Source organism: Pseudomonas profundi (genome assembly GCF_008638305.1).
Classification (GTDB): Bacteria; Pseudomonadota; Gammaproteobacteria; order Pseudomonadales; family Pseudomonadaceae; genus Halopseudomonas; species Halopseudomonas profundi.
The window spans coordinates 1-53,153 of the sequence record NZ_VTPZ01000018.1 but is presented as its reverse complement, the minus strand read 5'-3'; the positions used below and the strand labels follow the sequence as shown (position 1 = coordinate 53,153).

Sequence of the window (53,153 nt, the reverse complement as noted above, 5' to 3'; positions counted from 1 at the left end):
ATGCTGGAGGCCTTGCAAAGAGGGAGGGGACCATATACGACGCTCTGGATGTCGCTCCCGGGGAAGCCCATGCTTGGATTTGCACGGAATTCGAGCAGGTCGTACAGCGCCTCGTCATCCAGCTCAGGGTGTGCCTGGCGCAGTTGATCGAGCACCAGAAGGACGCCCTGAAACAGGCTGTACTCGCGGATACTCCGGCCTGGCAGGTTGTTCAAAGCAGGGGCTGCTGCCCCATGCGCGGCGTCCATTGGTACACTTCTCCCTGTGTGCTTTTGACGACCAGCTCGTGATAGGAATTCAGGCTGGCATAGAGTGCAAAGAACTCGTTCAGTATCGAGGCGAATACAAACAGATCGCCTTCGCCCAGATAGCCTTCCGGATCCATCAGCAGTTCCGTGCGCACGCCTCGCACCGGCAATCCGCGATGCAAACGGTCGACGTGCCTGTGGCCGATGTGTTTGAGGCCGCCCAGCAGGCGCTGACTGACCTTGGCTGCATGTTTGTCGTAATGGCGCGGCAGGTCATAGGTTTCGAGGATCACCTTGAGCGCCTCGACGTTGGCCAACGACAGGTAATTCAGTGACATATTGCTGATCAGCTTCCAGAGGAAATCCTCGTGTAACGGCGGGGCATAGCAAGGAGTTACCGCGCTGATATTGCGGAAGGTGAGAAATTCCGGCGTTTCCTCGCTGGGCAGACAGATATCACCGAGTGCCAGTTGGCGTGGCAGATTCTGGTTGGTGCACGTCAGCTCAATGGAGAGGGTTTCGTGTTGGTCAACCTGGCGCAGCCCGAAGCTGAGATAGGTGTCCTGGCTATCGCCGAGCAGTGACGGCTGTTGGCGCAGACTGTAGTGCGGCCGGGCCTGATCCACATCGAAGCTGGTGTCATGCTCGAAGGACTCAAACGGCACGTATTCCTCGTAGCCCATGCCGCCTGGCTTCCAGCCGGTCACCCGGTCCACGGAAAACACACCGCATTGGTTGCTGCCGTAGTCGGCTGGGCGCAGCAGATACTGATCCTGACGGCCGTCCAGGCGAATGGGGGTAGCGTCATGACTGAACAGGTTGACCACCGGCGTGCAGTACAGGCGAACGTTATCCAGGGTAGGTCGAATGCGTTGCAGGCTGGATTTGCGAATATCGAACCGCAGCTCCATGCCGCGCACTTGCTTGAGCACGTCTGCAGGCAGCTGACGAATGCGTTCCAGGCCGTTCACATCGACAAACAGGAACTTTTCCTGAAAGGCGAAGTATTCCTGCAGGTAGCGATAACCACGGAAGGTATTCAAAGGGTAGGGAATCAGCGCCTGATCTTCGGCAAAACCAACCGGCAAGACCTGTTCCGCGCCGATATGCAGGGCGGCCAATGGCGCGCCGATTGCGTCGGTGACGGGTTTGCCTGCCTTGTCCAGCAGTACCAGGCTGATTCCCTGAAGGTGTCGCAGCAGGCTGAGATACAGCATCTGGCTGATATACCGCTCGCCCGCCAGATGCAGCCGCAGGCTGCGCATATTCAAATCGCCAAGATGGCCGTCTGCAGTCATGCTCAGTCGCAGGTTAAGCAGTGCTCCGTCACCTTTGACTGAATAGTCCAGCTGGCTCAGTGCCAGGGACATGACCTCGGTCACATAGGCCGTACGGAATTGGCAGGTCACCCCTTCGATGGGGCGCGATTCAACCGGCGTGTCGCGCTCGACCATCAGTGCAGGTCCGGAGCGCTTCAACGGATCGAATTGCAGCATGCTGAAGGCTGGCAGCGGCCGCATGTAGTTGGGCCACAGGAGGTGCATCAGCGAATGCGTGAGTTCTGGCAGTTCATCGTCGAGCTTCTGCCGCAGACGTCCCGTGAGAAAAGCGAAGCCTTCGAGCAGGCGCTCAACATCCGGGTCGCGACCGCTCTGCCCGAGGAAAGGCGCCAGTGCCGGGCTACGCTCGGCAAAGCGCTTGCCCTGTTGGCGCAGCGCGGACAGCTCACTCTGATAGTAGTGATTGAATGACACGGATCAGTCCCTTGAATACATGGCAGTCATTTGCCGATTACAACAGTCGTCGACCCTGAGACCACGGCATTGCCATGGTTTCCGGTGCTGCCCAGTACTGCGGCGGGCTTGCCGTTGATCATGACACTGCCGCTGACGCCACCGACCAGCATACTGCCGCACGCGGTCGGGTCGCCCATACGCGCTGCCGGCACTCCCTCGATCAGGACATCGGGTGATCCCTGGGTGATCGGGTTGCTGCCGTGCTTGTCCTTCGGGCATTCAGTCATGTCGCCGATGCGGGCGACCGGTTTGCCAGACATGGTTGTGCTCCTTATTGAACCCGAACCTGGCCGCTGCCATCGAGGCGCGCCGAGAAGCTCACCTGTTGCCGGAAACCATCGGCTTCCAGCAGGCCTTCCACGGCAAAGGCCAGGCTCAGCGGATCATGGTTACGCGGCAACGAGATGACCCGCACCCTGGATAAGCGGGGTTCGTAGTTCTCGATAAAACGTTCTATAGCGATACGCGCCTGCTGCAGTGAATCATGCAATGACAAGCGCATATCATTGAGATCAGGCAGCCCATAATCCGGCAACGCCTGCACGCTGCCGGCACGGGTACTCAGCATCTTCGCCAGATGACTGGCAACCGATGCCGTCACGGCCTTTTCATGCTGCCAACTGCTGCGTCTGGCGCTTTCGCCACCGAGACGCTCGAACAGGCTGCCATAGCTCACGGTGCTTACTCCTTGTCCATCTTGCCCACCAGCGACAGGGTGAAATCGGCGCCCATGTACTTGAAATGCGGACGAACGCTCAGCGTCACCCGATACCAGCCTGGCTCGCCGTCGACGTCACTGACATTGATCTGAGCTGCGCGGAGCGGACGGCGGCCACGTACTTCCGGGTTAGGGTTATCCTGGTCGGCAACGTACTGGCGAATCCACTTGTTCAGTTCAAGTTCAAGATCGGTGCGCTCTTTCCACGAACCGATTTGCTCGCGCTGCAGGACCTTGAGGTAGTGGGCCAGGCGGTTGACGATGAACAGGTAGGGCGGCTGAGTGCCGAGCTTGTAGTTGAGTTCGGCAGTCTTGCCTTCTTCACTGTTGCCGAAGAACTTGGCTTTCTGTGCTGAGTTGGCGGAGAAGAACGCGGCATTGTCGCTGCCCTTGCGCATGGTTAGGGCGATGAAGCCTTCGTCGGCCAGTTCATATTCGCGGCGGTCAGACACCAGTACTTCGGTGGGAATCTTGGTTTCGATTTCGCCCATGCTTTCGAAGTGGTGGAGCGGAAGGTCCTCGACTGCGCCGCCACTTTGCGGGCCGATGATATTCGGGCACCAGCGGAATTTGGCGAAGCTTTCAGTCAGGCGGGTGGCGAAGGTGAACGCGGTGTTGCCCCACAGATAGTCTTCATGACTGTTGGCCACGTTTTCTTTATAGACGAAGCTCTTGACCGGGTTGTCTTCCGGATCATAGGGGTTGCGCAACAGGAAGCGGGGCAGAGTCAGGCCGACATAGCGCGCATCTTCCTGCTCTCGAAAGCTCTGCCATTTGGCAAACTGCGGACCTTCGAAGTGATCCTTCAGGTCCTTCAGATCCGGCAGACCTGTAAAACTTTCCAACCCAAAGAATTTCGGGCCGGCCGAGGCGATAAAGGGGGCGTGGGACATGCTCGCAACGCTGGCCACGTACTGCATGGTCTTGACGTCTGGCGCGCTGGGATCGAAGAAATAATTGGCAATCAGCGCGCCCACCGGCTGGCCACCAAATTGGCCGTATTCTGCGGTATAGACGTGCTTGTACAGGCCGGACTGGGTAACTTCAGGACTGTCTTCGAAATCCTCCAACAGGTCCTGCTTGGAGGCGTTGATCAGCTCCAGTTTGATGTTCTCGCGGAAGTTGGTGCGATCGACCAGCAGCTTCAGGCCGCGCCAGGATGATTCCAGGGCCTGGAAATCACGGTGATGCAGAATCTCGTCCACTTGGCGGCTGAGCTTGGCGTCGATCTCGGCAATCATGCGGTCGACCATTGCCTTCTTGACCGGCTCTTTCTGGTTCTGCGGTTTGAGCAATTCTTCGATGAAGGCTGATACGCCGCGCTTGGCGATACCGTAGGCTTCGTCTTCGGGAGAGAGCCGGGTTTCGGCGATGATGCTGTCGAGAATGCTGACTTCGCCGGTTACATGGTCGGCGGCTGTTGCGGCTTGAGTACTCATCTGTAGCGTCCTTGTCTGAGCGGATCAGCTTTGCGGTTGTTGGTCGGCGAGGCCCAGTTCGGCCAGTACGCGTTCGCGCGAGTCGTCATCGCTCAGCACGCTCTCGATTGCCTTGCGAAACGCCGGTGCATTACCCAGCGGGCCCTTCAGCGCCACCAGTGCATCACGTAGTTCCATCAGTTTTTTCAGTTCTGGAACCTGATCCACCAGGCTGCCCGGGTTAAAATCCTTCATTGAGTTGATCTTCAACTGAACAGCGAGGTCTTCCGTGCCGCCGTCTTCCTGCAGGCGGTTAGGGACAGCAAAGGTCAGACCCAGATCCTGCTTGCCGAGCACTTCATCGAAGCTGTTCTTGTCGATCGCGATGGGCTTGCGGTCCTCGATCTTGCGGTCATCCTGACGCTGGGTGAAATCGCCCAGTACCATCAGTTTCAATGGCAGTTCGACTTCCTCCTGAGCGCCTCCGCTGTCAGGGGTGAAGGTGACGTTGACGCGTTCCTTGGGTGCTACTGAGCCGTCTTTGGCCATGGTCGTTCTCCGTTACAGTTATGGCCCGAAGGCCTGGTCCAGTACCACTTCAAGATCGAGGTGGCACAACCTGCGGTAGATCTCTTCCTTGCGTTCACGCATGTGCTGCTGCGGCAGACGCTCGCGGCAGCGATATGACAGGCTCAATACCTGCAGGTTGAGATCGGGCTCCCAGTCCCCCAGACCGCTGGTCTGGAGAAGCTGATCGAGTGAATCGAGCTGGACGCTGGCCATCTCGTATTTTCCGGCGTGGTAGCACAGACGCGCTTGCGCCAGTTTCCAGTGAAAACGATCGCGACCACCTTTCGCCTGTTGGCTGGCCTGCTTGATGTGCTGCACAGCGGCTTTCAGCCCGTCATCGCGCAGCACGACCAGAGCGTCCTGCAATGCGTTGTTCCAGGCGGCTGTGGTGTCGCTTGCTGCAGCTGCACTGTTCGCGTCGGGTTGATGGGTGAGGTCCTGAGCCAGTACACGGGTAGTGATCCAGTTCAGCGCTTCGCCGCTGGCAAAGGGCGCGCCATCGTGGAAGCACAGGGTGTGCAGGTCAGGTAGTCGCTTGAGAAAGGCACCGAGCTGTGATTCCAGCTCCTGCATGGCTGCTTCGTTATTGAGATTTTGCAAGCACTGCCAGGCGAGGTATTGGCCATCCAGCCAGAACGGTGCTCTGGCAATGCTGGTCTCAAGGTCCAACAGCAGTTCGCTGTAGTGACCTTGAGCGAGGCGTTCCTGATAGGCCGCCAGGCGGTCCGCAGGCAGTCCGCGCAGCGCCGTAACATTGTTGGCGTCGTGTTCTGGCGCGTTGTCGATCGGTAGCCATAGCAATGTTCTGGACAGCTTGATGCTGCGCACGTCTCCGACTTTCTGTTGTTGCCACCAGCTGCACAGCTGGCGCCCTTGATCCTGCAGCTGACGCAGCAGCTTATGGGCGTCCTTGCTCGATTGTGGCGTATCCGAATCGGAGCTGGACGAAGATACGACCACCGGTTTGATCGGCGTCGAAGCAAGGGGTGGGGGTGTGTGCTCCTGTTCGCTGCGTTTGACCAGCTCTTCCAGTCGCCGGCAAAGCGGCAGGAGTTCGGGCGTGTCGGAACCAAGCTGAGCGCTTAATTGCGTATCAAGACCGCGCAACAGCGGAGCGATAGCCCGCAGCGCATCGAAATCATCCGGCTGTGGCGAGCATTCGCCGAGGGCCTGCTCCAGACGAGGTTGTAACCAGCGTAGAGCGGCTGAGCGGGTGCGCATCTTGCGGGGATGAAGCTCGGACCAGTGCCCGGTACACAGCGCGTGGATCACGGCGATACCTGCCTGCAGTCCGCTGAGGGACTGCTCCTGAAACAAGCTCCAGGCGAGCCAGGCGGCAACGCGTAGATCCTTGGAGGAGGTGGTCAGGATTGCTTCGGCGGTGACCCGTACAGTTTCCCAGTCCGTACCTTCGCCCTGGTGCAGCGAGCCGGTCTTGGCCAGCTCTGCTTCCAGAGCTTCGAACTCGGGCGAGTAGCGCACATCCGTGCCAGCAAAGTCGGCATCGCTGATGGGCTTATGGGCCACGTTTTCAAGGTAATGCTGTACGGGCATGGACGCCATCTATCCTTGATGTTGCGACCTTTGGGTCGCGATCCGTTTCGATGCTGTGTTCTCCTGAACAACAACTGGTGCATCGAAGTTGTGTGTAACTGTCAACTCATGTGGTCGGAATAGAACGTGCTCAACGAATATCTGCCAAGCAATATGATTCCGGTTGGTAGCGCAAGAACTTGCGCATACTTCGTTGAGCTGCGTGTATCCTAGTTCTGAGCGTCGGGCTCGACAAGGCGCGAACTGTGCGCTGGTTTGCTATATGGGAGATTGAGTTAAACTATTAATAGTGACGCCAGAAAAACGTTACTGGCATGGATGGTTATTAGCGAAGGCTGACGTCAAGCCCTCTATACTGCTGCTTTAGGAGGTGAGACCTCTGTCGCGGTATGAAATGTATATTTGTGCCGGGATTGGCATTTTAATTATTAAGCGGTTGACCGAGATGTTAAGAGTGGTTGCGCAATAACTTATAACGTGTTGCAGCGTTCTTGTTTTGTTTCTTTGCAAAGTATTCTGAGCAGAATACGCAGTAAACGCTGTTATCAGTGAAGCGGGCACTGCTTGAACAGCGATTCGTGGAATGCAGGCGGGCAATCGGAGTGGCCGGTTCCACAGTGTCGCGCTTGTTTGGCACTTTCTTCGCAATCCAGCGCATCCAGCGTTACCGCAAGATTATTCCAGCCAACTGTGAGCCCCGGATGTTCCTTTGTGAGCTGGAGAAAATGCCGGGCTGCTTCTTCGCGCTGGCCCTGCGCCCAGGCTACGTTGCCCAGCCCGAAACGCCCAGCAGGCTGGTCTGGCCATTGCTTGAGTGCCGTCGTGTATGCCGTGCGGGCGCTTTCCAGTTTGCCGGTCTGCTCCAGTTCGCTGGCCGCGGTGAGGTAGGGCAGGGGCTCGGCAGTGGCAGGTAACTGATCTGGCGGAAGCATGACGCGCGCCCAGTTATCGGCGCGGTTCCAGGTTTTACTGAATAATCTGAAAGGTTCGCGCTGCTCGGCATTCAATCCGCTGTGAAGAATCATGACCTGTCGTTCAAGGTCGTAGCCTATCACCACGGCGTAATGCCATTGCGGGTACCAGTTCAACGCAAGGTTCTGCATGACCAGCACCGGATTGCCTGCGGCCACTTCCTGTATGGCCGATTCGATCTTTCCATCCAGTGGATAGGCAAGCAGATCTCTTTCTCTCGCCGCGGCGACCATTTCGACCTGCAGGCTGCCCTCGCGCTGGGGAATATAGACGCGCTCTACCAGTTGCTCGGGTGTGTCCGGAAGGCCTCGGTGACTGAGCACCATGGCGAGGGCGGCTGGGCCGCATTGATACTCATCCTGTGGATGAAAGCGGACGTCAGTCAGCAGTATTTTCTGGGGGACGTCTCGCAGCAGGGTTTGATCAGGCAGGATCATTGATCGGCCCGCGCAGGCTGACAGCAAAGCTGTCAGCCCTAGCAAGCCCATCAGGCGCCAGATAGGCGGCACTGATTTACCTGGCGCAGTTGATGAAGCTGTAGATATTGGTCACGCAGAGAATGTCGGTTACCGCGAAAATCACCAGGAACAGTACGATCACGCCGACTACGCCGGCACCTGCAGGGGCATTGTCGAGCTGGGCATTGAAGCTCGCCAGTTCGCTGGCGGTCAGGCTGTTGATACGTTTCTCCACCTGGTCAGGCGATACGCCCATGCTGGCCAGCTTGTCCTGCACGTCCTGGTCGGCAAGCATACCTTTGAGTGCGTCGCGGTCGAGATTCAGCTTTTCTTCGGCAATGAGCTCATGGGTACCCACCATGGCAGTTGAAGCCTGAGCCTGAATGCTTGCCAGACTGGTAAGCATGAACAGGGCAGTGAGCATGATGGAAATGTAGCGTTTGGTTGATTGCAGCAATTTCATGGTTACAACTCCTGTTTCTTCTTGTTTGGCTGTCCGTGCGGTCAGCCGTTCATTCCGGTCTCCCGGGCTGCGACCCGATGGAGCGCGCAGCTATTGCCAATCAATCGACCCGATTTGAAATTCGGGAGTTCCGATTGGCAATTCGATTATAGACCCAGCCTGTCCCTGAACTGGTAATACCAGGCGCCCAGGGCAGTAAAGGGAACCCGCAACAGGCGGCCTCCGGGAAATGGATAATGGGGCAGGCTGGCGAAGGCATCGAAGCGCTTGGCCTGGCCCGACAGGGCTTCCGCGATAATCTTTCCAGCCAGATGTGTGTAGGTCACACCGTGCCCGCTGCAGCCCTGGGAATAGTAGATATTGTCACCAAGCCTGCCGACTTGTGGCAGGCGCGACAGTGTCAGCAGAAAGTTGCCCGTCCAGGCATAGTCGATCCTGGTGTTCTTCAACTGCGGAAAGGTTTTCAACAGGTTGGGGCGAAGCATCGCCTCGACATTCGCCGGATCGCGGGCTCCGTACACCACACCGCCGCCAAAGATGAGGCGTTTGTCTGCCGAGAGACGGTAATAGTCCAGAAGGTAACTTGCGTCCTCTACACAATAATCCTGCGGCAAGAGCGAATTCGCCAGCTCTTCGCCCAGCGGTTCGGTTGCAATCACCTGTGTGCCGCATGGCATTGACTTGGCGGCCAGCGCCGGAATCAGGTTGCCCAGATAGGCGTTGCCGGCCACAACTACGAACCTGGCGGTGACCTGGCCCTGAGCGGTGTGCACCACAGGGTTCGCGCCCTGGTCAACGCGGATAACTTCGGATTGCTCATGGATGATACCGCCCAGTGATTCAACCGCTTCAGCTTCGCCGAGCACCAGGTTGAGCGGGTGGATATGGCCACCGCTCTTGTCGAGCATGCCGCCGACATACAGATCGGTAGCTACCGTCTCGCGGATACGGCGAGTGTCGAGCATTTCGAGCTGGGTATTACCGTACCGCTCCCAGAGCGCTTTCTGTTCTTCCAGCTGTTGCATTTGCTTGGGCGTAAACGCAGCAAACACGCCGCCGCTCTTCAGGTCACACTGAATGTCGTACTTTGCTACCCGCTCACGAATGATCCGGCCGCCCTCGAAGGCCATTTCCCCCAACAGTTGCGCCTGTTGCGTGCCGACGGACCGCTCGATGACATCGATATCACGGCTATAACTGTTGACGATCTGGCCGCCGTTGCGACCCGAGGCGCCAAAGCCGACCTTGGCCGCTTCCAGCACCGTGACTCGAAATCCCTGCTCAAGCAGATGAAGGGCTGCTGAAATACCGGTGTACCCGGCCCCGATAACACACACGTCGGTGTCATGGTTTCCATTGAGCGGCGGTCTGGGAGGGGTGGGGTTGGCGCTGGCAGCGTAGTAGGACGCAGTATGCGGCGTAGCAGACATGGCACACCTATGTTTGAAATATTTTACATTGTTGATCCTACCGCTCTGTCCTGCATAACGCTACCAATCAGGCAGTTAAATCAGGCGGTTATTACGCCGACGAGACCGAAGGTTTACAATCAGATACTTTGTTGCGCTACAGGAACAGTTGTCATGGGATTGGATGACGCACTCGTTTTCACCCGGGTGGTGGAGTGCCATAGTTTTACCAGCGCTGCGCTGACTCTGAACATGCAGAAATCCACGGTCAGCAGGCGGATTGCCCAGCTTGAATCGCGGCTTGGCGTACGTCTGCTCAACCGGACCACACGCAAGCTGCGCCTGACGGAAGTCGGGCAGGCGTACTACGAGCGCTGCCGCCAGATAATGCAGGAATTTGCCGAAGCCGAGCAGGCTATCATGCAGCTGCAAAGTGAGCCGACAGGCCTGCTGCGGGTCACTTCGCCAATTGAATTCGGCCAGCTGTTTCTCGGCGGCGTGGTGGGAGAATTCATGTGCCGCTATCCCGCTATCCGGGTGGAAGTGGAACTGACTACGCGGGTGGTCAACCCGGTCGAGGAGGGGATCGACATCGCCATCCATCTTGGGCGCCCGCAGGATTCCAGCCTGGTTGCCCGGTCGATGCTTGCAAGTCCGAGACAGCTGTATGCAAGTCCGGCCTATATCGCCCAGTACGGTATGCCGGCGCGCCCCGAAGACCTGTCCACACACCGCTGCATTCAGACGTTGATGGACGGGGGACGTAAATGGCACTTCCAGCAGCCCCAGACAAGCGTCACCATTACCCCTGTGATGACAGTGAATAACATCACCTTTGCCCGCGAAGCCGCCCTTGCTGGCACCGGGATCATCAACGTTCCCGCTTTCATTGCGGAGCCCTACGTCGAAGAGGGCAAGCTGCGCCGCATACTGGAGGGCACCGTGTTGCCGTCAACCGAACTCTATGCGTTATATCCTTCAAGACGCTTCCAGGCGATGAAGGTAAAGGCGTTCATCGACTACATGATCGAACGCCTTGCTGCCTTCCTCGACCGGCCGGTAGAGACTAACGGCTAAGCGCTGATAAGATTCCCTTTTTCCTGTACAGCCCGGGATCCAGCCGGGTTGTTTCTGACGAGAGACCTCATGACCGTTCGTACTCGAATTGCCCCGTCCCCCACTGGCGACCCCCATGTCGGCACGGCTTATATCGCATTGTTCAACCAGTGTTTTGCTCGCCAGCACGGCGGCAAGTTCATCCTGCGCATCGAAGATACCGATCAGGTGCGGTCCACTGCCGAATCGGAAAAGCGTATCCTTGATTCGCTGCGCTGGCTGGGACTGGAATGGGATGAAGGCCCGGATGTTGGCGGCCCGCATGGCCCGTACCGGCAGAGTGAGCGCAGTGCGATTTACCAGGAGCATAGCGAGCAGTTGATCAACGGAGGCCATGCATTTCGCTGCTTCTGTACCTCAGAAAGGCTCGACGCGCTGCGTGCAGAGCAGATGGCCAACAAGCAGACCCCAGGTTATGACGGCCACTGCCTCAATCTGGAGGCGGGTGAAGTTGAGCGTCGCCTGGCCTCCGGCGAGCCGCATGTGGTGCGTATGAAAGTCCCAACGGAAGGGATCTGCACAGTGCAGGATATGCTGCGCGGCGAGATCGAGATTCCCTGGGAGCAGGTGGACATGCAAGTCTTGATGAAAGCCGACGGGCTGCCCACCTATCATCTGGCCAATGTGGTCGATGATCACCTGATGGGCATTACTCACGTTTTACGTGGCGAGGAATGGATCAACTCCGCGCCCAAGCACATGTTGCTCTATCAGTTCTTCGGTTGGGACATGCCCCAGTTGTGTCATATGCCTCTGCTGCGTAACCCGGACAAAAGCAAGCTCTCGAAGCGCAAGAACCCGACCAGCATTACCTTCTACGAACGCATGGGCTACCTGCCTCATGCTGTGCTCAACTATCTCGGGCGCATGGGCTGGTCAATGCCGGACGAGCGCGAGAAGTTTTCCCTCGACGAAATGGTGGCTCACTTTGACATTCAGCGGGTCTCGCTGGGCGGGCCAATCTTCGACGTCGAGAAACTGGCCTGGCTCAACGGTCAATGGATTCGCGAGCTGTCCGAGAATGACTTCGTTGAAGCGGTGCAACGCTGGGCACTCAACCCTGAATATCTGCGTCCTATGGTTCCACTGGTTCAAGCGCGGGTCGAGACCTTCAGTGACCTGGTTCCCTTGGCGGGCTTTTTCCTGAGCGGCAAGGTGAATCCTGCTCCCGAGCTGTTCGCTCACAAGAAATTGTCGCCCGATCAGGTCCGCCAGGCATTGCAGCTTCTTTTGTGGAAGCTGGAGGCGCTACGTGAGTGGGACAAGGAGAATATCACCGCGAGCATTCAGTTCATCGCCGAAGGGCTGGAACTCAAGCTTCGAGATCTGATGCCGCTGCTTTTCGCTGCGATCACCGGTCAGGCGAGTTCCGTATCGGTATTGGTCGCCATGGCCCACCTGGGGCCGGACCTGACCCGCTTCAGGTTGCGTCAGGCGCTGGAGCTGCTGGGCGGCAGTTCGAAAAAGGAAGTGAAAGCCTGGGAGAAGCTGCTGGCGGGATTGGGGGCGTAAAGCTAGAAGCTAGAGGCGGGAAGGTGGAAAACCCGGAGGGATAGTGGGTTTTGTCTTCTCCGGGGTGTTGTACCTACAGCCTGCAAGTCCGCTGCAGTCTCGGCCTTCAAGCTTCAAACATCCCGCTTCGCTGGTTAAGTTGCTGTTTTGCGTTAAATTCTGTTGACAGACCAGGGCATGAATCATAATATGCGCCCCGTCCAGAAGNTGTTGACAGACCAGGGCATGAATCATAATATGCGCCCCGTCCAGAAGACGGGGCTATAGCTCAGCTGGGAGAGCGCCTGCATGGCATGCAGGAGGTCAGCGGTTCGATCCCGCTTAGCTCCACCAATTTCTTTGGTCAACGTTCTGCGTTGACCTGTTTTTACACTGATGCCTTGAGGCGCCCAGCCTCAAACGCATAGAAGGGTTTGCGTCCCCTTCGTCTAGTGGCCTAGGACACCGCCCTTTCACGGCGGTAACAGGGGTTCGAGTCCCCTAGGGGACGCCATTATTGATCCGGTACAGGCAATATCGTATCGGCGGTCGCAAGACCACGGGGCTATAGCTCAGCTGGGAGAGCGCCTGCATGGCATGCAGGAGGTCTGCGGTTCGATCCCGCATAGCTCCACCATTTCAAAGGGCCGGCATTTATTGTCGGCCCTTTTTTTTGTGCTGGTGGAGTACGCACCGGACCGGTACGCCGGCGCGATGGGCGCCGGCGTCGGTCGCTAAGCGCGGCTATTGTGCGATTGGCATGAGCCGAGCGACCGCCGTATCCACCACCCGTCGCGGCAAGCGCCGTGCTTTACCCAGTGCTTTACGCAATCCGCCAGGCTGCGTCGTATCCAGTTCCTTCTGCTTCATGCCGGGTACGTACATACGGTTGGTCTCAATGCAGAACACCGGTTTGCCGGCGGAGCGCATGATCTCGATTGCTTGCGCCTTTTCGCTCTCGATGAACAGTTGCGCCAGCGGATTGTTACGATATACCTCGGCTTTGAACTTGTGATGCATGTTCAGACGTCGCCGTTCCTCGGCCGACGGCAGATCCAGCATATGCAGGGTGCCATAGCGCACGCCATTTCGTTGCAGCCAATCCTCGGTCTCGGCGCGGTACTTTTCGAGTCGGCTGGTAACCAGATGCGCGATCGGTAGCGAAGGGATATGAAGCGGTCGGGTAGTACTGAGGAAATTGCGATATACAGGACCGTCGTCGTTTTCGGCCTGGGTCGGATCAACGCACAGAACACCATCGATATCGAAGCACGCCTGACCGACCAGTGGGTGGTGCATGATATTCCACTCGTAGACCCTCGGGTGCTCAAGCACCTCCAGCACCAGATCGATATCCAGGACATGCTCTCTTTCGGCGAAGGCTACCAGTGTCGTCACCGACGCGGCGCGATGCTTTTCGAGTTTCTCTTTCGCCTGTTGCATCGAATGTGGGCTCGACAGGCAATCATCAACCAGCAATATTCTCCGGGCGCCAATTTCGGGTGAGGCGTCGCTGCGCAGAAGCGTCTGGAGATCGGTGCTCGGCTGGTTCAGTTTGAGCGCGATGATATTCGCCACCAGCATGCCGCTACGCGACGCCCCAACTACCAGTTCGGCGTCGCGGGGGAAGTTGCCGGCGTGATCATTAATCAGCGTTGATAGGTCGTTCAGGCTTCGATAGTTCATTGCAGCTGCTCCTGGCCTCGTTATCTGCACCCGGGCGGATAACGCGAATTGTCTGAGAGAGCTCCAGGACATCGCGCGACAGGCGCAGACCAGAACTCGTTCCGATGCTCTTCCTGATGAGAATGTGCAGGTTGTTGCAAGGCCGATATTCAACAGGAAGAGTGTCCAGCCTGCGACTCTTTCATGACGTTAGTGTGACCTGTAGCCGACGAATGTTGAGGTCCGGGACAGAGTCGTCATCGGCGACAGCAGCGAGGCCCCTGTGCGGGGGTTCGCTGGCTCAGGACGTCAGGCAGTCAACGCAGAAGGATAGCTGTCCGTCTGTGGCCTGCAGCCGGCGCAAGCCGTGGATATCACTCTCGAATCCGGGAAACTGGCGGTCGAGCGTTGAAGCGATCTGCAGAAAGTCCACGATCGCGGTGCTGTCGGCAGGAAAGCGCTCCCCGGGCATGATCACCGGGATGCCGGGCGGGTAGGGCACAAGCATTACTGCGCTGACGCGGCCTGCCAGTTGCTCGATGGATACTGATTCGACGTTTCCCCGCACCATTTCCTGATAGGCATCAGCCGGCCGCAGGGCCATCTCCGGCAATTCGGTATACAGCTGCCGGGATACCTTTACCAGTCGCTGGGTCTTGTAGAAATGGTGTAATTGTTGGCTAAGATCGCGCAGCCCCATGCCGCTGTAATGCCCTGTCCGTGCGATGCCAGGCAGCGTTACCTCAAGTGGTGCATTGGTGTCATAAAGCCGCTTGAATTCCTGCAGCTCGGACACCAGCGTGCTCCACTTGCCTTTGGTAATGCCCAGCGAGAACAGAATCAGAAAGGAATACAGCCCGGTCTTCTCGACAACGAGCCCGCGCTCGGCGAGAAAGCGAGTGACGATAGCGGCGGGTATGCCGCTTCGGGCCAGGCGTCCCTGTTCTTCCACCCCGGGCGTAAGCAGGGTCACCTTGATCGGATCAAGCAATGCGTAATCGTCTGCCATCGGGCCGAACCCATGCCACCCGGCCTCGTTATCGAGTGTCCAGTCATGCGCTGAAAGCGGTTCGGCGTTCAACGCCGCTGCAGGCTCCCATAGGTCGAACCACCACTGGTCTTCATCAAGCCGCTCGGCAATCTGGTGCATGGCGCAGCGGAACGACAGCGCCTCGTCCAGGGTTTCCTGTACCAATGAACGTCCTGGTGCGCCTGCCATCATGCCCGTGGCCACATCGATGGACGCGATGATGCCGTAATGCGGCGAAGTGGAGGTGTGCATCATGAAAGCTTCGTTGAAACGCTGCTCATCCAGCGATTGCTCATCGCTGTTTTCGGCGAGGATGATCGAGGCCTGCGACAGTGCGGCTAATACCTTGTGCGGCGATTGCGTAGCGAACACCAGCGGATGCTGCGCGCGGGGAAATCCGCGATGACGACCCATGCCATGGCGACCGGCATAAAATTCGTGGAAGGCGGCGTACCCGTACCAGGCTTCGTCAAAATGCAGAATATCAACAGCGTCCTCAAGCTCGTCCTTGATCAGCTCGGCGTTATAGCAAAGCCCGTCGTAGGTCGAGTTCGTGACCACCCCCAGGCGGATCCTGGCTTCGCGTCCCTGCAAAAGGGGATGCTCCGCCAGCCGTTCACGCAGCCGCTGGGGAGAGAAGGAATCGAGACTGATCGGGCCGATGATGCCGTAGTCGTTACGCGAACCGGTGAGGTATACGGGAATCGCCCCGGTCATGATGATCGCGTGCAGGATCGACTTGTGGCAGTTGCGGTCCACCAACACCACATCGTCGCGGGTGACATAGGCGTGCCAGATAATCTTGTTGGCGGTGGAGGTGCCGTTGACGACGTAGAAACTGTGGTCAGCGCCAAAGGTGCGTGCGGTATTGGCCTCGGCCGCGGCGATGGGGCCGTTATGGTCGAGCAGCGAGCCCAGGCCCGGCACCGAAACCGACAGGTCCGAACGCAGGGTGTTTTCGCCGAAGAAATCATGAAAAGCACGTCCGACAGGGCTCTTGCGAAAGGCGACACCACCGCCGTGGCCGGGCGAATGCCAGGAGTAGCTGGCGCGTCCGGTGTAATCCATCAATGCCTTGAAGAACGGCGGTAACAGCTGGGATAGATAAGAGCGGGCAGTGCGTGCAATCTGTCCGGCGATGAAAGGCAGGGTGTCCTCGAACAGGTAAATGATGCCGCGCAACTGGTGCAGGTTGCGCAGCTCGGCAAGCTTGGCGCTATCCAGGTTCTGCTGAATGCTCAGCGCCATGATCGGCAGTTCGGGCGAGCGCGAATGCGCGGCCTCAAAAAGCGCACGCACTGGTGCGAGATCGGCTTCCAGGTCCGCGGTAAACAGGATGCATGACAATCCGCGGTGCGCCTCGGCGATCAAGCGGCCCTCGTCTGTCGAAGCGGTACCAAGCACTTCAAAACCTTCCTGCTCCAACCCTTTGAAGAGTTCTGCAAGCTGAGTACCGGCCACGTCCTGCCGGCCGATGTGTGGATTAATCACCAGAATGGGAAAGTGCAGGTGTTTGAACATGCGAACGGTTCCGTCAGGAGTATGCCTACACGCTAGCCGGTTGGTGGTTGCTGCGGCAAGTCAGACGATTGCATCAAATCAGACGAAGACACATGCGAAACAAAGATCCATATTATTGGGGGCATACGGGGAAGGCCCGTGACCGGCGGTGTTATGCTGCACGCCCATCGAATGCGCTGAAGGAGCTGACTCTGTGAACTGGGATCTCGACAACCCGCATACCTGCGATATCACCGTTCAGGCGGCTGACATCGACGAATTGGGGCACGCCAACAACGCCGTCTATGTCGGCTGGCTGGAGCGTTGTGCCTGGAACCATTCTCAATCCCTGGGGCTGGGCGTAGAGGAATATCGCGAGCTGGACAGGGCGATGGCGGTGGTGCGCCACGAGATCGATTACCTTGGCGCGGCGTACGAGAAGGACGAGCTGGTAATGGCGACGTGGATCGTGCACTGGGACCGCAAGCTGCGCATGACTCGGCATTTCCAGTTGGTGCGCAAATCGGACCAGGCGACCCTGTTGCGGGCAAAAACAATCTTTGCCTGCATCGAGATGAGCTCTGGCAAACCGCGACGCATGCCGCCGGTTTTTATCGAGAAATATGCGCGAGGCCTGACGGAAGCTCAAATGCAGGGTTGAGTGTCCCAGAGAGCGATCAGGCGGGCCGACAGTTCGTCGGCTCGACCCTTCATTCTGGAAGCGGTGCTTAACGGTATTCGCAGAGGTATGCCGTATCCTGCTCAACTTGCAGATGGAACCGGCTGTTGCCCGGCACCGTAAACTGCATGCCTGCGCTGAATTCTTCCCACTGCTCGCTGCCTGGCAGTTTGACGGTGAGGTGGCCGCTGATCACATGCATGATCTCCAGCTGACTGGTTCCGAATTCATACTCTCCCGGCGCCATCACGCCGACGGTCGCTGCGCCCTCTAGCTGCCGGAAGGCGATAGAGGCAACCTTGCCTTCGAAGTATTCGTTTACCGTGAACATTGTTGCGCTCCTGATAGGGATTAAAAGGGTCAACATTATGCCGATGCGGCTCGCGAAGCGGCAATCCAAATCACCGAAAGGTGGATTCTTTCTGCATGCACCCGGGCGAATCGGCATGCATCGAACCCGGCAATCTGAACCTGTGATTTGTTCGAGGGTCAGGTATGTGTGTACCCAACAACTTCGGAGTTACTTATGAAAGCTTCTGCAACTGCCTGGTTTGCCGCTCTGGCTCTCGGTTTGACAGCTGCCTCGGCTCACGCCGATGACCTGGAAGGTGATATCGAGTCGATTGATAAGGAAGCCATGTCTTTCGTGGTCGACGGTAAGTCATTCTCGACCAATGAGCAGACCGAGTACGAAGACAAGCTCAAGTCGTTCGGCGATCTTCAGCAGGGTATGCGCGTGGAGGTGGACTATGAGGAAACCAACGGCGAAATGATCGCAACAGAAATCGAAATTGACGACTGATCAAGCATGACAACCAGCTGCCGCAGGCATCCTGCGGCCTGGTTTCCCCCTTGTGCCCTGTTATTATCCCCTCCATATAACCGCTTCTCTTGAGTCCGAGGCTAAGCGCTCGACTTGAAGAGTCCGTCGATTCAGCACCACCCCTGGAGGCAATATGGCGAGCATCGCTTTTATAGGTTTGGGCGTAATGGGTTACCAGATGGCTGGTCACCTGCTACGTGCAGGGCATGAGGTCGGAGTGTTCAACCGCACGGATGAGAAAGCTCAGGCCTGGGTTGCCGAATTTGGTGGCGAAGCTTTTTCTACGCCTGCTCGCGCGGCAGCTGAGCGTGATTTCATCATGATCTGCGTGGGTAATGATGATGATCTGCGACAGGTTGTCAGTGGTCCCGACGGTGTGTTGGAAGGGGTGCGATCCGGTGCCGTTCTGGTCGACCATACAACAGCATCTGCGGGCGTGGCGCGAGAAATCGCCCTGCTATGCACGTCCAAGGGGGTTGGCTTTCTGGATGCGCCGGTATCCGGAGGCCAGGCTGGCGCAGAGGCCGGAAAACTCACGGTAATGGTGGGCGGGGAAGAGGCGGTATATGACCTGGCGCGTCCGGCCATCAGCAGCTACGCAAAGATGGTGCGGCGGATGGGTGAAGTGGGCAGCGGGCAGCTAACCAAAATGGTCAACCAGATCTGTATTGCGGGTCTGGTGGAAGGCCTTGCCGAAGCGCTGAGTTTTGCCCGCTGTGCCGGGCTGGATGCCGAGGCTGCAATGCAGGTGATCAGTAAGGGTGCGGCACAATCCTGGCAGCTGGAGAACCGCCACAAAAGCATGATTGCCGGTGAGTTTGATTTCGGTTTTGCAGTGGACTGGATGCGCAAGGATCTAGGTATCGTTCTGGATGAGGCGCGCAGCAACGGTGCTCAGCTGCCGGTCACGGCTCTGGTGGACCAGTTTTACGCTGATGTCCAAGCCATGGGAGGAGGGCGCTGGGATACATCGAGTCTGATTGCCAGGTTTGAGCGCCCCAAATAAACTGGCGCGCCGGATTACGATGGCCAGTATGACTTCGAGCCGGGAGTGTGGTGGCGGATGAGTGTGATTGAGCGGGGTGTCCATATGAAATGTCGGGAAGGCTGCGGCGCATGCTGTATTGCGCCCTCAATATCCTCTGCAATTCCCGGTATGCCTGACGGTAAGCCAGCAGGCGTCGCCTGTATCAACCTGACGCCGGATAATCGCTGCGGAATATTTACTTCACCGTTACGCCCGCTGGTATGCAGCCAGTTTGCTGCTGATCCGCAGGTATGTGGGGAAAGTACCGAGGAAGCGCTGATGATATTGCGATGGTGGGAACAGCAAACCGCCTGATCTTTGCGCTTTGGCCTGATACAAAAAACCCCGCTCGATGGCGGGGTTTTTCGCGTTATCTGGTCGGATAATCCCGCTGTTCCGAGCCGGTGTACAGCTGGCGCGGACGACCGATCTTGTACGGATTGCTGATCATCTCGTTCCAGTGTGCAATCCAGCCTGGCGTACGACCCGTGGCAAAAATCACCGTGAACATTTCGGTGGGAATACCGATGGCCTTCAGGATGATGCCGGAATAGAAGTCCACGTTCGGATACAGGTTGCGCTCGATAAAGTACGGATCGGTCAGCGCGATTTCTTCCAGCTTCATCGCCAGCTCTAGCTGCGGATCGTTGATGCCGAGTTCGCCGAGCACTTCGTCGCAGGTCTGCTTCATGACCTTGGCGCGTGGATCAAAGTTTTTGTATACGCGATGACCGAAGCCCATCAGCTTGAACGGGTCGTCCTTGTCCTTGGCCTTTTCTACAAACTTGTCGATGTTGGACACGTCACCGATTTCATCCAGCATCCGCAGGACGGCTTCATTGGCACCGCCGTGTGCGGGGCCCCAGAGAGCGGCGATGCCCGCAGCGATACAGGCGAAGGGGTTGGCGCCCGAGGAGCCTGCAAGGCGTACGGTAGACGTCGAGGCGTTCTGTTCGTGATCCGCGTGCAGTACAAATACCCGATCCATCGCCTTGGCCAGGACCGGATTGATCTTCTTCTCTTCGCATGGTGTGTTGAACATCATGTGCAGGAAGTTTTCCGAATAGGACAGGTTGTTACGCGGAAACATGAACGGCTGACCGACCGAATATTTGTACACCATGGCTGCCAGGGTAGGCATCTTGGCGATAAGGCGGATCGCCGAAATTTCCCGATGATGGGCGTCGTTGATGTCCAGCGAGTCATGGTAGAACGCCGACAGCGCGCCGACCACGCCGCACATGATGGCCATCGGATGCGCATCGCGACGGAAACCATTAAAGAAGTGCGACAGTTGTTCATGCACCATGGTGTGGCGTTTGATGGTGGTATCAAAGGTTTGCTTCTCTTCGTCAGTCGGAAGCTCGCCCTTGAGCAGCAAGAAGCAGGTTTCGAGGAAGTCGGCCTTCTCGGCCAGCTGTTCGATCGGGTAACCACGATGCAACAAGATCCCTTTGTCGCCATCAATGTAGGTGATCTTTGATTCACAGGATGATGTGGCCATGAAGCCGGGGTCGAATGTAAAAACCCCTTCTGCCGTCAAACCGCGGACATCCACCACATCTGGGCCTAGGGTGCCAGAGTAAACTGGCAGATCGATGGGGGCAGCGCCCTCGATGATCAATTGCGCCTTTTTATCAGCCATGAGGCCTCCTGTTTGATGGTATCGAAAGTGTGCCCCCACGCAGGGCCCGCATCACTATAAGGTCATAATCCCGTTTGTCAATTATGGGATAGAGAATGGTTATAAGCTTGATTTAAGCAGTCAATAAGCCGCTAGATCGGGGGCGTTAACCGCACAGCATGGACTGGGAATGCCCGCTGGAAAGAGTGTATCGCATTGTAATCAAAGGTCTGAGTCTCTATACTCCCTGTCCGGAAAAGCGGCCCATTAGCCCTCTGCCTGTCCCGGCATGGCTGCCTGTATGGACGCTTGGGTACCCACGCGAGTGCGCCTTCCTATAATCCAGCCCTGCCCACAGGGCCATAAGTGTGAATATAGCCGTGAATAGCAAAAGACCTGTCAATTTAGACCTCAGGACGATCAAACTTCCTGTCACTGCCTATACATCTATTGCTCACCGTATCTCGGGCATCATTCTGTTTGTCGCCATAGCAGGTTTGCTATGGATGCTGGACAGCTCACTGAGTTCCGAAAGCGGCTTCGAGCAGGTTCAGGATGTTTTCGAAAACCCTTTAGTCAAGTTCATCACGTGGGGCGTCCTGTCTGCTCTGCTGTATCACCTGGTCGCTGGTATCCGGCACCTGGTGATGGATGCTGGCGTTGGTGAAGGGCTTGAAAGTGGCAAGCGTGGCGCGCAGGCGGTGATCGTCATTGCCGCTGTTCTGATTGTTCTTCTGGGGGTATGGATATGGTAACCAACGTCACCAACCTGTCGCGCAGCGGCCTGTATGACTGGATGGCGCAGCGCGTATCGGCGGTTGTGCTAGCTGTTTACACCCTGTTTCTGCTCGGTTACCTGATCGCCAACCCGGATCTGACTTTCGAACAATGGCATAACCTGTTCAGCCAGAACTGGATGCGCATTTTCAGTCTGCTGACGCTGGTCGCGCTGAGTGTGCATGCTTGGGTCGGAATGTGGACGATCTCTACCGACTATCTCACTCCGATGGCACTGGGCAAGTCTGCCACCGTTGTTCGCTTCCTTTTCCAGACTGTCTGCGGGCTGGCAATGTTTGTCCTGTTCGTCTGGGGCGTCCAGATTCTTTGGGGTTTCTAAATGGCTAATATTCGTACACTGACTTTTGATGCCATCATTGTAGGTGGCGGTGGTGCTGGTATGCGCGCGGCGCTGCAGCTGGCTCAGGGCGGACACAAGACTGCCGTCGTTACCAAGGTTTTCCCGACCCGTTCGCACACCGTATCCGCCCAGGGCGGCATCACCTGTGCTATCGCCTCGGCAGATCCGAACGACGATTGGCGCTGGCACATGTATGACACCGTCAAGGGTTCCGATTACATCGGCGACCAGGACGCCATCGAGTACATGTGTTCCGTAGGGCCGGAAGCGGTATTCGAACTTGAGCACATGGGTCTGCCTTTCTCCCGTACCGAGCAGGGCCGCATTTACCAGCGTCCGTTCGGTGGTCAGTCCAAAGGTCCGGATAACCCGACTCAGGCTGCCCGTACCTGCGCCGCCGCGGACCGTACTGGTCACGCGCTGCTGCACACGCTGTATCAGAACAACGTCAAGCACGACACTACCTTCCTTAATGAATGGTATGCAGTGGATCTGGTCAAGAACCAGGACGGCGCTGTGGTGGGTGTCATCGCCATTTGTATTGAAACCGGTGAGACCGTTTATATCCGCGCCAAGGCCACTGTACTGGCCACCGGTGGTGCAGGGCGTATTTATGCATCTACTACCAACGCACTGATCAATACCGGTGATGGCGTCGGCATGGCGCTGCGCGCAGGCGTGCCTGTTCAGGATATTGAAATGTGGCAGTTCCACCCCACCGGTATTGCCGGCGCGGGTACGCTGGTTACCGAGGGTTGCCGTGGTGAGGGTGGCTACCTGATCAACAAGCACGGTGAGCGGTTCATGGAGCGCTATGCTCCAAACGCCAAGGATCTTGCTGGTCGTGACGTTGTTGCTCGCTCCATGGTCAAGGAAATCATCGCCGGTAACGGCTGTGGTCCGGAAGGCGACCACGTGATGCTGAAGCTGGATCACCTGGGTGAGGAAGTCCTGCACAGTCGTCTGCCTGGTATTTGTGAGCTGTCCAAAACCTTCGCTCACGTTGATCCCGTCACTGCCCCGATCCCTGTTGTTCCGACCTGTCACTACATGATGGGCGGTGTTGCTACCAATATTCATGGCCAGGCACTGACTCAGGATGCCCAGGGCAATGACAAGATCATTGACGGTCTGTTTGCTGTCGGTGAAGTGGCCTGCGTATCGGTACACGGCGCCAACCGTCTGGGCGGTAACTCGCTGCTTGACCTGGTGGTGTTCGGTCGTGCAGCCGGCTTGCATCTGGAAAGCGCGTTGAAGGAAGGCATCGATCATCGCGGCGCTTCGGAGTCCGATATCGAGTCGTCCCTGGCGCGTCTGTCCGGACTGAACGAGCGCACTACCGGTGAAGATGTGGCGCCGCTGCGCAAGGAATTGCAGAGCTGCATGCAGAACTATTTCGGTGTATTCCGTACCGGCGAGTTCATGCAGAAAGGTATCAAGCAACTGGCCGAACTGCGCGAGCGTATCGCCAACGTCAAGATCCAGGACAAGAGCCAGGCGTTCAACACTGCCCGGATCGAAGCGCTGGAACTACAGAACCTGCTGGAAGTCGCCGAGGCCACAGCTATTGCTGCTGACACCCGGACTGAAAGCCGTGGCGCCCACGCACGTGAAGATTACGAGGACCGGGACGATGTGAACTGGTTGTGCCACAGCCTGTACATGCCCGCGACCAAGGAACTGCGCAAGCGTGCGGTGAACTTCTCGCCAAAGACAGTGCCGAGCTTCGAGCCTAAAGTGCGTACTTATTAAGGGTGACCGATATGTTGCAAGTAAGCGTCTACCGTTATAACCCCGAGAGCGACAACGCTCCCTACATGCAGGACTTCCAGATCGACACCGGCGGCAAGGACATCATGGTCCTTGACGTGCTGGCTCTGGTGAAGGAGCAGGACGTGGGCATGGCCTACCGCCGCTCCTGCCGTGAGGGCGTTTGTGGTTCCGACGGGATGAATATCAACGGAAGAAACGGCCTGGCGTGTATCACTCCTCTGTCAGAGGTGGTGAAGAACAACAAGCTGGTTTTGCGTCCTCTGCCTGGTTTGCCGGTAATACGTGACCTGGTTGTGGATATGAGCATCTTCTATAAGCAATACGAGAAGGTTCAGCCGTATTTGCAGAATGATACGCCGGCGCCCGCGATTGAGCGCCTGCAAACGCCTGAGGAACGGGCGAAGCTGGATGGCTTGTACGAATGTATTCTTTGTGCATGTTGCTCCACTTCCTGTCCTTCGTTCTGGTGGAATCCAGACAAGTTTATCGGTCCTGCTGGTCTGCTCCAGGCTTATCGTTTCCTGGCCGACAGCCGCGACACCAAGACCGACGAGCGTCTGGCTTCTCTGGACGATCCGTTCAGCGTATTCCGCTGCCGCGGCATCATGAACTGCGTGAATGTCTGCCCGAAGGGTCTGAATCCGACCCGTGCGATTGGACACATCCGCAACATGTTGTTGCAGAGCGGTACCTGATTGGCGTGATTCTGCATTAAGGTTGGCCTGTGCCGGCTCCTGCTATAGGGAGTCGGTCAGATTTAGTCGAACCGCAGCCCAAAAAGCCGCGGTTTGTAATACCTATAAACCAACAGGGGCACTCGGGTAACACCCGAACTATCTGTCGGGGCCGGCGATATTCCGGAAAGCAGGGTCTGGTAGGGCAAGGAACGGCAGCGACACTGTCGAACGTCTTGCTTCATAGCCTGCACGGAAGGCAGTTTCTTATGCCGATTAATGGTCTTTGCGCCAGGTGGTGTCCCCTTAAAGAGGGTGACCAAGCATGCCAGACAGCGAAATGCAGCAGCTGTGGAGCACGTCTCACTTATCCGGTGGGAATGCCTCCTATGTTGAAGAGCTCTATGAGCTCTATCTGCACGATCCGAACAGCGTAGCCGAAGAATGGTGCAGTTATTTCCAGAAGCTGCCGCAGATCAACGGACACGCCGCCTCGGATGTTTCCCATTCCACCATTCGCGAACATTTCGAGAAGCTCGCGACCAGTAGCCGCCGCCCCCAGGCGAGCGCAGGTGGACAAGTCAGCAGTGAGCACGAGAAGAAACAGGTCGATGTGCTGCGCCTCATCCAGGCTTACCGGATGCGCGGACATCAGGCCTCCCGCCTCGATCCGCTCGGCTTGTGGGTTCGGGACAAGATCGCTGATTTGACCTTCGATGACTACGCTTTGACCGATGCTGATCTGGACACTGTGTTTCGCACCGGTGAGCTGAAAATCGGCAAGGAAGAAGCACCCCTCCGCGAAATACTGGAAGCGTTGCAGTCGACGTATTGCTCGACTTTCGGCGCCGAATACATGCACATCGTCGACTCGGCCCAGCGCCGCTGGTTCCAGCAGCGTCTGGAGACCGTACGCGGCCGTCCGCAGCACTCGGTCGAGAGCCGCAAGCACCTGCTTGAGCGCCTGACTGCCGCCGAAGGCCTGGAAAAGTACCTTGGCACCAAGTACCCCGGCACCAAGCGTTTTGGCGCTGAAGGGGCCGAGAGCATGATTCCCATGCTCGACGAGATCATCCAGCGTGCCGGTTCCTACGGTACCCAGGAAATCGTGTTGGGGATGGCCCACCGTGGTCGCCTGAACGTACTGGTCAATACGCTGGGCAAGAACCCGCGTGACCTGTTCGACGAGTTTGAAGGCAAAGCCAAGCTGGCGTTGGGCTCCGGTGACGTCAAGTATCACCAGGGCTTCTCCTCCAACGTAATGACCTCCGGCGGGGAAGTGCATCTAGCACTGGGTTTCAACCCTTCGCACCTGGAGATCGTTTCTCCGGTGGTAGAGGGATCGGTGCGTGCTCGTCAGGATCGCCGCAAGGACGCCACGGGTGACAAGGTGATGCCGATCAGTATTCACGGTGATGCGGCGTTTGCCGGTCAGGGTGTAGTCATGGAGACATTCCAGATGTCCCAGACCCGCGCCTACAAGACCGGCGGCACTATCCATATCATCATCAATAACCAGGTCGGCTTTACTACCAGCCGCCAGGAAGACGCGCGCTCGACTGAATACGCTACCGACGTGGCGAAGATGATTCAGGCACCGATCCTGCACGTGAACGGTGATGACCCGGAAGCGGTCCTGTGGGTTACCCAGCTGGCCGTTGACTACCGCATGCAGTTCAAGCGCGACGTAGTGATCGACCTGGTCTGCTACCGCCGTCGTGGTCATAACGAGGCGGATGAGCCGTCCGGTACCCAGCCACTGATGTACTCGGTGATCAGCAAGCATCCCACCACGCGTGATATCTATGCCGAGAGACTCGTGCAAGCCGGGGTTCTCACCGCTGAAGATATTGAGGGCATGATAGATGAATATCGGACAGCACTGGACAATGGCGATCACGTCGTCAAGAGCCTGGTCAAGGAGCCTGACAGCACCTCTTTCGTCAACTGGTCGCCCTATCTGGGCCATGTCTGGACTGCACGCCACGACACCCGTTTTGACCTGAAGACCTTGCAAGAGCTTGCCAACCAGCTGAATACCGTTCCCGACGGTCTGGTCGTGCAGCGTCAAACCGGCAAGATCATTGAAGACCGTCGCAAGATGGCCGCTGGTGGCCTGGCGTTGAACTGGGGCTTCGCAGAGACCATGGCCTACGCCACACTACTGCATGAAGGGCACCCGGTACGGATTTCCGGTCAGGACGTTGGCCGCGGTACCTTCTCGCACCGCCATGCGGTGTTGCATAACCAGAAGGACGGCACCAGCTACGTTCCGCTGGCCAACCTGTCGGAAAGCCAGCCACGCTTCGACATTTATGACTCCCTGCTGTCGGAGGAGGCGGTACTGGCCTTCGAGTATGGTTATGCGACCACTACGCCGAATGCGCTGGTTGTCTGGGAAGCGCAGTTCGGGGACTTTGCCAACGGTGCACAGGTGGTTATCGACCAGTTTATCTCGAGTGGCGAGCATAAATGGGGCCGTCTGTGCGGGCTGACCATGTTGCTGCCGCACGGGTATGAAGGGCAGGGGCCTGAGCACTCGTCTGCTCGCCTTGAGCGCTTCCTTCAGCTCAGTGCCGAGCACAATATCCAGGTGTGTGTGCCGACTACGCCTGCGCAGATATATCACTTGCTGCGCCGCCAGGTTATTCGTCCGCTGCGCAAGCCATTGATCGTGCTCACGCCAAAGTCACTGCTACGTCACAAGCTTGCGGTATCAAGTCTGGAAGAACTTGCCGAGGGCTCCTTCCACACGGTCGTGCCCGAGATCGATACGCTCGACCCGGCCAAGGTTGAACGCGTCATCATGTGTAGCGGCAAGGTTTACTACGATCTGCTGGAAAAACGTCGTGCCGAAGGCAATGAGACAGCTGCCATTGTGCGTATCGAGCAGCTGTATCCGTTCCCCGAGGAAGACCTGGCTGAAGCGCTGGCACCTTACCAGTCACTGAAGAAGGTCATCTGGTGTCAGGAAGAACCGATGAACCAGGGCGCCTGGTATTGCAGTCAGCATCACATGCGTCGGGTAATCGGCCAGCACAAGATCGACAACCTGTATCTGGACTACGCTGGACGGGAGGCCTCGGCTGCCCCGGCTGGTGGCTATGCGTCCATGCATGCAGAACAACAGGCAAAACTCCTGCAAGACGCTTTCACCATCTGAGCAGCTGCAGACACAACAGAATTGATAAGGATCGACCATGGCTATTGAAATCAAGGCCCCTACTTTCCCTGAATCGGTTGCCGACGGCACCGTAGCGACCTGGCACAAGCAGCCGGGTGATGCAGTCAAGCGCGACGAGCTGATCGTTGATATCGAGACCGATAAAGTCGTACTGGAAGTACTGGCTGAGGCCGATGGCGTACTCGGAGACATCGTCAAGGGCGAAGGCGAGACCGTGCTCAGCGCGGAACTGCTTGGCACCTTGAACGAAGGCGCTGCCGGGGCTGCACCCGCGGCCAAGGAAGCACCCAAACAGGAAGCCGCTTCCACTGCTGCACCGGCTGCAGAGTCAGCTGACGACGCAATGATGGCACCTGCCGCGCGCAAGCTGGCCGAAGAAAACGGCCTCAGCGCTTCGCAGATTGCCGGCACAGGTAAGGGCGGACGCATCACCAAGGAAGACGTCGTCAACGCCATCGAGGCGAAGAAATCCGCACCGGCCAAGCCTGCCGCTGCGCCTGCCAAGCCAGCTGCAGCCCAATCGGGTGCCGAAGCGCTGGGGGAGGGTGACCGCGTCGAGAAGCGTGTTCCCATGACTCGCCTGCGTGCACGAATCGCCGAGCGTCTGGTTGATGCCCAGTCCAGCATGGCGATGTTGACTACCTACAACGAAGTCAACATGAAGCCGATCATGGATCTGCGCAAGAAATACAAGGATCAGTTCGAGAAGAAGCACAATGGCGTGCGTCTTGGCTTCATGTCTTTCTTCGTCAAGGCTGCAACCGAGGCGCTCAAGCGCTTCCCTGCGGTCAATGCCTCGATTGATGGCAATGACGTCGTGTACCACGGTTATCAGGATATCGGTGTAGCCGTATCCAGTGACCGGGGCCTGGTTGTGCCGATCCTTCGCAATACCGAACACATGGGCCTGGCGCAGATTGAAGGCACCATCGCCGATTACGGCCGCAAGGCACGTGATGGCAAGTTGTCGATGGAAGAAATGACTGGCGGAACCTTTACCATCTCCAATGGTGGTGTGTTTGGCTCACTGCTGTCCTCGCCGATCGTGAACCCGCCGCAGGCAGCCATTCTTGGCATGCACAAGATCCAGGAACGCCCGATGGCGGTGAATGGTCAGGTCGTGGTGCTGCCGATGATGTACCTGGCGCTGTCCTACGATCACCGTCTGATCGACGGCAAGGAAGCGGTCAGCTTCCTCGTTGCCATCAAGGATTTGCTGGAAGATCCGGCGCGCATCCTGCTGGAAATCTGATTCAGTCAACGCGTTCAGCTTCGAGCGGCAAGCTGTCAGGGGACAGGTACTGACAGCTTCTGAGCTCCGCCGCAAACAGAGGAAATGGATATGAGTGAGAAATACGATGTTGTCGTAATCGGTGCCGGTCCCGGTGGCTATGTAGCCGCCATTCGCGCCGCGCAGTTGGGCCTGAAAACCGCATGTATCGAAGAGTATGTGGGTAAGGATGGCAAGCAGGCCCTGGGTGGGACTTGTCTCAACGTGGGCTGTATTCCGTCCAAGGCGTTGCTGGACAGCTCATGGAAATTCCATGAGGCGCAGGATGGCCTGGCACTGCACGGTATTGAAACCAAGGGTGTCAGCATTGATGTGCCGGCGATGATTGACCGCAAGGACAAGATCGTCAAGCAGTTCACTGGCGGCGTCGCTTCGTTGTTCAAGGCAAACGGTGTCACGAGCATCGAGGGCCACGGCAAGCTGCTGGCCAACAAGCAGGTTGAAGTCACCGCGAAGGATGGCACCACCACCGTTATCGAGGCGGGTAACGTCATCCTCGCATCGGGTTCACGTCCCATTGATATTCCGCCTGCTCCGTTGACCGAGAACATCATCGTCGACTCCACCAGCGCGCTGGATTTCCAGACGACGCCGCAGAAGCTGGGTGTTATTGGTGCTGGCGTCATCGGTCTAGAACTTGGCTCGGTATGGCGTCGGTTGGGTGCTGAGGTGGTCGTTTTCGAAGCACTGGACAAGTTCCTTAGCCTCGCTGATGAGCAGGTTGCCAAGGAAGCGCTCAAGACCTTTACCAAGCAGGGCTTGCAGGTTCGTCTGGGTGCCCGGGTCACCGGCACTGAAGTCAAGGGTGAGCAGGTAACGGTTTCTTTCACTGACGCCAACGGCGAGCAACAGCTTACGTTCGACAAGTTGATTGTGGCAGTTGGGCGTCGTGCCTACACCGAGAACCTGCTGGCCTCCGATTGTGGTGTCGATCTGGACGAGCGCGGCGTGATCTTCGTTGACGACTACTGCGAAACCAGCGCCCCAGGCGTCTATGCCGTCGGTGATGCGGTCCGCGGTCCAATGCTCGCACACAAGTCTTCTGAAGAAGGCGTGATGGTCGCCGAGCGTATCGCTGGCCAGAAAGCCGCGATGAATTATGACCTCGTTCCCTCGGTTATCTATACCCATCCGGAAATCGCATGGGTTGGCAAGAACGAGCAGCAGCTCAAGGCAGAGAACGTCGAAGTCAATATCGGCGTGTTCCCCTTCGCAGCCAATGGCCGCGCGGTAGCTGCCAACGAAACCACTGGTATGGTCAAGGTGATTGCGGATGCCAAGACTGACCGTGTACTGGGTGTACACGCAATTGGTCCGGGTGCAGCAGAGCTGGTACAGCAGGGCGCCATTGCGATGGAATTCGGCACCAGCGCAGAAGACATCGGCATGATGGTCTTCTCGCATCCGACCGTATCAGAAGCGCTGAAGGAAGCAGCGCTAGCGGTAAATGGCCACGCAATTCATGTAGCCAATCGCAAGAAGCGTTAAGATATCGCCCCTGTGACCGGCGGGTCATCCAATCCGCCGGTTGCCTGGCCCTTATCTGCAAGCACAGGCCGAGTGATCGGCCAGTCACCTGCGGGTGATACCCAGACGATGAATCAAGTCGGATGAAGGATGATGCATCGCCTGGCAAGGGTGACGGCGGCGCGGTCTGGCCGCTGCCATGAACGCAATTCCTACACGATCAAAACGGTAGACACGTATGAATCTCCACGAATATCAGGGAAAGCAGCTCTTTGCTGAGTACGGCCTTCCTGTCTCCAAGAGTTATGCTGTTGACACTCCTGAAGAAGCGGCAGAAGCCTGTGACAAAATTGGCGGTACCGAGTGGGTCGTCAAGGCTCAGGTTCACGCTGGCGGTCGCGGCAAAGCAGGCGGCGTCAAGCTGATCAAAAGCAAGGAAGATGCGAAGGCTTTCGCTGAAAAATGGCTCGGCCAGCGTCTGGTGACCTATCAGACTGATGCCGATGGTCAGCCTGTCGCCAAGATTCTGGTTGAATCCTGCACCGACATCGCCCAGGAACTGTACCTCGGCGCAGTCGTTGACCGTTCCAGCCGCCGTATCGTGTTCATGGCATCTACCGAAGGTGGCGTGGAGATTGAAAAGGTCGCAGAAGAAACCCCTGAGAAGATCCTCAAGGCGACTATCGACCCGCTGGTAGGCCCGCAGCCTTACCAGGGCCGTGACCTGGCGTTCCAGCTCGGCCTGCAGGGCGACCAGATCAAGCAGTTCACCAAGATCTTCATGGGTCTGGGCAAGCTGTTTGCCGACTACGACCTGGCGCTGCTGGAAATCAATCCGCTGGTCATCAAGGCCGACGGTGATCTGCATTGCCTGGACGCCAAGCTTGGCATCGATGGCAACGCCATGTACCGCCAGCCGAAGCTGCGTGCCATGCACGATCCGTCCCAGGACGACCCGCGCGAAGCCCACGCTGCCAAGTTCGAACTGAACTACGTTGCCCTTGAAGGCAACATCGGTTGCATGGTCAACGGCGCCGGTCTGGCTATGGGCACCATGGACATCGTCAACCACCACGGCGGCAAGCCTGCCAACTTCCTGGATGTGGGCGGCGGCGCGACCAAAGAACGCGTTACCGAAGCATTCAAGATCATTCTGTCTGACACTAATGTGGCGGCAGTGCTGGTCAACATTTTCGGCGGCATCGTTCGTTGCGACATGATTGCCGAAGGCATCATCGGCGCGGTGAAGGAAGTCGGCGTGAAGGTGCCGGTAGTGGTTCGCCTGGAAGGCAACAACGCCGACCTGGGTGCCAAGGTATTGCAGGAGAGTGGTCTGAACATCATTGCAGCAACCAGTCTGACCGACGCTGCTGAGCAAGTCGTCAAGGCCGCGGAGGGTAAATAAATGAGCATTTTGATCGATAAAGATACCAAGGTAATCTGCCAGGGCATTACTGGTTCACAGGGTTCGTTCCACACCGAACAGGCCATCGAATACGGCACCCAGATGGTTGGTGGCGTGACGCCGGGCAAGGGTGGTACTACCCACCTGGGCCTGCCGGTGTTCAACACCGTGCGTGAAGCGGTCGAGCAGACGGGTGCTACTGCCAGCGTGATCTACGTTCCTGCGCCTTTCTGCAAGGACTCCGTCCTGGAAGCGGCCAACGGTGGCATCAAGCTGATTGTCTGCATCACCGAAGGCATCCCGACTCTGGACATGCTCGACTGCAAAGTCATCTGTGACCAGCTGGGCGTACGCCTGATCGGACCTAACTGCCCGGGCGTCATCACCCCCGGCGAATGCAAGATCGGCATCATGCCCGGTCACATTCACCAACCAGGCAAGGTCGGCATCGTATCGCGTTCCGGCACCCTGACCTACGAAGCGGTCAAGCAGACCACTGACGCTGGCTTTGGCCAGTCCAGCTGCGTTGGCATCGGTGGGGACCCGATTCCGGGCTCCAACTTCATCGACATCCTGGAGATGTTCGAGAAGGATCCAAAAACCGAAGCAATCGTGATGATCGGCGAGATCGGCGGCAGTGCTGAAGAAGAAGCTGCAGCCTATATCAAAGCCAATGTCACCAAGCCGGTCGTCTCGTACATCGCTGGTGTAACCGCTCCGGCGGGCAAGCGCATGGGTCACGCAGGCGCGATCATCTCGGGCGGCAAGGGTACTGCCGACGAGAAGTTTGCTGCGCTGGAAGACGCCGGCGTCAAGACCGTACGGTCGCTTGCAGATATCGGCAAGGCATTGTCCGAGCTGACTGGCTGGGCGATGAAGTAACTGACCAGCCGGGGCCGCGGCCCCTTGTGTCAGATGAAACCCCGCTTCGGCGGGGTTTTTGTTTTTCGGGTCATCTATAATGCCCGGGATATCGCTTGTCTCTACCGGATGGGCCTGAATTTGAAGAGATCCCGTGAGAAAACTGTCATCCGCAAATCTGCTTGCGCTGGGTTTTATGACCTTTGCGCTGTTTCTCGGCGCCGGTAACGTCGTCTTTCCACCCGAGGCCGGCCTGGTCGCCGGGCAAAATATGTGGCCGACCGCGTTGGGCTTCCTGATTACCGCTGTGGGTTTGCCGCTGTTGACCCTCGTGGCGCTGGCCAAAGTAGGCGGCGGCATCAACGAGCTGACCAGCCCTCTGGGACGTTTGGCCGGTGTGGCTCTGGCTGTGCTGGTCTATCTGGCGATCGGGCCGTTGTTTGCCACGCCGCGCACCGCGGTCGTGTCTTATGAGATTGGCGTGGTGCCTTTCGTGCAGGACAGCTGGCAGACTCTGCTGGTTTATACGCTGGTATTCTTCTCTGCGGTTCTGTTCCTGGCGCTGAAGCCTGGACGACTGATGGATAACGTCGGCAAATACATCACGCCGATATTGGTAGCCGCGCTGGTGGTGTTGGGTCTGTCAGCCATTTTGTTCCCCGCTGGCGAGGTGGCGCCAGCTGCAGCAGCGTATCGGCGTGCGCCCTTCATCGAAGGCTTCCTGCAGGGTTACCTGACCATGGATACGCTGGGTGCACTGGTGTTCGGTATCGTCGTGACCACGGCCATACGCGACCGCCAGATCGATAACACCGCGCTCATCACGCGTTACACCATGATCGCCGCTGTCATTGCCGCAATCGGACTGGCGTTGGTGTATCTCGCATTGTTCCAGCTGGGTGCGACCAGTGGCTCACTGGTCGAACCAGGCGCCAACGGTGGCCGTATTCTGGCGGCATTCGTTCAGTTTCGTTTTGGCACCGCCGGCAGCATGCTGTTGAGCGTGGTTATTACGCTGGCTTGCCTGACTACCGCCGTGGGCTTGATGGTCGCCTGCGGTGAATTTTTCAGCAGGATCATGCCGGTGAGCTATTCGGCTGTCGTCTGGGTTTTCACCTTGTTCAGCATGGCCGTAGCAAACCAGGGCCTGGATAATCTGATCAGAATTTCCATCCCGGTGCTGGTGGGTCTGTATCCACTGGCTATCGTGTTAGTGCTGGTCGGTTTGCTGGTGCACGGGTGGGCGCGGCCACAGAACATCATGCGACCGGTCATGCTGGTGGCGCTGGTATTCGGCGTCATGGATGGGCTCAAAGCCGCCGGCCTGATGGAACCTGAAACCACCTGGTTACAGGCGTTACCTTTATCTTCCCAGGGCTTGGGTTGGCTTGTGCCGGTGGTGGTGATGCTGGTGGTTGCCATTGTTGTTGATCGCAGTCGGCACGGCGCGCTGCGTCATGCTGCCAATAACTGAGGCTGGTTTGATGTTCTCACTACCTGACGCAGGAAATGTCTGGCTCAATAGCGTTGCCCTCGCATGGTTTCTTTCGTGCTGGGTCGGCTATACATACTATGCGCGGCGCAAGGCGCGTGATACCGCCTGCCTGGCCAGTGTGCTGCATCTGTATCGCAAGGATTGGATGAGCCGGCTGTTAATGCGCGACCAGCGTATTGCTGATGTGAGCGTGATAGCCAACCTGGAGCGTAATACGGCGTTTTTTGCCTCAAGCACACTGTTGATCCTGGCTGGCCTGATCACTGTGATGGGGGCTACCGACCGTGCCGAAAGTCTGTTGCAGGATCTCCCTTTCGTTGTGCCTGTCAGCCGCGGAGCATCCGAAATCAAGCTACTGGTCATGCTCGGGATATTCGTTTATGCGTTCTTCACGTTCTCGTGGGGGATGCGTCAGTACAACTTTGCGTCAGTACTGCTTGGATCGGCGCCGCTGGTTGGCGAGAAGCGCGTTACCGAAGCGGAACGAAAGGCCTATGCAGCAAGGGCGGCACGGGTATTATCGATGGCAGGCTACTCGTTCAATCTGGGCTTGCGCTCTTATTACTTCGCGCTGGCGACCCTGGCCTGGTTTATCAATCCATTCCTTTTTCTGGCAGCAACTACCTGGGTCGTCTGGGTATTGTACCGGCGGGAATTTCACTCTCATGTACTTGAGGCGATGATGTTCACGCCGACGGAATTTGTCGATCCGACGCCGGATAATCCTGATTAGCACCATTGTTTCGAGGGCGGAGTGGGGACAAGGCGTGGACAGTGCGGGTGATGACGAACCGAAGGGGCGGTTATAAGCAGGATGCGCCGTCGGACGCACCCTGCAGAAAACCGCTATTGCTATTACTGGGTACCGGTGCCGCTGGTGCCGGATCCTGTAGTGCCAGTGCCAGTGCCAGTGCCAGTGCCAGTCCCGGTTCCTGTTCCTGTTCCAGTGGTGCCAGTGCCGGTGCCGGTGGTGCCAGTCCCGGTTCCAGTGGTGCCAGTGCCAGTTCCAGTCCCGGTAGTGCCGGTTCCAGTGGTGCCAGTGCCAGTTCCAGTCCCGGTAGTGCCGGTTCCAGTGGTGCCTGTGCCGGTTCCACTGCCCATGCCGCTGCCAGTCGCTCCTGGATCAGCGCCCATGCCGTCATTGGTGCCCATGGTGCTTTCGTCAGTCGTTTCTGCTGGGTATTCCACTTCTTCTTCATCACCGCCACATGCGGCGAGAAGACCAAAGCTGGCTACCAATACAGCTGTTGCGCAAAGTTTTTTCATAGCGTTCTCCCGTGAATATATTCACAGCTTTGGTCTTGTTATTAGGGGGTTAGTTCCAGAGAGTACAGGTTGAGGCCAGCCGCAGGCGGCTCGGGCTCAGGATCTCTGCTAGAATGCGGCGCTTGTAAGCCTAAGTTCAGGAAGATAATGGGAACCATAGAAGACCGCGCGCGCAATTTTCTTTCCGTGCTGCGTCATTGCCAGTTGCTTGGCATTACTGTCGAGCAGGCGGATCAGGACGGACTTGTCCTGAAACTACCCTATAGCGACAAAATAGTTGGAAATCCGGTCAATGGCCTGGTTCACGGTGGTGCGATTACCACTCTGATGGACACCTGCTGTGGGATATCGACGGTCTGTTTTCTTACCGAATTCGAAATCTGCCCAACGCTTGATCTGCGCATCGACTATATGCGACCCGCACAACCGGGCGAAGCTATCTATGGATTCGCCGAATGTTACCGGGTCACTCCGACTGTTATCTTCACCCGAGGCATCGCCTATCAGGCGTCCCGCGAGGAGCCGATCGCCCACGTGGTCGGTACCTTCATGCGGATGGGCAAGCCTGACGCAGCTGGTCAGCCGTCGCGCACGATTGACGGAGGTGCGGCATGAGCCAGGACGCAGCAAGTATCGAAACCTTGATCCGTCAGGCCCACGATAGCGGCGACTATGAGCCGTTGATTGATGCCGTACCCTACGCAAAGTTGATCGGTATCCAGGTGCAGGCGCTCGGCGATGAGGTGCTGTTTCGCCTGCCCATGAGCGATGACAACATCGGCAACCCGGTGCTGCCTGCCATACACGGGGGCGTCATTGCTGGCTTCATGGAACAGGCAGCTATGCTGCATCTGATGATATTCATGAACAGCCCGCAATTTCCCAAGATCATTGACTTCTCGATTGATTACCTGCGAGCGGGGCTTAAGAAGGATACCTACGCCAGCTGTCAGGTGTGGCGCCAGGGGCGCCGGGTCGGTAATGTAGCCATCACCGCCTGGCAGAATCGCTCCAACGAACCGATTGCAACTGCCCGGGCACACTTCAAGCTGGACTAGGACCAACCGGCTTTCTTCATTGTAAGAACGCCGGACCCTGGCTAAAGGGCCGAGAGCATGGACGCTTTGTTGATATTGAGTGGTACTTTCCTCCTTTGCGCGGCCTGGATATGGCTGGTGGTGCAGTCCCGGCATCTGTCCATCGGCCTGGTACTGCTGGCTCTGACGTTCCCGCTGATCACCGTACTGATGCCTCGACGCGGGTTTGCGCTTTGGCCGCGCCTGGCGCTCTGCCTCGGCTGTCTCGCAACGGCTTTCGGGCTGGGGCTTCTGCATCAGCAACAGCCAGAGCGTTTCGCGATGCTGATCTCGGGCGGCTGGCTTGACGCTGCTGGTCAGCAGACGAGGCTTCACGGTGCAGTGGCGGGGCAGACCTTCTCTCCCCAGCGCGTTTATTGGCGCGATGATGAGCTGGTATTCGAAGAGGCCTCTGCAGAGCGCGTTCGCCGGTCCCTGGCGATCCGTTTTACCTCCGCGCCGTCTTTACTGAACAGCACCTCAATCGAGCGGATTCCTACCGATGCCGGTGAGTGGCCGCAGTTACAGTTGCGCTGGTACCAGGGTGCGCTGGCCAGCCCGGGGCGTCGTACGCTGACCGGCGAATACAGTCTTGATCTGGATCTGCAACCTGCCAACGACGGCACAACCACATTGCAGATACACCTGCATTTACCCACCGTGCAAGAAACCTGGCTGGTAGGCGATGCTGTGCTGGAAGAGACACCAGCGTGGCTGGTCGCCCTCATCAGTAGCGATAAGGCTGTCGGGCCTGAACCAGCCCACGCCCTGGCGCAGCCCATTGAGGCATCGGTTCAGTCGCAGCCTGGCTGGCATCCGGTAAGTCTATTGGCGCTGGTTGATGAGCCGGACCTGTTCAGGGGTACGTTATTGCGTCTGACCACTCTGGCAGGGCGTGTACATGAAGGGCGGCTGCACGCCGTTTCGGATGACAAGCGTCTGGTTATCAGCCAGGCCCACGGCGCTAATCGGGTAGAACTGCATTTCCAGCCGCTTGATATAGACCGGGTCGAGGGATTTTACGCGCCTAAGTAATGGCAGGACTGTCGATGGCGGGCCGGGTGAAAGGAAATCTCCTAATTTCTTTTTCAAAGGGGAATGGTTCGGGGTGCTGCGGGGGCTGCTTTAGCGCGGAGCATGAAGCTGCGGCAGGTGAAACTGCCCCCGGTTTCATGGCTGCAGCGCTTCATGGAGGGCCGGGTTCCATCCCGGCTACATCGCTCAAAGACAGCGCGGCTGATTGAGATGGAACGCATTCCAAGGGGTTCGCTCTGGAGAGTAGGGAACTTCGCGAACCGGCTTAGGATGCAGCACGCTTTACGAATTATTCCACCGTCACCGATTTCGCCAGGTTCCTGGGTTTGTCCACATCTGTTCCCTTGACCAAAGCCACGTGATAGCTGAGCAGCTGCAGCGGGATGGTGTAGACGATCGGCGAAATGCATTCTTCAACCCAGGGCAGTACGATGGTTTCGTTGTTCTCGTCGTTGGCGTTCTGCTCGATGGTCTCACAGGCGAAGGTAATCAGCTGGCCACCGCGAGCACGCACTTCTTCCAGGTTGGATTTGAGCTTCTCCAGCAAGCTGTCGCTTGGCGCTACACTGACCACTGGCATATCTTCGTCGACCAGTGCGAGCGGGCCATGCTTTAGCTCACCTGCTGCATAAGCTTCGGCATGTATATAGCTGATTTCCTTGAGCTTTAGTGCCCCTTCCATGGCAATCGGGAAGTGCGTTCCACGGCCAAGAAACAATGCGTGATGCTTGTTGGCAAAACGTTCGGCCAGTTCGGTGATGGCAGGCTCAAGTGTGAGCACCCTGGTGATCACCTCAGGCAGAGCACGCATGGCCATGATATTGGCGATGATCTGCTCCTTGGCGCCGCCACGCACCTGGGCCAGAGCGGTGGTGAGCCACAACAGCGCAACCAGCTGGGTGGTGAACGCCTTGGTTGAAGCGACGCCAATCTCCGGACCGGCGTGGGTGAGCAAGCGCCAGTCGGCTTCGCGTACCAGCGAGCTACCCGCTACGTTGCAAACAGCAAGGGAAGCCAGATAATGCTGACCCTTTGCATGGCGCAGGGCGGCCAGAGTGTCTGCAGTTTCGCCCGATTGGGAGATGGTAATCAGAAGGGTGTTGGGCGGGACAACGACGGTGCGGTAGCGGTATTCGCTGGCGACTTCGACCTGGCAAGGGATACCGACCTGGGCTTCGATCCAGTAGCGGGCGACAAGTCCTGCGTGGTAGCTGGTGCCACAGGCCACGATATGAATGTTCGCCACATCGGCCAGGCGCGTTTCAGCGTCCGGACCCAGCAAGGCGGTCAGCACATGGTCGTCACCGAGCGTACCGGCAAGGGTTTCTTCGATGGCCTTGGGTTGCTCGAAGATCTCCTTGAGCATGAAATGACGGTACTCACCCTTGTCCAGGCTGTGCGCTGCGTGTTCATAGCGCTTGACCGGACGTTCTGCAGGCTGGTGTTCGGCGTCCCAGATCTCGCAGCTGTCCATACTGATGCGGGCGTAGTCACCTTCTTCCAGGTAGCGGAAGCAGTCGGTCACCTGCAGCAGCGCCAGGGGATCGGAAGCCAGATAATGCTCTTCGCTGCCCTCACCAATCACCAGCGGACTGCCCATGCGCGAGCAATACAGCGTGTTCGGCTCGTCCTCATGGATCATCGCCAGGGCGTAAGCACCATGGATCTCGGAGAGGGTGGTGCGGAACGCGGCCAGCAGATCATTTGATTCACTGTAGTGGTGGGCCAACAAATGGGCGACCACTTCGGTGTCGGTGTCCGAGGTGAACTGATAGCCCAGCTCCTTCAGCTTGCTACGCAGCGGGGCATGGTTCTCGATGATGCCGTTATGCACGATCGCCAGGCGGGTGCTCAGGTGCGGATGGGCATTGTGTTCCGCCGGTTTGCCATGCGTGGCCCAGCGGGTATGGGCGATTCCGAGGTGACCGTTGGCGGGCTGCGCCTCGAGGCTGTTCTCCAGCTCGATCACCTTGCCAGCTGCACGAACGCGCTGGATGCCATCGTTTTCAGCAATAACCGCAACGCCAGCTGAATCGTAACCCCGGTATTCAAGACGACGCAGGCCTTCCAGGAGAATAGGGGTGATGTTGCGCTGAGCGATGGCGCCGACGATGCCGCACATAGGTCTTGTTCCTTGATGATGTGCAAAACGCGCATTCTAGCATTCCGGCTTGCGGCTGGGTAAGACGGGCAGCACGTTGTTGCATGGTCCCGGGAATTGGCATTTTCAGCAGCAGTAACATCAAAGGACGAAACGCTGATGCCCCAATTGTTGTCTATGCTGGTTGTATCAATGCGCAGCACCCATGGCGGCATCCATATTGGCCCGGTTGCAATGGCTTTGATGATCATTCAGGGTGACTCTATTCCAACGCCTTGGCCGCTATCCGTCGGTCAGCCCGAAAGGAGATTTGATTAATGTCCCAAGTGAACAGTCTGGGTACCATGTCTACCCTGCAGGTCGGAAACCAGTCCTATCAGTACCATTCTCTGCCCAAGGCAGCCGAACAGCTGGGCAATCTGGACCGCTTGCCTAAATCTCTCAAGGTGCTGCTGGAGAATCTGCTACGTCATGAGGACGGCGTGACCGTCGCACGTGACGATATCCAGGCGATGGCGGACTGGCTTCAAAACCGTTCATCCTCCCGCGAGATTCAGTATCGGCCAGCCCGGGTACTGATGCAGGACTTCACCGGTGTTCCCGCCGTGGTGGACCTGGCTGCGATGCGTGACGCAGTGGCTCGTGCGGGCGGCGATCCGCAGCGGATCAACCCTCTGTCGCCGGTCGACCTGGTCATTGACCACTCGGTAATGGTCGACCATTTTGGCGACCCCAGCGCCTTCAACGACAACGTTGAGATCGAAATGCAGCGTAATGGCGAACGTTACGAATTCCTGCGCTGGGGCCAGAAGGCATTCAACAATTTTCGTGTGGTACCGCCCGGTACGGGCATTTGTCACCAGGTGAACCTGGAATATCTCTCGCAGAGCGTCTGGGCTTCCGAGGTGGATGGCAAGCAGTGGGCTTATCCGGACGCGCTGGTAGGGACTGACTCCCACACCACTATGGTCAACGGCCTTGGCGTGCTCGGATGGGGTGTAGGCGGGATCGAAGCAGAAGCGGCGATGTTGGGGCAACCGGTTTCCATGCTGATTCCGGAAGTGATCGGCTTCAAGATGACCGGCCGCCTCCGGGAGGGCATGACCGCCACTGACCTGGTGCTGACGGTGACGGAAATGCTGCGCAAGAAGGGCGTGGTGGGCAAGTTTGTTGAGTTTTACGGCGATGGTCTGGCTGATCTGCCGCTGGCTGACCGCGCCACTATTGCCAATATGGCCCCAGAATATGGCGCCACCTGCGGGTTCTTCCCCATCGACGAGATCACCATTGGTTATCTGCGGCTCACCGGCCGTCCGACCGAAGTGGTCGAGCGGGTCGAGGCGTATTGCAAGGCGCAGGGCATGTGGCGCAACCCCGGCGACGAACCTGAATTTACCGATTCCCTGCATCTGGATCTGGGCGAGGTTGTACCGAGCCTCGCCGGTCCGCGTCGTCCGCAGGACCGGGTCGAACTGGGTAGCGTCAGCAAGGCATTCGACGAGCTGCTGGGCTTGCAGGTCAAGCCTGCCGACCAGGACGAAGCCCGCCTGGAAGGCGAAGGTGGCGGTGGAACGGCAGTGGGCGCCGAAGGCAGTCAGGCATGCATCACGCTCAATGGCGAAAAACACGTACTCGAACACGGTGCCGTGGTCATCGCGGCGATAACCTCATGTACCAACACCTCCAATCCCAACGTCATGATGGCCGCCGGTCTGGTTGCCAAGAAGGCCATTGAACGTGGCATCCAGCGCAAACCCTGGGTGAAATCTTCCCTGGCACCGGGCTCCAAGGTGGTCACCGATTATCTCCAGAAAGCCGGGTTGACCCAGTATCTTGACCAGCTTGGCTTCAACCTGGTGGGTTATGGCTGCACCACCTGTATCGGCAATTCCGGCCCGCTACCCGAGCCCATTGCCCAGGCCATTGGTGAACATGATCTGGTTGTGTCGGCTGTTCTGTCAGGCAATCGCAACTTTGAAGGCCGCGTGCATCAGCACGTCAAGGCCAACTGGCTGGCGTCTCCGCCGCTGGTCGTAGCCTATGCTCTGGCCGGGAATACGCGCATGAACCTGATGGATGAACCGCTGGGCCTGGACAAGGACAACAAACCGGTGTTCCTGCGCGACGTCTGGCCGAGCAACGCTGAAATTGCCGAGGCCGTAGCCCTGGTTGAAGACAGCATGTTCCGTTCGCGGTATGCCGACGTATTCAGCGGAGATGAACATTGGCAGTCGATCCGGGTGAGCGAGGGCAATACCTACGATTGGAACAGCCAGTCGTCGTACGTCCAGAATCCACCGTATTTCGAGACCATCGACCAGCCGCTGGCCCCGCTCGAACCCATCAATGGTGCGCGCGTATTGGCGGTGTTTGGTGATTCGATCACTACTGACCACATCTCTCCGGCCGGTAACATCAAGGCTACGTCCCCTGCGGGTGAATATTTGCAGAGCCTCGGCGTCAAGCCGGCGGACTTCAATTCCTACGGTTCGCGCCGTGGCAATCATGAAGTAATGATGCGCGGCACCTTCGCCAATATCCGTATCCGTAACCGCATGCTGGGAGGCGAAGAGGGCGGGGAAACCATCCACACGCCTTCCGGAGAAAGGATGGCGATTTACGATGCGGCAATGCGTTACCAGAGCGAAGGCACGCCGCTGGTCGTCATTGCCGGCAAGGAATACGGCACCGGCTCCAGCCGCGACTGGGCAGCCAAGGGCACTAATTTGCTGGGGGTCAAGGCGGTGATTGCCGAGAGCTTCGAGCGTATCCACCGCTCCAATCTGGTCGGAATGGGCATCCTGCCGTTGCAGTTCCTCAATAGTCAGAACGTTGCATCGCTGGCGCTCGATGGACATGAGGTGCTGGATATCCAGGGCATTAACGATGACATTCAGCCGGGTCAGACCCTCAAGGTGTCAGGGACCCGCTCCAACGGAGACAGCTTCAGCTTCGAAGTGCTATGCCGGATCGATACCCGAAACGAAGTGGATTACTTCAAGGCCGGTGGGATTCTGCATTACGTGCTGCGGCAGTTGATTGCCGAGTAGATTCTCGCCTGTAGAAAGGCGTAGCGCGAATGCGCTACGCCTTACAGCCTGGGAGGATCCCGCCTAGGCTGTTACCGAATGGGTTGCCAGCATGCGTTTGATTTCCGGCACGCATGATCCGCATTGGGTGCCGCAGCCGAGTTGATCCTTCAACCCCTGCAAATCCAATCCGTCCTCTACGCCGGCGCGTATGCGGCTGGCGCTGACGTTCATGCAATTGCAAAGGGTTTTGTCCGTAGCGGTGGCACCGCCGGGTGGCGATGCCAGTGGCGCCAGGAACCAGCGATGCAAGGGTGAGCTGATTTCGCCTCTTTCCCACAGGCCACGTAGCCAGTCACGGGCTGCCGCTTCGCCGGTTAGGCGGATGGCGGTGATGCGCCCCTGTTCGATTCTGATGCGCTTGCCAACGGACTGGCCAGGATCGTCATACACCAATACAGCGCCCTCATCCACGCCGAGTAACCGATCGACAGTATTCATCCACGCCGCATCTGGCGCAGTAGTATGCGCGGCGCGGACCAGCAACGCCGGTCGATCGCGACCACTCAGTGCGAAGCTGGCGTAAGCAAACTGCTCGCATAGCGGGCGTAGCGCGTCAAACCGCTGCTGCACATCGCCTTCCACCAGTATGAAAAGCTCCCAGGGCAGCGAAACTGGCTGCAGATCAATGCCGGTGTGCTTTAGCTCCGGTTGTTTGGACAACGGATCGAATGCCGGCTGGGTCAGGACGTTGACCCCGAGGCCCTTGAGGTAGCGATCACCCCAGTGCATGGGAATGAAGGCCTGTCCGGGTCGCAGCTGATCATCAGCCGATACCGGTAATATCAACTCGCCCCGGCGGCTGCTGACTTTCACCAACTGGCCGTCGCTCAGGTTGCGCCGCTCAAGCTCCTCCGGGTGCAGGCTCAGCTGCGCCTGATCAACATGCCCGAAGAGCTGCGCCGCAGTGCCGGTGCGGCTCATGCCATGCCACTGATCGCGCAGGCGACCGGTATTCAGGGTGAGGGGGAACCTGGATTCGCGCTGTTCGATTGCAGGTAAATACGGCTCATGCAAAAAACGCGCGTGGCCGTCATCGGTGGGAAAGCGGCCGTCGGCATACAGGCGCCGCGTGCCAGCAGTCGCGCCAGCAGGGAAGGGCCATTGCTGCGGGCCCAACACCTCGATCAACGCATGGTTCAGACCGCTGTAATCAAGGTCGCGGCCCCTGGTCAGCCCAATGAACTCATCAAATAGCTCGGCCGGTGCGCTGAAATCGAACAGGCTTTTCTGGCCCGGGCGGAGTTGTTTTTCCAGCCGTCGGGCGAAGTCGCAGACGATATCCCAGTCTGCGCGCGCATCGCCCGGCGCAGGTATCGCGGCGCGCACGTGGCTGATGCGTCGCTCGGAATTGGTGACCGAGCCCTGCTTCTCGCCCCAGCTCGCGGCGGGCAACAACAGATCGGCGTATTGGCAGGTCTCGGTGTTGCCGAAGGCCTCCTGAACGATAACGAAGGGGCAGGCCGCAAGGGCTTCGCGCACCAGCGTCTGGTCCGGCAGGGACTGGGCCGGGTTGGTGCAGGCGATGTAGAGCGCCTTGATACGGCCCTCACGCACTGCCTCAAACAGCTCGATGGCGCTAAGCCCTGGCGCGGATGGCAGCCGATCAACCCCCCAATAATCCGCGACTTCGTCGCGATGTTCGGTGTTTCCGGCGTCGCGGTGCCCGGGCAACAGGTTTGACAGGCTGCCGGTCTCGCGTCCGCCCATGGCGTTGGGCTGGCCAGTCAGCGAGAACGGGCCGCTGCCGGCTTTGCCGATCTGTCCGGTGGCCAGGTGCAGGTTGATCAGAGCGCTGTTCTTGGCACTGCCGGACGTTGACTGATTCAGCCCCATGCACCACAGCGAGAGGAAGCTCGGCGCGTTGCCGATCATGCGCGCAGCGGTGACAAGGACGTCTTCGGCGATACCGCACAGCGCGCTCGCCACCGCCGGTGGGTAATCGGCGACCAGTGCTTCGAGCTCGCTGAATCCACGGGTGTGCGCATCGATATAGGCACGGTCGATCAAACCCTCGGATAGCAGCAGATGCATGATGCCGTGGAACAGCGCGACATCGGTGCCGGGTTGGATCTGCAGATGCAGGTCCGCCAGATCACAGGTGTCGGTGCGTCGTGGATCGACCACGATAATGCGTTTATCCGGAAATTCGGCCTTGGCCTGCTCCAACCGGCGGAACAGCACCGGGTGCGCATAGGCCATATTGCTGCCAACGATCAGTACACAATCGCTGCGCTCGATGTCTTCATAGGAGCAGGGCGGTGAGTCGGCTCCCAGGCTGCGTTTGTATCCCACCACGGCACTGGACATGCACAGTCGCGAGTTGCTGTCGATGTTGTTGGTGCCTATCAGGGCGCGCGCCAGCTTGTTGAAGGCGTAGTAATCCTCTGTCAACAGTTGGCCCGATATATAGAACGCAACGCTGTCGGGGCCGTGTTCGGCGATGGCCTGACCGAACATCTGCGCGGCGTGGCCCATGGCGGTATCCCAGTCGACACGGTTGCGTGCGAGCCCCTTGCCGAGGCGCAATTGCGGATACAGTGCGCGGGCCGCCATGTCGCCGGTCTTGTGCAGGGTCGAGCCTTTGGTGCACAGGCGTCCGTAATTGGCTGGGTGGGTCGGGTCGCCCTGTACATCAAGGATACGTTCGCCATCGTGCTCGATCAGCACGCCGCAGCCGACGCCGCAGTAGCAGCAGGTGGAGGCGGTTTTCACAGTCATGCAATGGCTCTCAGAGGTTCTGCATTGCTGGCCACCTGGCGCTGGGAACTGGCGTCGATGCAGCGGATTTCGCCGGCGGGTTGTGCGGCCAGACTGGCTTCGCCGAACATCAGATGTTTGCGGATCTCACTGATAGGTTGTCCTTCCTGAATCAGGCGGACATACCATCCGCTGTCGCTCGTATCGCCGTACAGGCAGGCCCCGACGAGAATGTCCTTTTTGATCACCAGCTTCTTGTACACGCCGCGTATAGGATCCGACAGGGTGATGAATTCGCAGTCCTGGTCACCGAGAAAATCACCGGCGGAGAACAGGTCGATGCCCGTGACCTTGAGCTTGGTCGAGGTAATCGACCCCTGATAACGGCCGAAGCCCAGCATGGCCAGGTGGTTAGCGCACACCTTGGCTTGCTCGAACAGCGGTGCTACCAGGCCGTAAGCGATGCCGCGGTGGCTGGCGCATTCGCCGATGGCGTAGATGCGCGGATCGAAGGTCTGAAGCGTGTCGTTGACCAGGATGCCGCGGTTGCAGGCGAGCCCGGAGGATTCAGCCAATTCGGTATTCGGCCGTATGCCGGCGGCCATTACCACCAGGTCAGCCGGGATCTCGGTGCCATCATTGAACCGGACAGCGCAGACCCGCCCCGAGCCATCGTCGATCAGCTCACTGGTGAACTTGGGCAGCAGAAAGTTGAGACCACGTTCTTCCAGCGCTTGCTGGAGCAGGGTGCCGGCGGTTCTGTCGAGTTGACGCTCCAACAGGGTTTCACCGATATGCACAACGGTCACATTCATGCCGCGCAATTTCAGCCCGTTGGCAGCTTCCAGCCCCAGCAAACCTCCGCCGATGACGACGGCATGCTTGTAACGCCTGGCGATCTTGAGCATCGCCTGGGTATCCTCGATGTCGCGGTAGCCGATGACGCCGCCCAGGTCATTGCCCGGCACCGGCAGCATGAATGGCTTGGAGCCAGTCGCTAGGACCAACCGGTCATACTCGGCTTCGGTTCCATCATCTGCGATGACCCGACGACGTATCCGATCAATCTTTTCGACCCTGCGACCGAGGTGTAGCTGAATACCGTTGTCCTGATACCAGCTCAGGTCATTGAGGATGATGTCTTCGAAGGTCTGTTCGCCTGCGAGTACAGGTGAAAGCATGATGCGGTTGTAATTGGGATGGGGCTCGGCACCGAACACCGTGATGTCGTACATATCCGGGGTCAGCTTGATCAGCTCTTCAAGGGTACGAATTCCGGCCATCCCGTTGCCAATCAGGACCAGTTTGAGTTTCTGCATGGAGTGCTCCTTTTATAGGCGCCAGTACCAAGCGCTTGGTGAGCGGGAGCGCCCACTCCGATGGATGGGCCCTCGTTTTGGTGTGAAAGGAGTGCATAGGTTGTGCCAGGTCGCCTGCTTGCCTGAATAGCGGGCTAGAGAGGTTCCGCAGGGATTTCCCGGGGCTTGAATGCACCGCGTTGAGGCTTTGATGCGCACTGGTGGTGCGCAGTGGTGGGCGTTGCAGCATGGTTTCGAATGGCTGCTGGAGAAGGCGTACTCCAGCGGCCGATGGCCGACCGCGCGATCGATTTTGCTAAATCCACCTATAAAGCCACCTACTATGGAGGGCCGGGTTCCATCCCAGCCAGCGGCGTTGTGTGAGGTCACCTTTGTCGAGATGGAACTTGACACTCCAAAGCGCTCTGTTTCAGCTCGAGCGAGTGCTCGCCGGGAAGCCTATGGTTGGACGGAGCTCGATATCCGTGCGGGTAAATCACACTGCGCAGCTCCGGCGAGCAATCAAACCCGCGCCGCTGTCATCCCTGACGAACCCCAGGTGGTCCGCCAGCGGTATTTCACGTTCAACAGGCTTACCCAGGCGAGCATTCCCAGTCCAGCGAAGAGCCAGAGGGCCAGTTGGTAATCGCCGGTGTATTGCTTGAGCGTCCCCAGTCCTGCGGCCAGTACGAAGCCACCGACGCCGCCGGCCATACCAATAAGCCCGGTCATGACGCCGATTTCACCATGAAAGCGTTGCGGAACCAGCTGGAACACCGCGCCGTTCCCTGCACCGAGCCCGAGCATGGCCGCGACGAACAATGCCAGGGCAGCGAAGGAGTTGGAGAGATTAAGACCGACGACGGCGATGCACAGGGCGGCAACAGCGTACATGCACGACAGCGCGGTCACGCCGCCGACCCGGTCTGCCAGCGCGCCGCCGAGGGGGCGCATGAAACTGCCGGCCATGACGCAGGCCGCGGTGTAATAGCCAGCGGTTACCGGATCCAGCCCGTACTGGTCATTGAAATAACCGGGCAGGGCACTGGCCAGCCCGATGAAGCCGCCGAAGGTGATGCTATAGAAGAACATGAACCACCAGCTGTCCTTGTCGCGCAGGGCCTTGAGGTAATCACGGACCGCCTTCGGTTTGGGGCGTGCCGGGGCATTGCGCGCCACCAGGATGAAAATGATCAGCGTGGCGACCAGCGGTATCAACGCCAGTCCGAACACGTTCTGCCAGCCGAACAGATAGGCCAGACCGGGTGCAAACAGCGCAGCCAGAACCGTGCCCGAATTGCCTGCCCCGGCAATGCCCATCGCCGTGCCCTGATGTTCCGCGGGATACCATTGGGAGGCGAGCGGCAGCGCCACGGCAAAGGCCGCACCGGCAAAGCCCAGACCTAGCCCGAGCAGCAGTGCCTGGTTATAACTGTTGATGCCCATCAGCCAGGCAAAAAGCAGCGCACTGATGACCACCACCTGACCGGTAATCCCGGCTGTCTTGGGCGACGCACGGTCCGCCAGAAAGCCGAGAACCAGCCGCAAAATGGCCCCCGCAAGAATCGGCGTGGCGACCATCATGCCCCGCTGTTGTGCAGTCAGGTCCAGATCTGTGGCGATCTGCACCGCCAAGGGGCCAAGCAAATACCACACCATGAAGCTCAGATCGAAGTAGAGAAAGGCGGCAAACAGCGTGGGCGTGTGACCTGCGTTCCAGAAGCTCTTATTCATATGCTCCCCTTGAAGGTTGTCGGGAATGGATGTGCCTGGATGGCTGCAGATTGCGTGCCACAGAGGAGAGCATGAGCAGGAAATGATCAGAATGCCGTGGTGCCGGATCTAATCGAGGCGCTTGAGGAAAGGGTTGCTGACCTGGACGGCGACCGCTGGCGCCCGCTCCCAGGACGCTACAGGGCCCGGCGTAAGAGTAAACAGGGGATGGCAATCGGGGTCCGCCGTTTCAATCCAGTGAGCGTGCAGGCCCGGACTACGACTCAGAAGTTTGTTCATCAAATGAGCCCATTCGCACTCTACCTGGCCGGTAGTCGCAGCGATGAGCGCGACGGATAAAGTCGGGGCGATCTTGCTCTGATCGAAGCGGTATCCGCGTGAAGTGGCTTCTGCCAGTACGGCCGCCAGGTAGGCGTCGATAGCTGCAAGCGGATCCGGATGCGCCCGGAAGCGCTCAAGCTGGGGATGCTGCTTGTAGCCTCTGGTCTGGTTATGCAGCACGGCACGGGCCAACAGTCCTTCACGCCACAGCGCTACAAGGCCTTTGGGATCGAGATATTTGGGATGGAGTGTCCAGAGTCGCATGCTGATCCTGTGGTCGTTTAAATGACTTCACTCAGCCCATGCCAGTCTCAATCAACGCCTTATTTAACGGGTGACTGAAAATGGATATTTCAAAGCTTGGTTCGTTACTTCTAGCAGTTCTGCTTTCATTGTGCAGCGCGCAAGCTGTTGCCTCCATGCGCTGCGCTGACGGTATCGTCGGTGCCGAAGAAACCATGCAGAGCGTCAGGGACAAGTGTGGAGAGCCAGATGAGCATGTCACCGAGCCGGCTGAAATTGACGGCTATGGTGCCCCGGTAGCTGACGCCGTGCGAGTCGACCACTGGACGTATGGTCCGCGGAACGGCATGTACAGACATCTGCGTTTCGTGGACGGTCGCCTTGTTGATATACGAAGCCAGCGCTACTGATCCGTGACCGTGCCCTCGGACGCGCTACACCCCCAGGGATGGTTTCGGACTGGGGTTTTCCTGGGGTTGGCGTGCGCCTGCGCGCCGACGGTGCAGATTCGACAGGTGTCTCGGTCGCGTTCGGGCGCCCCGCCAGAGTCTGGTGTTGGTGCAGGCCTTTGGCGTAGCGCAGGCGCGCTACACCCCCAGGGGCGGCTGGTGTCCTCCTGGGGGTGGCGTGCGCCTCGGGCCGCGTTCGGACGCGCCGACAGGTCAGATTCTGCATGCTGCAATGATGTACGAAACCATCGCTACTTGTCCGTAACCGCGCCCTCGGACGCGCTCGACACCAGTTTTGCGTATTTGGCCAGCACGCCCCGGTTATAGAGGGGAGCGGGCCTGCGCCACCGGGCTCTGCGTTTGGAGAGCTCAGCCTCTGTTACGTCCAGCGTTATCTCGCGCGTTTCAGCATTGATACTGATGCGGTCGCCATCCTCGACCAGAGCGATAGGCCCGCCGTCGAAGGCCTCGGGCGTGATGTGGCCGACCACAAAACCGTGCGACCCGCCGGAAAAGCGGCCGTCGGTGATCAGCGCCACGTCTTTGCCCAGCCCCTTGCCCATGATGGCTGAGGTGGGCGACAGCATCTCGCGCATGCCCGGGCCGCCCTTGGGCCCTTCGTAGCGGATCACGATCACGTCACCCGCCACTACCTGGCCATCGAGGATGCCGTCGAGCGCGGCTTCTTCCCCGTGGTAAACGCGAGCATTACCCTCAAACTGCAGTCCTTCCTTGCCGGTGATTTTCGCCACGGCGCCATCCGGAGACAGGTTGCCGAGCAGAATCACCAGGTGGGAGTCCTTTTTGACCGGGTCGGAGAAGGGCCGAATGATCTCCTGACCCTGGGGATAGTCATCGACATCAGCGAGATTCTCGGCGAGCGTCTTGCCGGTGACGGTCAGCGTGTCGCCGTGCAACAGGCCCGCGTCCAGCAGACGCTTCATCAACGGCTGAATGCCGCCAATCGCAACCAGCTCGGACATCATGTATTGACCGCTGGGGCGCAGATCGGCGAGCACCGGTGTGGTTTTGCCAATCTCTGTGAAATCGTCCAGGGTCAGCTCGACGTCCACCGCATGGGCCATGGCCAGCAGATGCAGAACGGCATTGGTCGAGCCGGCCAACGCAATCACCACACGGATGGCATTCTCGAATGCCTTGCGGGTCATGATGTCCCGCGGCTTGATGTCCTGTCTGAGCAACTCGAGCACCTGCCGCCCGGCATTGATGCAGTCCTCACTCTTGTCCAGCGAGACAGCATTCTGCGCTGAGGAGCCGGGTAGCGACATGCCCAGCGCTTCGATAGCCGAGGCCATGGTATTGGCTGTGTACATCCCGCCACAGGAACCTGGCCCGGGAATGGCGGTTTCTTCGATCTGCTTCACTTGCAGCAGGTCGATATCGCCCTTGGCATGCTGACCGACGGCTTCGAAGACCGAAATGATATCGGTGTGATTGGCGCCCGGTTTGATGGTGCCGCCATAGACGAAAATGGAAGGGCGATTCAGCCGCGCCATGCCGATCAGGCAGCCTGGCATGTTCTTGTCGCAGCCGCCGATGGCGACCAGACCGTCGAAGCCTTCACAGCCGGCAACGGTTTCGATCGAGTCTGCGATCACCTCACGGGAGACCAGCGAATACTTCATGCCCTCGGTGCCGTTGGCGATCCCGTCGGAAATGGTGATGGTATTGAAAATAACGCTTTTGCCGCCGTTGGCATCCACGCCACGCCCGGCATCCTCGGCAAGCCGGTTGATGTGCATATTGCACGGTGTAACGTTGGCCCAGGTCGAAGCAATGCCGACCTGCGGCTTGCTGAAGTCTTCTTCAGTGAAACCTACGGCGCGGAGCATGGCGCGAGCCGGGGCGGTTTCGACGCCATCTACTACCTGTGATGAATATTTGCGCATGTCGTCTTTGTTATCCGCCATGTGAAGGCTCCGGCTGGGAAGTGTGGGTTAAAGATAGAACAGCACAGGCTACGCTGCTTGTCATTGCAGCTACTACAGGTCCAGCTGAGTCTGCACTCCCTGGCTCCGCTCTTTGTCATTCAGCGGTTCGCCCCGGGTTGAATCGTAGGTGAGCGTGCCCTTATACAGCCTCGCGGGCCGTGTGAAGGGGTGTTCGGTACTGTTTTTTTCATCCTGAATGTGGATAACGCTGGTGCCTGCGACCTGCAATACATCCGACACCAGCGAGCGGTGACAGCGCCACCATAGCACCTCGGCGCACATCATCGTGGTCCTGTACCGCTTAGCTAGATCGCACAAGCGCTCCAGTCCGGCCCGGAATTCATCACTCGCGACATGGTCCGCATACCCTCTGAATGAGGTATTGCGCCAGGCGATATTGACCGAATCTGTGGTGGGTCGACGTCGACCGCCCAGCTCGGTGATCAGCTCATATTTTATGTCATGAGCAGCCAGGCTCGTTTGCAAGGTTTCCATACCGAACTGAGGCAGTCGCCGGGAGCCGGGGAAGCGGCGCACGTCTGCGACTGCTTCGATCCGGTAGTGCTTGAGCACAGCGATGAAATCCTCGATCGAGCGGGTTGAGTGACCGATGGTCCAGATGGTTTCGGGGAGCGCCATACTCAGTTCTTTTTCCTCAGCGCATCTTCCTTGTGCATGGCGATGTGATCAGTCTTGTCGCTCTTGATCTCATATTGCGGCGCGTCTTCGCTCGCTCGCCGGGTATGCCCTTTGTAGGTGGTGTCGGAGGTGTGCACACGCGTAATGGTGCCGCTGACCTGACCGGCTTCGGAGTTCCAGCTGACGTGGTCACCGACCTTGAACTTATGTGCCATGTCATATCCTCTTTCAGATGCCTGTCCGTGTGACAAGCACCTGGATCGAAGGTTTGCTGATAATCTTCGGGGATCGGGTTGAAGGGACAAAAGTCATGAGGCATATGAAATTTGTTATCGCGGGCAGCATGCTGGCGTTATCATCGCAGGCTATGGCTGGCAGCGAATGCGGCCAATTTATCTCCGATGTCGACATCATCGAATGCGTCACGCAGGAAAGTGAACGCGCAGACGAACGCCTCGACGATACATTCCAATCACTGCTTGATGAGCTCGAATCCCAAGGCCAGGACAACCCCCATGCACTGGAAGCGCGAGAGCTGCTGATCCGTGCGCAGAATCAATGGGCAGCGTTTCGCAAGACCGATTGCGATGCTCAATTCGCCCTTGACCAGGGCGGCTCGGTACGCCTGCCGGCCTACCAGTTCTGCATGATTGACCATGCGCAGCAACGCAAGCAGCAGCTCGAAGGTTTTCTTGATTGATGGGTAATCTCGGCAAGAGGAAGGAGGAGACCTGAGAATGGCGCATTTCGGTGAAGGTGACGCTTCGTTCCAGGCTGCCGGTGGCTATGAAGGCATTTGTCAGCTGGTAGATGATTTCTATCAGATTATGGATGGCTCCGAAGGAGCTGCAGACGTCCGCCGTCTGTACCCGGAAGACCTCAGCGAGGCGCGGGATAAACTGACTCGTTTTCTCTGTGGCTGGTTGGGAGGGCCGCGGCTGTATCTCGAGCGTTACGGGCAGATCAGTATTCCTGCCTTTCACGCGCGTTGGGCTGTCAACGAGGCCGAGCGGGATATCTGGCTGAGCTGTATGGCGGATGCCATCGAGCGGCAGGATTGGTCGGGCGCGTTCAAGGAATATCTGATGACGCAGCTGAGGGTGCCGGCGGACAGGATAGTGTTGGCTTCGCAGGCAGTGCGAGATTTTTAGGCTTTAGCTCGAGTAGCGCGGAACCAAACCCCGGGCGTCCTGCGGCCGCCATTGCCGCGAGGTCGCGCCTCCCACGGGAAACGACGCAGGTATCAGATGTTACGTGACTGACCGGTAATCCGGCACCAGAGCCAAACACTGACGCCGCCCAAAAAAGTACACGAACTCTGCCGAGGCATCGAATTTAGAGAAGCATCTGGCGCTAAATTTGTGGGAGATTCTATGGTTCACCACAACCCCTTTCAGGCTG

46 protein-coding genes, 3 tRNA genes and 2 pseudogenes are annotated in these 53,153 nt (G+C 58.2%); 28 read left to right on the top strand and 23 right to left on the bottom strand.

Annotated elements, in window-relative coordinates:
• The 10 genes and pseudogenes from FZE95_RS18200 to FZE95_RS18155 form a co-directional block, all read right to left on the bottom strand.
• Nucleotides 1-248 (bottom strand): annotated as a pseudogene (locus tag FZE95_RS18200) (hypothetical protein); the annotation flags it as partial.
• Nucleotides 212-2,002 (bottom strand): type VI secretion system baseplate subunit TssF, encoded by a 1,791-nt coding sequence (gene tssF / locus FZE95_RS18195; protein ID WP_150302244.1) that lies wholly within the window; start codon nucleotides 2,000-2,002, stop codon nucleotides 212-214. The gene tssF and the pseudogene FZE95_RS18200, both read right to left, overlap by 37 nt.
• Before the next feature lie 26 nt (nucleotides 2,003-2,028).
• Nucleotides 2,029-2,304: a PAAR domain-containing protein gene (locus tag FZE95_RS18190; RefSeq protein ID WP_150302243.1), complete on the bottom strand. Its 276-nt coding sequence runs from the start codon at nucleotides 2,302-2,304 to the stop codon at nucleotides 2,029-2,031.
• An 11-nt stretch (nucleotides 2,305-2,315) separates the two neighbouring features.
• The gene (gene tssE / locus FZE95_RS18185; RefSeq protein WP_150302242.1) at nucleotides 2,316-2,720 is read right to left on the bottom strand and encodes a type VI secretion system baseplate subunit TssE; all 405 of its coding nucleotides are present in this window, start codon (nucleotides 2,718-2,720) and stop codon (nucleotides 2,316-2,318) included.
• A gap of 5 nt (nucleotides 2,721-2,725) precedes the next feature.
• On the bottom strand, nucleotides 2,726-4,201 hold the full coding sequence (gene tssC, locus FZE95_RS18180; RefSeq protein ID WP_150302241.1) for a type VI secretion system contractile sheath large subunit: 1,476 nt from the start codon (nucleotides 4,199-4,201) through the stop codon (nucleotides 2,726-2,728).
• Nucleotides 4,202-4,225: 24 nt separating this feature from the next.
• Complete coding sequence (gene tssB, locus FZE95_RS18175) at nucleotides 4,226-4,729, bottom strand: type VI secretion system contractile sheath small subunit (protein WP_150302240.1); 504 nt, start codon at nucleotides 4,727-4,729, stop codon at nucleotides 4,226-4,228.
• Between the two features lie 18 nt (nucleotides 4,730-4,747).
• The gene (gene tssA, locus FZE95_RS18170) at nucleotides 4,748-6,313 is read right to left on the bottom strand and encodes a type VI secretion system protein TssA (protein ID WP_150302239.1); all 1,566 of its coding nucleotides are present in this window, start codon (nucleotides 6,311-6,313) and stop codon (nucleotides 4,748-4,750) included.
• 536 nt (nucleotides 6,314-6,849) lie between these two features.
• On the bottom strand, nucleotides 6,850-7,785 hold the full coding sequence (locus FZE95_RS18165; RefSeq protein ID WP_150302238.1) for a PA2778 family cysteine peptidase: 936 nt from the start codon (nucleotides 7,783-7,785) through the stop codon (nucleotides 6,850-6,852).
• 4 nt (nucleotides 7,786-7,789) lie between these two features.
• Nucleotides 7,790-8,197 carry a PA2779 family protein gene (locus FZE95_RS18160; protein WP_150302237.1) on the bottom strand — a complete coding sequence of 136 codons (408 nt, stop codon included), beginning with the start codon at nucleotides 8,195-8,197 and terminating at the stop codon, nucleotides 7,790-7,792.
• Between the two features lie 146 nt (nucleotides 8,198-8,343).
• A complete protein-coding gene (locus FZE95_RS18155) occupies nucleotides 8,344-9,627 on the bottom strand; it encodes an NAD(P)/FAD-dependent oxidoreductase (protein ID WP_150302236.1) in 1,284 nt (427 codons plus the stop codon).
• A gap of 153 nt (nucleotides 9,628-9,780) precedes the next feature.
• Between FZE95_RS18155 and FZE95_RS18150 the strand changes: the two genes are divergently transcribed.
• The 5 genes from FZE95_RS18150 (at nucleotide 9,781) to FZE95_RS18130 (ending at nucleotide 12,850) form a co-directional block, all read left to right on the top strand.
• On the top strand, nucleotides 9,781-10,683 hold the full coding sequence (locus tag FZE95_RS18150) for a LysR family transcriptional regulator (protein ID WP_150302235.1): 903 nt from the start codon (nucleotides 9,781-9,783) through the stop codon (nucleotides 10,681-10,683).
• 69 nt (nucleotides 10,684-10,752) lie between these two features.
• On the top strand, nucleotides 10,753-12,234 hold the full coding sequence (gltX, locus tag FZE95_RS18145) for a glutamate--tRNA ligase (protein WP_150302234.1): 1,482 nt from the start codon (nucleotides 10,753-10,755) through the stop codon (nucleotides 12,232-12,234).
• 257 nt (nucleotides 12,235-12,491) lie between these two features.
• Nucleotides 12,492-12,567: transfer RNA gene (locus FZE95_RS18140), tRNA-Ala, on the top strand.
• Between the two features lie 84 nt (nucleotides 12,568-12,651).
• Nucleotides 12,652-12,727 (top strand) — tRNA-Glu (locus FZE95_RS18135).
• Nucleotides 12,728-12,774: 47 nt separating this feature from the next.
• A tRNA-Ala gene (locus tag FZE95_RS18130) sits at nucleotides 12,775-12,850 on the top strand.
• A 107-nt stretch (nucleotides 12,851-12,957) separates the two neighbouring features.
• Here the strand turns inward: FZE95_RS18130 and FZE95_RS18125 are convergent.
• The gene (locus FZE95_RS18125; RefSeq protein WP_150302233.1) at nucleotides 12,958-13,899 is read right to left on the bottom strand and encodes a phosphoribosyltransferase family protein; all 942 of its coding nucleotides are present in this window, start codon (nucleotides 13,897-13,899) and stop codon (nucleotides 12,958-12,960) included.
• Between the two features lie 280 nt (nucleotides 13,900-14,179).
• Entirely contained in the window at nucleotides 14,180-16,429 is a 2,250-nt protein-coding gene (locus tag FZE95_RS18120) for an Orn/Lys/Arg family decarboxylase (protein ID WP_150302232.1), read from the bottom strand.
• Between the two features lie 193 nt (nucleotides 16,430-16,622).
• On the opposite strand from FZE95_RS18120, the gene FZE95_RS18115 reads away from it, so the two are divergent.
• On the top strand, nucleotides 16,623-17,069 hold the full coding sequence (locus FZE95_RS18115; protein WP_150302231.1) for an acyl-CoA thioesterase: 447 nt from the start codon (nucleotides 16,623-16,625) through the stop codon (nucleotides 17,067-17,069).
• Nucleotides 17,070-17,136: 67 nt separating this feature from the next.
• Here the strand turns inward: FZE95_RS18115 and ppnP are convergent, their stop codons facing one another.
• Nucleotides 17,137-17,418 (bottom strand): pyrimidine/purine nucleoside phosphorylase, encoded by a 282-nt coding sequence (ppnP, locus tag FZE95_RS18110; RefSeq protein WP_150302230.1) that lies wholly within the window; start codon nucleotides 17,416-17,418, stop codon nucleotides 17,137-17,139.
• A 195-nt stretch (nucleotides 17,419-17,613) separates the two neighbouring features.
• On the opposite strand from ppnP, the gene FZE95_RS18105 reads away from it, so the two are divergent.
• From FZE95_RS18105 to FZE95_RS18095, 3 genes are all read left to right on the top strand, one after another.
• The gene (locus FZE95_RS18105) at nucleotides 17,614-17,889 is read left to right on the top strand and encodes a DUF5666 domain-containing protein (protein ID WP_150302229.1); all 276 of its coding nucleotides are present in this window, start codon (nucleotides 17,614-17,616) and stop codon (nucleotides 17,887-17,889) included.
• A gap of 154 nt (nucleotides 17,890-18,043) precedes the next feature.
• Nucleotides 18,044-18,916: an NAD(P)-dependent oxidoreductase gene (locus FZE95_RS18100; protein WP_150302228.1), complete on the top strand. Its 873-nt coding sequence runs from the start codon at nucleotides 18,044-18,046 to the stop codon at nucleotides 18,914-18,916.
• An 84-nt stretch (nucleotides 18,917-19,000) separates the two neighbouring features.
• On the top strand, nucleotides 19,001-19,252 hold the full coding sequence (locus tag FZE95_RS18095) for a YkgJ family cysteine cluster protein (protein ID WP_150302227.1): 252 nt from the start codon (nucleotides 19,001-19,003) through the stop codon (nucleotides 19,250-19,252).
• Between the two features lie 55 nt (nucleotides 19,253-19,307).
• On the opposite strand, the gene gltA is transcribed toward FZE95_RS18095, so the two are convergent.
• Nucleotides 19,308-20,582, bottom strand: coding sequence for a citrate synthase (gene gltA / locus FZE95_RS18090; RefSeq protein ID WP_150302226.1), 1,275 nt, complete (start codon nucleotides 20,580-20,582; stop codon nucleotides 19,308-19,310).
• Nucleotides 20,583-20,929: 347 nt separating this feature from the next.
• Here gltA and sdhC point away from each other — a divergent pair, with 347 nt between their 5' ends.
• From sdhC to FZE95_RS18035, 11 genes are all read left to right on the top strand, one after another.
• Nucleotides 20,930-21,316 (top strand): succinate dehydrogenase, cytochrome b556 subunit, encoded by a 387-nt coding sequence (sdhC, locus tag FZE95_RS18085; protein WP_150302225.1) that lies wholly within the window; start codon nucleotides 20,930-20,932, stop codon nucleotides 21,314-21,316.
• On the top strand, nucleotides 21,310-21,678 hold the full coding sequence (gene sdhD, locus FZE95_RS18080) for a succinate dehydrogenase, hydrophobic membrane anchor protein (protein ID WP_150302224.1): 369 nt from the start codon (nucleotides 21,310-21,312) through the stop codon (nucleotides 21,676-21,678). The genes sdhC and sdhD overlap by 7 nt, the downstream gene beginning before the upstream one ends.
• Nucleotides 21,679-23,451 (top strand): succinate dehydrogenase flavoprotein subunit, encoded by a 1,773-nt coding sequence (gene sdhA, locus FZE95_RS18075; RefSeq protein WP_150302223.1) that lies wholly within the window; start codon nucleotides 21,679-21,681, stop codon nucleotides 23,449-23,451.
• Nucleotides 23,452-23,462: 11 nt separating this feature from the next.
• Nucleotides 23,463-24,167, top strand: a complete 705-nt coding sequence (locus FZE95_RS18070) for a succinate dehydrogenase iron-sulfur subunit (RefSeq protein WP_150302222.1) — start codon at nucleotides 23,463-23,465, stop codon at nucleotides 24,165-24,167.
• 304 nt (nucleotides 24,168-24,471) lie between these two features.
• Nucleotides 24,472-27,309 (top strand): 2-oxoglutarate dehydrogenase E1 component, encoded by a 2,838-nt coding sequence (locus FZE95_RS18065; protein WP_150302221.1) that lies wholly within the window; start codon nucleotides 24,472-24,474, stop codon nucleotides 27,307-27,309.
• 37 nt (nucleotides 27,310-27,346) lie between these two features.
• The gene (odhB, locus tag FZE95_RS18060; RefSeq protein ID WP_150302220.1) at nucleotides 27,347-28,582 is read left to right on the top strand and encodes a 2-oxoglutarate dehydrogenase complex dihydrolipoyllysine-residue succinyltransferase; all 1,236 of its coding nucleotides are present in this window, start codon (nucleotides 27,347-27,349) and stop codon (nucleotides 28,580-28,582) included.
• A gap of 90 nt (nucleotides 28,583-28,672) precedes the next feature.
• Entirely contained in the window at nucleotides 28,673-30,109 is a 1,437-nt protein-coding gene (gene lpdA, locus FZE95_RS18055) for a dihydrolipoyl dehydrogenase (protein ID WP_150302219.1), read from the top strand.
• Between the two features lie 217 nt (nucleotides 30,110-30,326).
• The gene (gene sucC / locus FZE95_RS18050) at nucleotides 30,327-31,493 is read left to right on the top strand and encodes an ADP-forming succinate--CoA ligase subunit beta (protein WP_150302218.1); all 1,167 of its coding nucleotides are present in this window, start codon (nucleotides 30,327-30,329) and stop codon (nucleotides 31,491-31,493) included.
• On the top strand, nucleotides 31,494-32,375 hold the full coding sequence (sucD, locus tag FZE95_RS18045) for a succinate--CoA ligase subunit alpha (protein ID WP_150302217.1): 882 nt from the start codon (nucleotides 31,494-31,496) through the stop codon (nucleotides 32,373-32,375).
• Nucleotides 32,376-32,508: 133 nt separating this feature from the next.
• On the top strand, nucleotides 32,509-33,828 hold the full coding sequence (brnQ, locus tag FZE95_RS18040; protein WP_223825127.1) for a branched-chain amino acid transport system II carrier protein: 1,320 nt from the start codon (nucleotides 32,509-32,511) through the stop codon (nucleotides 33,826-33,828).
• Nucleotides 33,829-33,838: 10 nt separating this feature from the next.
• The gene (locus tag FZE95_RS18035; protein ID WP_178100981.1) at nucleotides 33,839-34,582 is read left to right on the top strand and encodes a DUF599 domain-containing protein; all 744 of its coding nucleotides are present in this window, start codon (nucleotides 33,839-33,841) and stop codon (nucleotides 34,580-34,582) included.
• Nucleotides 34,583-34,652: 70 nt separating this feature from the next.
• Here FZE95_RS18035 and FZE95_RS18030 read toward each other — a convergent pair whose 3' ends face one another.
• Nucleotides 34,653-35,048 carry a hypothetical protein gene (locus FZE95_RS18030; RefSeq protein WP_190324598.1) on the bottom strand — a complete coding sequence of 132 codons (396 nt, stop codon included), beginning with the start codon at nucleotides 35,046-35,048 and terminating at the stop codon, nucleotides 34,653-34,655.
• A 214-nt stretch (nucleotides 35,049-35,262) separates the two neighbouring features.
• Here FZE95_RS18030 and FZE95_RS18025 point away from each other — a divergent pair, with 214 nt between their 5' ends.
• The 3 genes from FZE95_RS18025 to FZE95_RS18015 are packed head-to-tail and all read left to right on the top strand — an operon-like array spanning nucleotide 35,263 to nucleotide 37,226.
• Complete coding sequence (locus tag FZE95_RS18025) at nucleotides 35,263-35,730, top strand: PaaI family thioesterase (RefSeq protein ID WP_150302215.1); 468 nt, start codon at nucleotides 35,263-35,265, stop codon at nucleotides 35,728-35,730.
• Nucleotides 35,727-36,173, top strand: coding sequence for a PaaI family thioesterase (locus tag FZE95_RS18020; RefSeq protein WP_150302214.1), 447 nt, complete (start codon nucleotides 35,727-35,729; stop codon nucleotides 36,171-36,173). The genes FZE95_RS18025 and FZE95_RS18020 overlap by 4 nt, the downstream gene beginning before the upstream one ends.
• 57 nt (nucleotides 36,174-36,230) lie before the next feature.
• Nucleotides 36,231-37,226 carry a hypothetical protein gene (locus FZE95_RS18015; protein ID WP_150302213.1) on the top strand — a complete coding sequence of 332 codons (996 nt, stop codon included), beginning with the start codon at nucleotides 36,231-36,233 and terminating at the stop codon, nucleotides 37,224-37,226.
• 289 nt (nucleotides 37,227-37,515) lie between these two features.
• Here FZE95_RS18015 and glmS read toward each other — a convergent pair whose 3' ends face one another.
• On the bottom strand, nucleotides 37,516-39,348 hold the full coding sequence (gene glmS, locus FZE95_RS18010; RefSeq protein ID WP_150302212.1) for a glutamine--fructose-6-phosphate transaminase (isomerizing): 1,833 nt from the start codon (nucleotides 39,346-39,348) through the stop codon (nucleotides 37,516-37,518).
• Nucleotides 39,349-39,486: 138 nt separating this feature from the next.
• Between glmS and FZE95_RS19650 the strand changes: the two genes are divergently transcribed.
• Together FZE95_RS19650 and acnA are read left to right on the top strand one after the other, a co-directional pair.
• The gene (locus FZE95_RS19650) at nucleotides 39,487-39,645 is read left to right on the top strand and encodes a hypothetical protein (protein ID WP_190324597.1); all 159 of its coding nucleotides are present in this window, start codon (nucleotides 39,487-39,489) and stop codon (nucleotides 39,643-39,645) included.
• Nucleotides 39,645-42,377 (top strand): aconitate hydratase AcnA, encoded by a 2,733-nt coding sequence (gene acnA, locus FZE95_RS18005; protein WP_150302211.1) that lies wholly within the window; start codon nucleotides 39,645-39,647, stop codon nucleotides 42,375-42,377. Before FZE95_RS19650 ends, acnA begins: the two co-directional genes overlap by 1 nt.
• A 63-nt stretch (nucleotides 42,378-42,440) precedes the next feature.
• On the opposite strand, the gene FZE95_RS18000 is transcribed toward acnA, so the two are convergent.
• From FZE95_RS18000 to FZE95_RS17985, 4 genes and pseudogenes are all read right to left on the bottom strand, one after another.
• Nucleotides 42,441-45,137, bottom strand: coding sequence for a nitrate reductase (locus FZE95_RS18000; RefSeq protein WP_150302210.1), 2,697 nt, complete (start codon nucleotides 45,135-45,137; stop codon nucleotides 42,441-42,443).
• An 89-nt stretch (nucleotides 45,138-45,226) separates the two neighbouring features.
• Nucleotides 45,227-46,435, bottom strand: a pseudogene (locus FZE95_RS17995) (NAD(P)/FAD-dependent oxidoreductase); the annotation flags it as partial.
• A gap of 501 nt (nucleotides 46,436-46,936) precedes the next feature.
• Complete coding sequence (locus FZE95_RS17990; protein ID WP_150302208.1) at nucleotides 46,937-48,148, bottom strand: nitrate/nitrite transporter; 1,212 nt, start codon at nucleotides 48,146-48,148, stop codon at nucleotides 46,937-46,939.
• Between the two features lie 108 nt (nucleotides 48,149-48,256).
• Entirely contained in the window at nucleotides 48,257-48,733 is a 477-nt protein-coding gene (locus FZE95_RS17985; RefSeq protein WP_150302207.1) for a pyrimidine dimer DNA glycosylase/endonuclease V, read from the bottom strand.
• Nucleotides 48,734-48,813: 80 nt separating this feature from the next.
• Between FZE95_RS17985 and FZE95_RS19990 the strand changes: the two genes are divergently transcribed.
• Nucleotides 48,814-49,122 carry a DUF2845 domain-containing protein gene (locus FZE95_RS19990; protein WP_150302206.1) on the top strand — a complete coding sequence of 103 codons (309 nt, stop codon included), beginning with the start codon at nucleotides 48,814-48,816 and terminating at the stop codon, nucleotides 49,120-49,122.
• Between the two features lie 290 nt (nucleotides 49,123-49,412).
• Here the strand turns inward: FZE95_RS19990 and ilvD are convergent, their stop codons facing one another.
• The 3 genes from ilvD to FZE95_RS17965 form a co-directional block, all read right to left on the bottom strand.
• Complete coding sequence (gene ilvD, locus FZE95_RS17975; RefSeq protein ID WP_150302205.1) at nucleotides 49,413-51,092, bottom strand: dihydroxy-acid dehydratase; 1,680 nt, start codon at nucleotides 51,090-51,092, stop codon at nucleotides 49,413-49,415.
• 72 nt (nucleotides 51,093-51,164) lie between these two features.
• Nucleotides 51,165-51,752 carry a DUF488 domain-containing protein gene (locus tag FZE95_RS17970; protein ID WP_150302204.1) on the bottom strand — a complete coding sequence of 196 codons (588 nt, stop codon included), beginning with the start codon at nucleotides 51,750-51,752 and terminating at the stop codon, nucleotides 51,165-51,167.
• 2 nt (nucleotides 51,753-51,754) lie between these two features.
• Nucleotides 51,755-51,967: a hypervirulence associated TUDOR domain-containing protein gene (locus FZE95_RS17965; protein WP_150302203.1), complete on the bottom strand. Its 213-nt coding sequence runs from the start codon at nucleotides 51,965-51,967 to the stop codon at nucleotides 51,755-51,757.
• Between the two features lie 104 nt (nucleotides 51,968-52,071).
• Between FZE95_RS17965 and FZE95_RS17960 the strand changes: the two genes are divergently transcribed.
• Together FZE95_RS17960 and FZE95_RS17955 are read left to right on the top strand one after the other, a co-directional pair.
• Nucleotides 52,072-52,452, top strand: coding sequence for a lysozyme inhibitor LprI family protein (locus FZE95_RS17960; protein ID WP_190324596.1), 381 nt, complete (start codon nucleotides 52,072-52,074; stop codon nucleotides 52,450-52,452).
• A 37-nt stretch (nucleotides 52,453-52,489) separates the two neighbouring features.
• Nucleotides 52,490-52,903 carry a group II truncated hemoglobin gene (locus tag FZE95_RS17955; RefSeq protein ID WP_150302201.1) on the top strand — a complete coding sequence of 138 codons (414 nt, stop codon included), beginning with the start codon at nucleotides 52,490-52,492 and terminating at the stop codon, nucleotides 52,901-52,903.
• The last annotated feature ends 250 nt before the right edge of the window (nucleotides 52,904-53,153 follow it).

Bases quoted from the DNA above. Each gene is read 5' to 3' on its own strand.
- odhB (WP_150302220.1), top strand. From the start codon at position 27,347: ATGGCTATTGAAATCAAGGCCCCTACTTTCCCTGAATCGGTTGCCGAC.
- FZE95_RS18030 (WP_190324598.1), bottom strand. From the start codon at position 35,048: ATGAAGAAGAAGTGGAATACCCAGCAGAAACGACTGACGAAAGCACCA.
- FZE95_RS18190 (WP_150302243.1), bottom strand. From the start codon at position 2,304: ATGTCTGGCAAACCGGTCGCCCGCATCGGCGACATGACTGAATGCCCG.
- gltX (WP_150302234.1), top strand. From the start codon at position 10,753: ATGACCGTTCGTACTCGAATTGCCCCGTCCCCCACTGGCGACCCCCAT.
- FZE95_RS18095 (WP_150302227.1), top strand. From the start codon at position 19,001: ATGAAATGTCGGGAAGGCTGCGGCGCATGCTGTATTGCGCCCTCAATA.
- FZE95_RS17985 (WP_150302207.1), bottom strand. From the start codon at position 48,733: ATGCGACTCTGGACACTCCATCCCAAATATCTCGATCCCAAAGGCCTT.
- tssB (WP_150302240.1), bottom strand. From the start codon at position 4,729: ATGGCCAAAGACGGCTCAGTAGCACCCAAGGAACGCGTCAACGTCACC.
- FZE95_RS18125 (WP_150302233.1), bottom strand. From the start codon at position 13,899: ATGAACTATCGAAGCCTGAACGACCTATCAACGCTGATTAATGATCAC.
- tssA (WP_150302239.1), bottom strand. From the start codon at position 6,313: ATGGCGTCCATGCCCGTACAGCATTACCTTGAAAACGTGGCCCATAAG.
- sdhD (WP_150302224.1), top strand. From the start codon at position 21,310: ATGGTAACCAACGTCACCAACCTGTCGCGCAGCGGCCTGTATGACTGG.
- FZE95_RS17965 (WP_150302203.1), bottom strand. From the start codon at position 51,967: ATGGCACATAAGTTCAAGGTCGGTGACCACGTCAGCTGGAACTCCGAA.
- FZE95_RS19650 (WP_190324597.1), top strand. From the start codon at position 39,487: ATGCCCCAATTGTTGTCTATGCTGGTTGTATCAATGCGCAGCACCCAT.
- FZE95_RS18070 (WP_150302222.1), top strand. From the start codon at position 23,463: ATGTTGCAAGTAAGCGTCTACCGTTATAACCCCGAGAGCGACAACGCT.
- FZE95_RS18160 (WP_150302237.1), bottom strand. From the start codon at position 8,197: ATGAAATTGCTGCAATCAACCAAACGCTACATTTCCATCATGCTCACT.
- tssC (WP_150302241.1), bottom strand. From the start codon at position 4,201: ATGAGTACTCAAGCCGCAACAGCCGCCGACCATGTAACCGGCGAAGTC.
- FZE95_RS18015 (WP_150302213.1), top strand. From the start codon at position 36,231: ATGGACGCTTTGTTGATATTGAGTGGTACTTTCCTCCTTTGCGCGGCC.
- FZE95_RS18120 (WP_150302232.1), bottom strand. From the start codon at position 16,429: ATGTTCAAACACCTGCACTTTCCCATTCTGGTGATTAATCCACACATC.
- FZE95_RS18150 (WP_150302235.1), top strand. From the start codon at position 9,781: ATGGGATTGGATGACGCACTCGTTTTCACCCGGGTGGTGGAGTGCCAT.
- glmS (WP_150302212.1), bottom strand. From the start codon at position 39,348: ATGTGCGGCATCGTCGGCGCCATCGCTCAGCGCAACATCACCCCTATT.
- FZE95_RS17955 (WP_150302201.1), top strand. From the start codon at position 52,490: ATGGCGCATTTCGGTGAAGGTGACGCTTCGTTCCAGGCTGCCGGTGGC.
- FZE95_RS18155 (WP_150302236.1), bottom strand. From the start codon at position 9,627: ATGTCTGCTACGCCGCATACTGCGTCCTACTACGCTGCCAGCGCCAAC.
- FZE95_RS18000 (WP_150302210.1), bottom strand. From the start codon at position 45,137: ATGACTGTGAAAACCGCCTCCACCTGCTGCTACTGCGGCGTCGGCTGC.
- FZE95_RS18105 (WP_150302229.1), top strand. From the start codon at position 17,614: ATGAAAGCTTCTGCAACTGCCTGGTTTGCCGCTCTGGCTCTCGGTTTG.
- FZE95_RS18100 (WP_150302228.1), top strand. From the start codon at position 18,044: ATGGCGAGCATCGCTTTTATAGGTTTGGGCGTAATGGGTTACCAGATG.
- FZE95_RS18025 (WP_150302215.1), top strand. From the start codon at position 35,263: ATGGGAACCATAGAAGACCGCGCGCGCAATTTTCTTTCCGTGCTGCGT.
- FZE95_RS17970 (WP_150302204.1), bottom strand. From the start codon at position 51,752: ATGGCGCTCCCCGAAACCATCTGGACCATCGGTCACTCAACCCGCTCG.
- FZE95_RS17990 (WP_150302208.1), bottom strand. From the start codon at position 48,148: ATGAATAAGAGCTTCTGGAACGCAGGTCACACGCCCACGCTGTTTGCC.
- acnA (WP_150302211.1), top strand. From the start codon at position 39,645: ATGTCCCAAGTGAACAGTCTGGGTACCATGTCTACCCTGCAGGTCGGA.
- FZE95_RS18020 (WP_150302214.1), top strand. From the start codon at position 35,727: ATGAGCCAGGACGCAGCAAGTATCGAAACCTTGATCCGTCAGGCCCAC.
- lpdA (WP_150302219.1), top strand. From the start codon at position 28,673: ATGAGTGAGAAATACGATGTTGTCGTAATCGGTGCCGGTCCCGGTGGC.
- FZE95_RS18035 (WP_178100981.1), top strand. From the start codon at position 33,839: ATGTTCTCACTACCTGACGCAGGAAATGTCTGGCTCAATAGCGTTGCC.
- ilvD (WP_150302205.1), bottom strand. From the start codon at position 51,092: ATGGCGGATAACAAAGACGACATGCGCAAATATTCATCACAGGTAGTA.
- sucC (WP_150302218.1), top strand. From the start codon at position 30,327: ATGAATCTCCACGAATATCAGGGAAAGCAGCTCTTTGCTGAGTACGGC.
- sdhA (WP_150302223.1), top strand. From the start codon at position 21,679: ATGGCTAATATTCGTACACTGACTTTTGATGCCATCATTGTAGGTGGC.
- FZE95_RS18065 (WP_150302221.1), top strand. From the start codon at position 24,472: ATGCCAGACAGCGAAATGCAGCAGCTGTGGAGCACGTCTCACTTATCC.
- FZE95_RS17960 (WP_190324596.1), top strand. From the start codon at position 52,072: ATGAAATTTGTTATCGCGGGCAGCATGCTGGCGTTATCATCGCAGGCT.
- sucD (WP_150302217.1), top strand. From the start codon at position 31,494: ATGAGCATTTTGATCGATAAAGATACCAAGGTAATCTGCCAGGGCATT.
- ppnP (WP_150302230.1), bottom strand. From the start codon at position 17,418: ATGTTCACGGTAAACGAATACTTCGAAGGCAAGGTTGCCTCTATCGCC.
- gltA (WP_150302226.1), bottom strand. From the start codon at position 20,582: ATGGCTGATAAAAAGGCGCAATTGATCATCGAGGGCGCTGCCCCCATC.
- FZE95_RS19990 (WP_150302206.1), top strand. From the start codon at position 48,814: ATGGATATTTCAAAGCTTGGTTCGTTACTTCTAGCAGTTCTGCTTTCA.